The 57,671-nt window shown below is 66.2% G+C and carries 53 protein-coding genes and 1 riboswitch (2 of these 54 cut by a window edge); of the genes, 37 read left to right on the plus strand and 16 right to left on the minus strand.

What is annotated here, in order from left to right:
• From QX126_RS14815 to QX126_RS14855, 9 genes are all read left to right on the plus strand, one after another.
• Positions 1–680, plus strand: the end of a protein-coding gene (locus tag QX126_RS14815; protein ID WP_315781882.1) for an ABC transporter ATP-binding protein. 886 nt of this gene lie to the left of the window's left edge; the window shows 680 of its 1,566 coding nt (coding positions 887–1,566); its start codon lies off the left edge, out of view; it ends in the stop codon at positions 678–680.
• Entirely contained in the window at positions 664–1,755 is a 1,092-nt protein-coding gene (locus QX126_RS14820) for an ABC transporter permease (protein WP_315781884.1), read from the plus strand. The genes QX126_RS14815 and QX126_RS14820 overlap by 17 nt, the downstream gene beginning before the upstream one ends.
• Positions 1,742–2,659, plus strand: coding sequence for an ABC transporter permease (locus QX126_RS14825; protein WP_315781886.1), 918 nt, complete (start codon positions 1,742–1,744; stop codon positions 2,657–2,659). Before QX126_RS14820 ends, QX126_RS14825 begins: the two co-directional genes overlap by 14 nt.
• Positions 2,660–2,740: 81 nt before the next feature.
• Complete coding sequence (locus tag QX126_RS14830) at positions 2,741–3,820, plus strand: BMP family ABC transporter substrate-binding protein (protein ID WP_315781888.1); 1,080 nt, start codon at positions 2,741–2,743, stop codon at positions 3,818–3,820.
• Between the two features lie 203 nt (positions 3,821–4,023).
• Positions 4,024–5,625, plus strand: coding sequence for an ABC transporter substrate-binding protein (locus QX126_RS14835; RefSeq protein ID WP_315781890.1), 1,602 nt, complete (start codon positions 4,024–4,026; stop codon positions 5,623–5,625).
• 92 nt (positions 5,626–5,717) lie between these two features.
• A complete protein-coding gene (locus QX126_RS14840; RefSeq protein WP_315738539.1) occupies positions 5,718–6,728 on the plus strand; it encodes an ABC transporter permease subunit in 1,011 nt (336 codons plus the stop codon).
• Positions 6,725–7,636 carry an ABC transporter permease subunit gene (locus tag QX126_RS14845; RefSeq protein WP_315781892.1) on the plus strand — a complete coding sequence of 304 codons (912 nt, stop codon included), beginning with the start codon at positions 6,725–6,727 and terminating at the stop codon, positions 7,634–7,636. Before QX126_RS14840 ends, QX126_RS14845 begins: the two co-directional genes overlap by 4 nt.
• A gap of 24 nt (positions 7,637–7,660) precedes the next feature.
• A complete protein-coding gene (locus QX126_RS14850; protein ID WP_315781894.1) occupies positions 7,661–8,695 on the plus strand; it encodes an ABC transporter ATP-binding protein in 1,035 nt (344 codons plus the stop codon).
• Entirely contained in the window at positions 8,692–9,669 is a 978-nt protein-coding gene (locus QX126_RS14855; RefSeq protein WP_315781896.1) for a peptide ABC transporter ATP-binding protein, read from the plus strand. The genes QX126_RS14850 and QX126_RS14855 overlap by 4 nt, the downstream gene beginning before the upstream one ends.
• A gap of 9 nt (positions 9,670–9,678) precedes the next feature.
• On the opposite strand, the gene QX126_RS14860 is transcribed toward QX126_RS14855, so the two are convergent.
• Positions 9,679–11,025: an 8-oxoguanine deaminase gene (locus QX126_RS14860; protein ID WP_315781898.1), complete on the minus strand. Its 1,347-nt coding sequence runs from the start codon at positions 11,023–11,025 to the stop codon at positions 9,679–9,681.
• Between the two features lie 140 nt (positions 11,026–11,165).
• On the opposite strand from QX126_RS14860, the gene QX126_RS14865 reads away from it, so the two are divergent.
• Entirely contained in the window at positions 11,166–11,993 is an 828-nt protein-coding gene (locus QX126_RS14865) for an FAD binding domain-containing protein (protein WP_315781900.1), read from the plus strand.
• Entirely contained in the window at positions 11,990–14,704 is a 2,715-nt protein-coding gene (locus tag QX126_RS14870; protein WP_315781902.1) for a molybdopterin-dependent oxidoreductase, read from the plus strand. The genes QX126_RS14865 and QX126_RS14870 overlap by 4 nt, the downstream gene beginning before the upstream one ends.
• A gap of 116 nt (positions 14,705–14,820) precedes the next feature.
• Here the strand turns inward: QX126_RS14870 and QX126_RS14875 are convergent, their stop codons facing one another.
• A complete protein-coding gene (locus QX126_RS14875; RefSeq protein ID WP_315781904.1) occupies positions 14,821–15,132 on the minus strand; it encodes a hypothetical protein in 312 nt (103 codons plus the stop codon).
• 200 nt (positions 15,133–15,332) lie between these two features.
• Here QX126_RS14875 and QX126_RS14880 point away from each other — a divergent pair, with 200 nt between their 5' ends.
• Positions 15,333–16,517, plus strand: a complete 1,185-nt coding sequence (locus QX126_RS14880) for a urate hydroxylase PuuD (protein ID WP_315781905.1) — start codon at positions 15,333–15,335, stop codon at positions 16,515–16,517.
• A gap of 518 nt (positions 16,518–17,035) precedes the next feature.
• The gene (locus tag QX126_RS14885; protein ID WP_315781907.1) at positions 17,036–17,335 is read left to right on the plus strand and encodes a hypothetical protein; all 300 of its coding nucleotides are present in this window, start codon (positions 17,036–17,038) and stop codon (positions 17,333–17,335) included.
• A 310-nt stretch (positions 17,336–17,645) separates the two neighbouring features.
• Here QX126_RS14885 and QX126_RS14890 read toward each other — a convergent pair whose 3' ends face one another.
• Positions 17,646–18,284 carry a TetR/AcrR family transcriptional regulator gene (locus QX126_RS14890; RefSeq protein WP_315781909.1) on the minus strand — a complete coding sequence of 213 codons (639 nt, stop codon included), beginning with the start codon at positions 18,282–18,284 and terminating at the stop codon, positions 17,646–17,648.
• Positions 18,285–18,599: 315 nt separating this feature from the next.
• On the opposite strand from QX126_RS14890, the gene QX126_RS14895 reads away from it, so the two are divergent.
• From QX126_RS14895 to QX126_RS14910, 4 genes are all read left to right on the plus strand, one after another.
• Positions 18,600–19,721, plus strand: a complete 1,122-nt coding sequence (locus tag QX126_RS14895; protein ID WP_315781912.1) for an efflux RND transporter periplasmic adaptor subunit — start codon at positions 18,600–18,602, stop codon at positions 19,719–19,721.
• Entirely contained in the window at positions 19,718–20,794 is a 1,077-nt protein-coding gene (locus QX126_RS14900) for an efflux RND transporter periplasmic adaptor subunit (RefSeq protein WP_315781914.1), read from the plus strand. The genes QX126_RS14895 and QX126_RS14900 overlap by 4 nt, the downstream gene beginning before the upstream one ends.
• A complete protein-coding gene (locus QX126_RS14905) occupies positions 20,791–23,868 on the plus strand; it encodes an efflux RND transporter permease subunit (protein WP_315781916.1) in 3,078 nt (1,025 codons plus the stop codon). Before QX126_RS14900 ends, QX126_RS14905 begins: the two co-directional genes overlap by 4 nt.
• Positions 23,869–23,978: 110 nt before the next feature.
• The gene (locus QX126_RS14910; RefSeq protein ID WP_315772005.1) at positions 23,979–25,253 is read left to right on the plus strand and encodes a DUF2130 domain-containing protein; all 1,275 of its coding nucleotides are present in this window, start codon (positions 23,979–23,981) and stop codon (positions 25,251–25,253) included.
• Positions 25,254–25,359: 106 nt separating this feature from the next.
• Here the strand turns inward: QX126_RS14910 and QX126_RS14915 are convergent, their stop codons facing one another.
• The 4 genes from QX126_RS14915 to asd all read right to left on the minus strand — a co-directional run bounded on the left by QX126_RS14915 (position 25,360) and on the right by asd (position 29,323).
• Positions 25,360–26,253: a DUF3313 domain-containing protein gene (locus tag QX126_RS14915; RefSeq protein WP_315781917.1), complete on the minus strand. Its 894-nt coding sequence runs from the start codon at positions 26,251–26,253 to the stop codon at positions 25,360–25,362.
• A 174-nt stretch (positions 26,254–26,427) separates the two neighbouring features.
• Positions 26,428–27,309: a DMT family transporter gene (locus QX126_RS14920; RefSeq protein WP_315781919.1), complete on the minus strand. Its 882-nt coding sequence runs from the start codon at positions 27,307–27,309 to the stop codon at positions 26,428–26,430.
• A gap of 27 nt (positions 27,310–27,336) precedes the next feature.
• Complete coding sequence (locus QX126_RS14925) at positions 27,337–28,332, minus strand: NUDIX hydrolase (protein WP_315775985.1); 996 nt, start codon at positions 28,330–28,332, stop codon at positions 27,337–27,339.
• A gap of 115 nt (positions 28,333–28,447) precedes the next feature.
• Positions 28,448–29,323 carry an archaetidylserine decarboxylase gene (gene asd, locus QX126_RS14930; protein ID WP_315738558.1) on the minus strand — a complete coding sequence of 292 codons (876 nt, stop codon included), beginning with the start codon at positions 29,321–29,323 and terminating at the stop codon, positions 28,448–28,450.
• Positions 29,324–29,358: 35 nt separating this feature from the next.
• On the opposite strand from asd, the gene QX126_RS14935 reads away from it, so the two are divergent.
• Positions 29,359–31,023 carry an aminotransferase class III-fold pyridoxal phosphate-dependent enzyme gene (locus QX126_RS14935; protein ID WP_409999099.1) on the plus strand — a complete coding sequence of 555 codons (1,665 nt, stop codon included), beginning with the start codon at positions 29,359–29,361 and terminating at the stop codon, positions 31,021–31,023.
• Positions 31,024–31,298: 275 nt separating this feature from the next.
• On the opposite strand, the gene QX126_RS14940 is transcribed toward QX126_RS14935, so the two are convergent.
• From QX126_RS14940 to QX126_RS14950, 3 genes are all read right to left on the minus strand, one after another.
• On the minus strand, positions 31,299–31,931 hold the full coding sequence (locus QX126_RS14940) for a hypothetical protein (RefSeq protein ID WP_315775983.1): 633 nt from the start codon (positions 31,929–31,931) through the stop codon (positions 31,299–31,301).
• Between the two features lie 144 nt (positions 31,932–32,075).
• Positions 32,076–32,765 carry a class I SAM-dependent methyltransferase gene (locus tag QX126_RS14945; protein ID WP_315738560.1) on the minus strand — a complete coding sequence of 230 codons (690 nt, stop codon included), beginning with the start codon at positions 32,763–32,765 and terminating at the stop codon, positions 32,076–32,078.
• A gap of 50 nt (positions 32,766–32,815) precedes the next feature.
• Positions 32,816–33,871 carry a glycosyltransferase family 1 protein gene (locus QX126_RS14950; protein WP_315781921.1) on the minus strand — a complete coding sequence of 352 codons (1,056 nt, stop codon included), beginning with the start codon at positions 33,869–33,871 and terminating at the stop codon, positions 32,816–32,818.
• A 357-nt stretch (positions 33,872–34,228) separates the two neighbouring features.
• Here QX126_RS14950 and QX126_RS14955 point away from each other — a divergent pair, with 357 nt between their 5' ends.
• From QX126_RS14955 to QX126_RS14970, 4 genes are all read left to right on the plus strand, one after another.
• Positions 34,229–34,927, plus strand: coding sequence for a L,D-transpeptidase (locus QX126_RS14955; RefSeq protein WP_315781922.1), 699 nt, complete (start codon positions 34,229–34,231; stop codon positions 34,925–34,927).
• 255 nt (positions 34,928–35,182) lie between these two features.
• A complete protein-coding gene (locus QX126_RS14960) occupies positions 35,183–36,820 on the plus strand; it encodes a DUF4403 family protein (protein ID WP_315738563.1) in 1,638 nt (545 codons plus the stop codon).
• Positions 36,821–37,228: 408 nt separating this feature from the next.
• Positions 37,229–37,969, plus strand: a complete 741-nt coding sequence (locus tag QX126_RS14965) for a response regulator (RefSeq protein ID WP_315717811.1) — start codon at positions 37,229–37,231, stop codon at positions 37,967–37,969.
• Positions 37,970–37,992: 23 nt separating this feature from the next.
• On the plus strand, positions 37,993–39,405 hold the full coding sequence (locus QX126_RS14970; RefSeq protein ID WP_315738732.1) for an ATP-binding protein: 1,413 nt from the start codon (positions 37,993–37,995) through the stop codon (positions 39,403–39,405).
• A 71-nt stretch (positions 39,406–39,476) separates the two neighbouring features.
• Here the strand turns inward: QX126_RS14970 and QX126_RS14975 are convergent, their stop codons facing one another.
• The 3 genes from QX126_RS14975 to QX126_RS14985 form a co-directional block, all read right to left on the minus strand.
• Complete coding sequence (locus QX126_RS14975) at positions 39,477–40,013, minus strand: PRC-barrel domain-containing protein (protein WP_315738564.1); 537 nt, start codon at positions 40,011–40,013, stop codon at positions 39,477–39,479.
• A 575-nt stretch (positions 40,014–40,588) separates the two neighbouring features.
• On the minus strand, positions 40,589–40,837 hold the full coding sequence (locus QX126_RS14980) for a hypothetical protein (RefSeq protein ID WP_315738565.1): 249 nt from the start codon (positions 40,835–40,837) through the stop codon (positions 40,589–40,591).
• A gap of 163 nt (positions 40,838–41,000) precedes the next feature.
• A complete protein-coding gene (locus QX126_RS14985; protein ID WP_315782110.1) occupies positions 41,001–42,488 on the minus strand; it encodes a hypothetical protein in 1,488 nt (495 codons plus the stop codon).
• A 215-nt stretch (positions 42,489–42,703) separates the two neighbouring features.
• On the opposite strand from QX126_RS14985, the gene QX126_RS14990 reads away from it, so the two are divergent.
• From QX126_RS14990 to QX126_RS15035, 10 genes are all read left to right on the plus strand, one after another.
• Positions 42,704–43,486 carry a lytic transglycosylase domain-containing protein gene (locus QX126_RS14990; protein ID WP_315781924.1) on the plus strand — a complete coding sequence of 261 codons (783 nt, stop codon included), beginning with the start codon at positions 42,704–42,706 and terminating at the stop codon, positions 43,484–43,486.
• Between the two features lie 79 nt (positions 43,487–43,565).
• Positions 43,566–43,676, plus strand: a riboswitch (TPP riboswitch).
• Positions 43,664–44,677, plus strand: a complete 1,014-nt coding sequence (locus QX126_RS14995) for an FAD-dependent oxidoreductase (protein WP_315775977.1) — start codon at positions 43,664–43,666, stop codon at positions 44,675–44,677. Its footprint overlaps the riboswitch before it by 13 nt.
• Positions 44,668–44,865, plus strand: a complete 198-nt coding sequence (thiS, locus tag QX126_RS15000) for a sulfur carrier protein ThiS (protein ID WP_315781926.1) — start codon at positions 44,668–44,670, stop codon at positions 44,863–44,865. Before QX126_RS14995 ends, thiS begins: the two co-directional genes overlap by 10 nt.
• 358 nt (positions 44,866–45,223) lie before the next feature.
• Positions 45,224–46,006 (plus strand): thiazole synthase, encoded by a 783-nt coding sequence (locus QX126_RS15005; protein WP_315781928.1) that lies wholly within the window; start codon positions 45,224–45,226, stop codon positions 46,004–46,006.
• Positions 45,993–46,601 (plus strand): thiamine phosphate synthase, encoded by a 609-nt coding sequence (locus QX126_RS15010; protein WP_315781930.1) that lies wholly within the window; start codon positions 45,993–45,995, stop codon positions 46,599–46,601. The genes QX126_RS15005 and QX126_RS15010 overlap by 14 nt, the downstream gene beginning before the upstream one ends.
• 387 nt (positions 46,602–46,988) lie before the next feature.
• Positions 46,989–48,890, plus strand: coding sequence for a phosphomethylpyrimidine synthase ThiC (thiC, locus tag QX126_RS15015; protein WP_315781932.1), 1,902 nt, complete (start codon positions 46,989–46,991; stop codon positions 48,888–48,890).
• A 232-nt stretch (positions 48,891–49,122) separates the two neighbouring features.
• Positions 49,123–49,506: a RidA family protein gene (locus QX126_RS15020; RefSeq protein ID WP_315781934.1), complete on the plus strand. Its 384-nt coding sequence runs from the start codon at positions 49,123–49,125 to the stop codon at positions 49,504–49,506.
• Positions 49,507–49,939: 433 nt separating this feature from the next.
• Positions 49,940–51,199 carry an acyltransferase gene (locus tag QX126_RS15025; RefSeq protein WP_315781936.1) on the plus strand — a complete coding sequence of 420 codons (1,260 nt, stop codon included), beginning with the start codon at positions 49,940–49,942 and terminating at the stop codon, positions 51,197–51,199.
• A 188-nt stretch (positions 51,200–51,387) separates the two neighbouring features.
• Positions 51,388–51,645, plus strand: coding sequence for a hypothetical protein (locus tag QX126_RS15030; protein WP_315738574.1), 258 nt, complete (start codon positions 51,388–51,390; stop codon positions 51,643–51,645).
• Positions 51,646–51,838: 193 nt separating this feature from the next.
• Positions 51,839–52,108, plus strand: a complete 270-nt coding sequence (locus tag QX126_RS15035; protein WP_315738575.1) for a hypothetical protein — start codon at positions 51,839–51,841, stop codon at positions 52,106–52,108.
• A gap of 33 nt (positions 52,109–52,141) precedes the next feature.
• Here the strand turns inward: QX126_RS15035 and QX126_RS15040 are convergent, their stop codons facing one another.
• Positions 52,142–52,762, minus strand: a complete 621-nt coding sequence (locus tag QX126_RS15040; protein WP_315771990.1) for a glutathione S-transferase — start codon at positions 52,760–52,762, stop codon at positions 52,142–52,144.
• Between the two features lie 108 nt (positions 52,763–52,870).
• Between QX126_RS15040 and QX126_RS15045 the strand changes: the two genes are divergently transcribed.
• Entirely contained in the window at positions 52,871–53,398 is a 528-nt protein-coding gene (locus tag QX126_RS15045) for a mismatch-specific DNA-glycosylase (RefSeq protein ID WP_315782112.1), read from the plus strand.
• A 952-nt stretch (positions 53,399–54,350) separates the two neighbouring features.
• Here the strand turns inward: QX126_RS15045 and QX126_RS15050 are convergent.
• Positions 54,351–54,791, minus strand: a complete 441-nt coding sequence (locus QX126_RS15050) for a hypothetical protein (protein ID WP_315781938.1) — start codon at positions 54,789–54,791, stop codon at positions 54,351–54,353.
• Positions 54,792–55,207: 416 nt separating this feature from the next.
• Between QX126_RS15050 and QX126_RS15055 the strand changes: the two genes are divergently transcribed.
• Positions 55,208–55,477: a helix-turn-helix domain-containing protein gene (locus tag QX126_RS15055; protein WP_315738577.1), complete on the plus strand. Its 270-nt coding sequence runs from the start codon at positions 55,208–55,210 to the stop codon at positions 55,475–55,477.
• 161 nt (positions 55,478–55,638) lie between these two features.
• Positions 55,639–56,169 (plus strand): collagen-like protein, encoded by a 531-nt coding sequence (locus tag QX126_RS15060; RefSeq protein WP_315781940.1) that lies wholly within the window; start codon positions 55,639–55,641, stop codon positions 56,167–56,169.
• A 30-nt stretch (positions 56,170–56,199) separates the two neighbouring features.
• On the opposite strand, the gene QX126_RS15065 is transcribed toward QX126_RS15060, so the two are convergent.
• Positions 56,200–56,472 (minus strand): DUF2277 domain-containing protein, encoded by a 273-nt coding sequence (locus tag QX126_RS15065; protein WP_315782114.1) that lies wholly within the window; start codon positions 56,470–56,472, stop codon positions 56,200–56,202.
• Between the two features lie 96 nt (positions 56,473–56,568).
• Here QX126_RS15065 and QX126_RS15070 point away from each other — a divergent pair, with 96 nt between their 5' ends.
• Entirely contained in the window at positions 56,569–57,630 is a 1,062-nt protein-coding gene (locus QX126_RS15070) for an alpha/beta fold hydrolase (RefSeq protein WP_315781941.1), read from the plus strand.
• Between the two features lie 21 nt (positions 57,631–57,651).
• On the plus strand, positions 57,652–57,671 hold the 5' end (the start) of the coding sequence (locus tag QX126_RS15075; protein WP_315781943.1) for a hypothetical protein. 334 nt of this gene lie beyond the right edge of the window; only the first 20 of its 354 coding nucleotides appear in the window; its start codon is at positions 57,652–57,654; the stop codon falls past the right edge of the window.

The raw sequence follows: 57,671 nt of genomic DNA on the forward strand, positions 1-57,671 counted from the left end.
TTGCCGGTGTCGCCGGCAACGGCCAGGACGAGCTATTTGCTGCGCTGTCCGGCGAACGCCTCGTCAAAGAGCCCGGCACGATCATCATCGAGGGCCTCGCTTGCGGCAATCTCTCGATCAGCCAGCGCCGCAAGATGGGAGCCGCCTTCGTGCCGGAGGAGCGGCTGGGGCACGGCACCGCCCCGCGGATGAAGCTGTCGGAGAATGCGCTGCTGACGGGACACGCGGCCAGCGACATGGTCCGGCACGGCTTCATCAACGCGGCAGCGACGCTGCGGACCGTCGATCGCACCACCGAGACATTCGATGTCCGCAAGGCGAAGCGCGATCCGGAAGCGGCGAGCCTGTCCGGCGGCAATCTGCAGAAGTTCGTCGTCGGCCGCGAGATCCTGCGCACGCCGGCGGTGCTGGTCGTCAACCAGCCGACCTGGGGCGTCGACGCCGGCGCCGCCGCGATCATCCGCCAGGCGCTGATCGATCTCGCCAGCGCGGGCGCTGCCGTCCTCGTGACCAGCCAGGACCTCGACGAACTCATCGAGATCGCCGACCGCATCGCCGTGATGTTTCACGGGCAGCTTTCGAAGGCGCTGCCACGCGCGGAGGCGACGCGCGAAAAGCTCGGCCTGTTGATGGGCGGCGCCAGCATCGAGAAGGAGGCCGCGCATGCAGCTCGTGCTTGAGAAGCGCGCCGAGCGCTCGCGCATCATTGCGCTGGTTTCGCCACTGATCGCGATCGGGCTGACGCTCGTCACCATGAGCGTGCTGTTCGCCGTGCTCGGTAAGAACCCGATCACTGCGCTCGGCGTCTACTTCATCGCGCCGCTCACCGACGGGTATTCGCTGCAGGAGATCGCGGTGAAGGCCACGCCACTGGTGATGATCGCGATCGGCCTGTCGCTGTGCTACCTCGCCAACGCCTGGAATATCGGCGCCGAGGGTCAGTTCCTGATCGGCGCCGTGGCCGGCAGCTGGATCGCGGTGAAGACGCAGGGCACCGAGGCCGGGCACTGGGTGCTGCCGGCGATGCTGGTCGCGGGGGCCGCGGCGGGCGCGCTGTACGCGCTGATCCCGGCGATCTGCCGCGTGAAGTTCGGCGCCAGCGAGATCCTCACCAGCCTGATGCTGGTCTATGTCGCCGATCTCCTGCTCGACTATCTCGTCCGTGGTCCGTGGCGTGATCCGGCCGGCTTCAACTTCCCGACCACGGCGGAGTTCGATCCGGTGGCGACCGTGCCGGTGCTGATCGAAGGCGGACGCCTGCATCTTGGAAGCATCATCACGCTGCTCGTCGTTGTGGCCGCCTTCGTGCTGCTCGACCGGACCATCAAGGGGTTCGAGATCCGCGTCGTCGGCGTGGCGCCGCGCGCCGCCCGCTTTGGCGGCTTCAACGCCAATCAACTGGTCCTGCTGACCTTCGCGATTTCCGGCGCGCTCGCCGGCCTCGCCGGCATCATCGAGGTGGCCGGACCGATCGGACATCTGCAGCCCGGCATCTCGCCCGGCTATGGCTTCACCGCGATCATCGTTGCCTTCCTCGGCAGGCTCAACCCGGTTGGAATATTCATTGCAGGGCTTTTCCTCGCGTTGACGTTCATTGGCGGCGAGCAGGCCCAGATCACGATGAAGATTCCACTCGATGTGACCAAGGTGTTCCAGGGCATCCTGCTGTTCTACGTGCTCGCCTGCGATTCGCTCATCCTCTACCGTTTCAAGCTCGTCTTGGCCGCGCGGCAGGTGCAAAGTGGTGCTGGTTGAAGCAATCATCCTGTCGGTGCTCGCCGCCTCGACGCCGCTGCTGCTGGCGGCCACCGGTGAGCTGGTCACCGAGCGCTCGGGTGTCCTCAATCTCGGCGTCGAGGGCATGATGATCGTCGGCGCGGCCTGCGGCTTCGGTGGGGCCTGGCTGTCCGGCTCGATCATCGTCGGCGCGCTGTGCGGCGTCGTCGCCGGCATGCTGATGTCCTTGATCTTCGCGTTCATGACCCTTGGCCTCGCCGTGAACCAGGTGGCGACGGGCCTCGCGCTGACCATCCTCGGCATCGGTCTGTCCGGCCTGATCGGCGCGCGCTTCGTCGGCGAGCGCATCAGCACCGCGCCGCACCTCTCCATCCCCGGCCTCAGCGACATCCCGCTGGTCGGCCGTATCGTGTTCGGCGAGGACGCGTTCGTCTATCTGTCGCTCGCCTTGATCATCGCCGTCTGGTGGTTCCTGTACCGCACCCGTGCCGGCCTGGTGCTGCGCGCCTGCGGCGACAACCATGTCTCCGCCCACGCGCTCGGCTATCCCGTGCTGCGCATCCGTTTGCTAGCGGTGTTGTTCGGCGGCGGCTGCGCCGGGCTTGCCGGCGCCTATCTGCCGCTCGCCTACACGCCGTTCTTCATTCCCGGAATGACCGCGGGGCGCGGCTGGATCGCGCTGGCGCTGGTCGTGTTCGCATCCTGGCGGCCGGGCCGCCTCGTCATCGGCGCCTATCTGTTCGGTGCGGTGACGATCCTGCAGCTGCATGCGCAAGGCGCCGGCGTCGGCATCCCCTCGCAGTTCATGTCGGCGCTGCCGTACCTCGCCACCGTGATCGTCCTGGTGCTGCTGTCGCGCGCCCGCACCGGCGGCTCCACCGCGCCGGCGGCGCTGGGGACGGTGTTCGTGCCGGATCGCTGAAGCAATCATCCGGAGCGCCAGCGATGGGGCGCGACGCTCTGGCTCACGAGGTTTCCCCCCGACTGTTTGGAGATATTGACGATGATGAAAAGGCTTCTGGGGGCTGCCGCCGCGTTGGTGCTGGCGGGAAGCATCGCCGGCGTGGCGCACGCCGCCGACAAGCTGAAGATCGGCTTCATCTACCTCGGGCCGATCGGCGACCTCGGCTGGACCTATCAGCATGAGCTCGCGCGCCAGGCGCTAGTGAAGGAGCTCGGTGACAAGATCGAGACGACCTATCTCGAGAATGTGCCGGAAGGCCCCGACTCCGAGCGCGCCATCGAGCAGTTGGTCCGCGCCGGCAACAAGCTGATCTTCACGACCTCGTTCGGCTACATGGATCCGACCCTGAAGGTCGCCAAGAAATATCCCAACGTGCATTTCGAGCACGCCACTGGCTACAAGCGCGACAAGAACATGTCGACCTATTCGGCGCGCTGGTATCAGGGCCGCTACATTCAGGGCATCATCGCCGGCAAGATGTCGAAGACCGGCGTACTCGGCTATATCGGCTCGTTCCCGATCCCGGAGGTCATCTCGGGCATCAACGCCACGATCATCGGCGCGCAGACGGTCAACCCGAACATCAAGGTCAAGATCATCTGGGCCAACACCTGGTTCGACCCGGGCAAGGAAGCCGACGCCGCCAAAGCGCTGATCGACCAGGGCGCCGACATCATCATGCAGCACACCGACAGCCCGGCCGCGATGCAGATCGCAGCCGAGCGCGGCAAGCTCGCCTTCGGCCAGGACTCCGAGATGATCAAGTTCGGCCCCAAGGCGCAGCTCACCTCGATCCTCGACACCTGGGGCCCCTACTACATCGCGCGCGTCAAGGCCGAGCTCGACGGCACCTGGAAGTCGGAGGACACCTGGGGCGGCCTCGATTCCAAGATCTTCGAGATGGCGCCCTACACCAACATGCCCGATGACGTGAAGAAGCTGGCGGAGGAGACCCAGGCGGCGATCACCGCCGGCAAGCTGCACCCGTTCAAGTGCCCGGTGCTCGGCCAGGACGGCAAGGAGATCGAGTGCAAGGGCGGCGACCATCTCGCCGACGGCCAGATCCTCGGCATGAACTTCTACGTCAAGGGCATCGACGACAAGGTGCCGGGCAAGTAATCAAGCTGGAGCTGCCGATCACCCTGCAGCTCTGCTGCGGCAGGGTGATCGGTACTCACATTTGAGTTGGACCTTTTGTTACGACGGATGATGAGGTAGATCGTTACCCGAATGCATCGTGTGGTACGGCCGCATCGTCTGGGTCGAGTCCAATGATGCTCCGCCTTGCGATGCCTTGACAGCCGTAACCGGGAGTTCCAACTGTGAACAGATCTATCCTGCTCGTTGCCGTCTGCACGTCGGCGCTACTGACGACTCCAGCCGCTTTCGCCAAGACCCTGGTTTTCTGCTCGGAAGGCAGCCCGGAGAACTTCTATCCCGGTGTCAACACAACTGGGACATCGTTCGATGGCAATGAGCCAATCTACAACCGCATCGTCGAGTTCGAGCGCGGCAGCACGCAAGTCGTGCCAGGTCTCGCCGAGACCTGGACGATCTCGCCCGACGGCACCACCTACACGTTCAACCTCCGCAAGGGCGTGAAGTGGCATTCGACCTCCAAGTCGTTCAAGCCGACACGCGACTTCAATGCCGACGACATTCTGTTCTCGATCGAGCGGCAATGGAAGGAGGATAATCCCTATTTCAAGGTGACGAGCCCGAACCATTCGTATTTCGGCGACATGGCGATGCCGAAACTTTTGAAGTCGGTCGAGAAGATCGACGATTATACGATCAAGGTGACCCTCAATCAGCCGGAAGCCCCTTTCCTCGCGGATCTCGCGATGCCGTTCGCCGCGATCCAGTCGAAGGAATATGCCGACGCGATGCTGAAGGCCGGTACGCCCGAGAAAATCGACCAGGATCCGATCGGCACTGGTCCATTCTACCTCGTACAGTATCAAAAGGACGCCGTGATCCGGTACAAGGCGTTTCCCCAATATTGGGGCGGCAAGGCCAAGATCGACGACCTCGTCTATGCGATCACGCCGGATGCATCCGTTCGCTGGGCCAAGCTGCAGAAGGGCGAATGCGACGTGATGCCCTATCCGAACCCGGCCGATATCGACACGATCAGAAAGGACCCGAACGTCACCGTGCTGGAGCAGCCGGGCCTCAACGTTGGGTATCTCGCCTTCAACACGCAGAAGAAGCCGTTCGATGACGTGCGCGTGCGTAAAGCGCTCAGCATGGCGATCAACAAGCAGGCGATCATCGACGCGGTCTATTTGTCGACCGGCATCGCGGCAAAGAACCCGATCCCGCCGTCGATGTGGTCCTACAACGACGCCGTCAAGGACGATCCCTATGACCCCGACGCGGCCAAGAAGCTTCTCTCCGATGCCGGATTCCCGAACGGCCTGGAGACCGATCTGTGGGCCATGCCGGTGCAGCGTCCCTACAATCCGAATGCCAAGCGCATCGCCGAGCTGATGCAGGCCGATCTCGCCAAGATCGGCGTCAAGGCCGAGATCAAGTCGTTCGAATGGGGCGAATACCGCAAGCGGCTGCAGGCCGGCGAGCACCAGATGGGCATGTACGGCTGGACCGGCGACAACGGCGATCCCGACAACTTCCTGCACACCTTGCTGGGCTGTGCTTCGGCACAATCGGCATCGGGGTCGAACATCGCAAAGTTCTGCTACAAGCCGTTCGACGAACTGGTCGTAAAGGCCAAGACCGTCAGCGACCAGGCCGAGCGTGCCAAGCTCTACGAACAGGCCCAGGTGGTCTTCAAGGAGCAGGCACCGTGGTTCACGATCGCGCATGCGGTGCAGTTGAAGCCTGTCAGCAAACGCGTGATCGACTTCAAGCTGTCGCCGTTCGGACGCCACAGCTTCTACGGCGTCGACGTCAAGGATTAGCGGACCTCAGGGCGAAGCAGCTTTCGCTGCTTCGCCGCTTCCGCTTCGCTGCCCTCCCGAAGACCTTCCGGGGAAAGTTGACAGAGCTCTGCATGTTGCGGTTCGTCTTTACCCGGCTCAGCCTTGTGGTCCCGACCTTCATCGGCATCACGTTGCTCGTGTTCGTGCTGATCCGCCTGATCCCCGGCGACCCTATCGAGACGATGGCGGGCGAACGCGGCATCGATCCGGCCCGCCTCGCGCAATTGCGCAAGGATTACGGTTTCGATCAGCCCGTGCTGGTGCAGTATGGTCTCTATCTGTCGCGGCTGGCGCACGGAGATTTCGGCCGCTCGATCGTCACCCATGAGCCGGTGATTGCCGAATTCCAGACCTTGTTCCCCGCGACGGTCGAACTGTCGGTCTGCGCGATCCTGTTTGCGCTGTGCGTGGGGCTGCCGGCCGGCATCATCGCCGCGGTCAGGCGCAATTCGATTTTCGATCACGGCGTGATGGGGATCTCGCTCACCGGCTATTCGATGCCGATTTTCTGGTGGGGACTGCTGCTGATCCTGCTGTTTTCGGTGCAGCTCGGATGGACGCCGGTGTCGGGCCGGATCGCGGTGCAGTATTTCATCGAGCCGGTGACCGGCTTCCTGCTGATCGATACGCTCCTGGCCGGTGATGTCGGCGCGTTTCGTTCGGCCCTGTCACATCTCGTCCTGCCGACGATCGTGCTCGGCACGGTGCCGCTCGCGGTGATCGCCCGCATGACGCGATCGGCCATGCTGGAGGTCCTCGGCGAGGACTACATCCGCACCGCCCGCGCCAAGGGGCTGCCGCCGTTCCGCGTGATCGCGATTCACGCCTTGCGCAATGCGCTGATCCCGGTGGTGACGGTGATCGGGCTGCAGGTCGGCGTACTGTTCACCGGCGCCATCCTTACCGAAACCATCTTTTCCTGGCCGGGCGTGGGCAAATGGCTGATCGAGGGCATCAACCGCCGCGACTATCCGGTGCTGCAGGGCGGCACGCTGCTGATCGGCGCGATCGTCATGACCGTCAATCTGCTGGTTGATATCGCCTATGGGCTGATCAATCCCCGCATCCGGTACACGCGATGAGCGCCGAGAACCTCCCAACCCGCATCGTTGTCGCGCAAGCGGACGCGCCACCGTCTCCATTGCTGGAGTTCTGGCAGGACTTCAGAAAAAACGCAGGCGCCGTCGTGGGCCTCGTGGTGATCACGGTCCTGCTTCTGCTCGCACTATCAGCCGATGTGGTTGCGCCGCATTCGCCTGTTCTCACCAACAACGCAGTGTTCCTGAAGCCCCCGTTCTGGCAGCAGGGCGGATCGCTGTCCTATCCGCTCGGCACCGATGCGATCGGGCGCGATATTCTGTCCCGTCTCATCCATGGCGCGCGGCTGTCGCTGCTGATCGGCATCGCGGTGGTAACGTTGTCGGTGATAGCGGGCACGATCCTCGGCCTGGTTGCCGGCTTTTTCCGCGGCGTGACCGAGATCACGATCATGCGGCTGATGGACATCACGCTGACCTTGCCGAGCCTCTTGCTTGCAATCGTGATTGTCGCAATCCTCGGACCCGGCCTGATGAATGCCATGCTGGCGGTCGCGATCGTGCTGCTGCCGCACTACGTGCGGATCGCGCGCGCGGCCGTGATCAGCGAGGTCTCGAAGGACTACGTCATCGCGGCCAAGGTCGCGGGCGCCGGCCGGCTCCGCCTGATGTTCAAGGAGGTGCTGCCGAACTGCGCGGCGCCGCTGATCGTGCAGGCGACACTGGGAATTTCCACCGCGATCCTGGACGCCGCCGCGCTCGGCTTTCTCGGTCTCGGCGCGCAACCGCCCTTGCCCGAATGGGGAACCATGCTGGCGGACGCGCGCGAATTCGTGCTGCGCGCCTGGTGGGTCGTCACGCTGCCCGGCTTGGCAATCTTGCTGACCGTTCTGGCCTTCAACCTGCTCGGTGACGGGCTGCGTGACGCGCTTGATCCCAAGCTCAAACGATAATCTGAAGAGAGTGAAGGCGATCCGATGCCGCTTCTCGAGATCGAAAATCTGTCGGTCGCATTTCCATCGCGGAACGGGATGGTCCGTGCCGTGGATGGCGTCAGCATCGCGCTCGACAAGGGCGAGGTGCTGGGCATCGTCGGAGAGTCCGGATCCGGCAAGAGCGTCGGCATGCTGGCCCTGATGGGACTGGTGCCCTACCCCGGCCAAGTCCAGGCCGACAAAATGTTGTTCGAGGGACGGGATCTGCAGACCCTGTCCGACCGCGAGCGGCGCGCCCTCACCGGCAAGGACGTCGCGATGATCTTCCAGGAGCCGACGACGTCGCTCAACCCGTCGTTCACGATCGGCTATCAGCTGGCCGAGACGCTGCGCATTCACGAGGGGATGAACCGCAAGGCCGCGCGGCGGCGGGTGATCGAGCTGCTGGAGCAGGTCGGCATTCCCGCCGCCGAGAGCCGGCTCTCGTCCTATCCGCACCAGCTCTCGGGCGGCATGAACCAGCGCGTCATGATCGCGATGGCGATCACCTGCAATCCGAAGCTCCTGATTGCCGACGAGCCGACGACGGCGCTCGACGTCACCATCCAGGCCCAGATCCTCGATCTGCTGCTGTCGCTGCAGCGCGACCGCGGCATGGCGCTGATCCTCATCACCCACAACATGGGCGTGGTCTCGGACACGACCGAGCGCGTAGCGGTGATGTATGCGGGACAGATCATGGAGCAGCGCCCGACCTCGAGCCTGTTCGCCTCGCCCCAGCATCCCTACACGGCCGCCTTGCTGGCGGCGCGCCCGGAAGCGAGCGACGGGGGACGGCTCGCCACCATCCCTGGCGTGGTGCCCGGAGCTTACGACCGGCCGCCCGGGTGCCTGTTCAGCCCGCGTTGCATCTATGCGACGCCGCTGACCGATGCGGTGCGTCCCGAGTTGCGTCCCTGGAGCGATGGCCTGGTGCGTTGTCATTACCCGCTCGGCGATCCCACGCGCGAAGAGCGAATCGAGGCCGACCGGCATGGCGCCGGTGCGCCGAGCCAGGCCCACGAGGCCCTGTCATGACGGCGCTCGTCACCGCGGACAGTCTCAAGCGCAGCTACGAGGTCAAGCAGGGCCTGTTCCGCGCCCCCGCACATCTGCAGGCCGTTGGCGGCGTGTCCTTTGCCATTGAGGCTGGCAAGACGCTGGCGGTCGTCGGCGAATCCGGTTGCGGCAAATCGACTCTCGCGCGACTGGTCACACTCATTGAGAAGCCGGACGCCGGCACGCTCATGCTCGACGGCCTCGACGCCGTCGATCCTCCGGCCGGCGCCTCGAGGACCTTGCGGCGTACCGTGCAGATCGTGTTTCAAAATCCATATGGCTCGCTCAACCCGCGCAAGCGCGTCGGCGCCATCCTCGAGGAGCCGCTGATCATCAACACCGACCTCACCAAGCAGGAGCGGCGCGCGCAGGCGCTCGACATGATGGCGAAGGTCGGGCTGCGTCCGGAGCATCATGGCCGCTATCCGCACATGTTCTCCGGCGGCCAGCGGCAGCGCATCGCGATCGCGCGCGCCCTGATGCTGCGGCCGAAGCTCTTGGTCGCCGACGAGCCGGTCTCCGCGCTCGACATGTCGGTGCAGGCGCAGGTGCTCAACTTGCTGGCCGATCTGCAGCGTGAGCTGGGGCTCGCTTATCTCTTCATCTCGCACGACCTCGGTGTTGTCAGGCACATCGCCGACGACGTGCTGATCATGTATCTGGGACTGGTCATGGAGCACGGGCCGAAGGAGCGCATTTTCGCGCGGCCACTTCATCCCTATGCGCAGGCCCTGGTCGACGCCACGCCGGGCCTAGGCCGCAAACGTCAGCGGATCGTGCCCAAGGGCGAGTTGCCGTCGCCGCTCGACCCACCGGCCGGCTGCGTGTTTTCGACCCGCTGTCCCCACGTGACGGATCTCTGCCGCGCGCAGCGCCCGCCGCTGCGCCCGCTCGACGGCCGGATTGTCGCCTGTCACTACGCCGAGCGCTTCCTGGACCCACAGCTGGCCTGACAATCGTCTTCACCCCGCCTGCATCTGACCTGCCGCCGCGCTGTGGCGCCGGATCAGCCGGGTGACATCGAGCCCCGGAATGGCGCCGTCGATCACGGTCCAGCGGCCGCCGACCATCACGCGATCGGCACGGTGCGCGCCACACAGCACCAGCGCGGCGATCGGATCCCCTGAACCCGAGAAGCGCAGCTCGTCGAGCTTGAACAGCGCGAGGTCGGCGGCCTTGCCGACCGCAATCTCGCCGAGCTCGGGCCGGCCGACGCACGCGGCTGAGCCCTTCGTCGCCCACCGCAGCGCATCCTTGTGGCTGATCCGGCTAACGCCGTAGCGCGCCCGCTGCAGCAGGAAAGCGGAGCGCACCTCCTGCATCAGGTTGGAGCCGTCGTTCGAGGCCGAGCCATCGACGCCAAGGCCGATGCCGACGCCCGCCTCCTCCATCTCGCACACCGGGCAGCAGCCGGAGGCGAGCAACTGGTTCGAGCAGGCGCAGTGCGTGATCGTCGTCCTCGCCTTGCCGAGCCGCTTCATCTCCTCGGCATTGAAGAAGATGCCGTGCGCAAGCCAGGTGCGCGGACCAAGCCAACCCTGCTTTTCGAGATAGTCCAGCGGACGACAGCCGAACATCGCCTCGCAGAAGCGGTTCTCATCCTCGGTCTCGGCGAGATGCGTGTGCAGCCGCACGTCGAGCTTGTCGGCGAGCGCAGCCGTCTTCTGCATCAGCGATCCCGTCACCGAGAACGGTGAGCACGGCGCCAGCGCGATCTGCACCATCGCATCCGGCCCGCGCTCGTGATAGGTGGCGACCACGCGCTCACTGTCGGCAAGGATCGTGTCCTCGTCCTGCACCACGCTGTCCGGCGGCAGCCCGCCGTCGCGCTCGGACAAGTTCATCGAGCCGCGGGTCAATAGCACCCGAATGCCGAGCCGCTTCGCCACCGCGACCTCGATGCCAACTGCATCTTCGAGCCCGGCGGGGAAGACGTAGTGATGATCTGTCGTGGTCGTACAACCCGACAGCATCAGTTCGGCCATCGCGACCGTGACCGCTGCATCCAGTGCCTCCGGCGTCAGCTTCGCCCAGACCGGATAGAGCGCCTTCAGCCAGGGGAACAGCTCGCGGTCCATCGCGGCCGGCAGCGCGCGCGTCAGCGTCTGGTAGAAGTGATGATGGGTATTGATCAGCCCGGGGATCACGACATGCGCGCTGGCATCATAGGTCGCCGCACCAGCGGTGGCCGGCTCGGCACCGGCAGGCACCAGCTCGACGATGCGGCCGTCCTTGACGACGACACCGCGCGCAGCATCCTCGGCGAGAATGGCGAGCGGGTCCTTGATCCAGATCGGCGTCGTGCTCATGGCTGCCTCGTCTCGTTGATTGGGCGTTTGCGTGTGCCGGTAACTTGCAAGCGGAAGGCCAGCGTCATCCTATTGCCAGTTGGCGCTGGTCTTGCAAGGATTCCACCCGCGATAGGCTGCGCCCACGAGCTGGCATCACCATGGATCTGAACACCATCACGGAGGTCGTGCGCCCGAGAACGCGGGCCGAGCTGCCCAGCTGGCAGGCAGGCGATGCCTGGCTGGCCGGCGGCACGTGGCTGTTCTCCGAACCGCAGGCGCAGCTGTCGCGGCTGATCGATCTCAGCGAGCTCGCCTGGCCGCCACTCACCATCAGCGATCAGGGCCTGTGCATCGCCGCGACCTGCAGCGTCGCCGCGCTGGACGCGCTGCCCTGCCCGGCCGACTGGATCGCAGCGCCCCTGATCGATCAATGCTGCCGCGCGTTCCTCGCTTCCTTCAAGATCTGGAAGACGGCGACCGTCGGCGGCAATCTCTGCATGTCGCTGCCGGCCGGGCCGATGATCTCGCTGCTCGCCGCGCTCGAGGGCGTCTGCACGATCTGGAGGAGCGACGGCAGCGAGCAGCGCATAGAGGTCACCGACTTCGTCACCGGCAACAACAGCAACGTGCTCGCGCCTGGAGACCTGTTGCGCCAGATCGACATTCCGCTGCCCGCGCTCAAGCGCCGCACCGCCTTCCGCCAGATCGCACTCACTCCGGTCGGACGCTCCGGCGCGCTGCTGATCGGAACCTCGGGCCGCAACGGCGACCTGCTGCTCACCGTAACCGGATCGACCGTCAAGCCGCTGCAGCTGCGCTTTGCCAGCATGCCCGACGCAACCTTGCTGCGCGCGAGCATCTTCGGCGACATCCCCGATACGTCGTATCATGATGATGTTCATGGCAAGCCCGCCTGGCGCAAGGCAATGACCCTGCGCCTCGCCGAGGAGATTCGCGCCGAGCTCGCTGGCGGCGCGCGGCCATGAGCGTGATCGTCGATGGCAAGGAAGTCGATGCTGCCCCGCGCCCCGGACAGTGCCTGCGGACCTTTCTGCGCGACGCCGGCCATTTCGGCGTCAAGAAGGGCTGCGACGCCGGTGATTGCGGCGCCTGCACCGTGCTGCTCGATGGCGAGCCGGTGCACAGCTGCCTGATCCCCGCCTTTCGCGCCGAGGGCAAGGCGGTCACGACTGTCGAAGGTCTCGCCGCCGATGACGGCCTGCATCCGATGCAGCAGGCCTTCCTCGATGCGCAGGCGTTCCAATGCGGCTTCTGCACCGCAGGCATGATCGTCACCTGCGCCTCGCTGAACCAGGCGCAGGTGAAGGATCTCGGCGCGGCGCTGAAGGGCAATCTGTGCCGCTGCACCGGCTATCGCGCCATCGAGGACGCGCTGCTCGGCCTCACCCATGTCGAGGATGTCACGGCCGGCGAAGCCTTCGGACGCAGCCTGCCGGCGCCTGCCGGCCCCGACGTCGTGCGCGGCCGGGCACGCTACACCTTCGACACCACGGTCGAAGGCCTGCTGCACGTCAAACTCGCGCGCTCGCCGCACGCGCATGCGCGTATCGTCGCCATCGACAAGAGGGCCGCGCTGGCGGTGCCCGGCGTGCATGCGGTGCTGACGCATGAGGATGCGCCGGCGACGCTGTTCTCCACCGCGCGCCATGAGCAGGCCTGGATGGATCCGGCCGACACCCGCGTGCTCGACGACGTCGTCCGCTTCATCGGCCAGAAGGTCGCCGCCGTGGTCGCCGACAGCGAGGCCGCCGCCGAGGAAGGTTGCCGACGACTCGTCGTCGACTACGAGATCCTGCCTGCCGTGGTCGATCCCGAAGCCGCGATCGCGCCCGGCGCGCCCGTCATTCACGCCGGCCGCACAGCTGCGCATCGCATCGCGGACGTCAGCCGCAACATCGTCGCCGAGACCCACGGCGAGCTTGGCAACGTCGCCGCCGCGCTCGCGTCTGCCGCCGCGACCTATGAAGGCACCTTCACCACGCAGCGGGTGCAGCACGCCGCCCTGGAAACGCACGGCGGTCTCGCCTGGCTCGACGACCACGGCGTGCTCACCGTCCGTTCCAGCACGCAAGTGCCGTTCCTGACACGGCGGGCGCTGTGCGAAATCTTCGACCTGCCTTCCGACCAGGTCCGCGTGTTCTGCGAGCGCGTCGGCGGCGGCTTCGGCGGCAAACAGGAGATGTTCGTCGAGGATATCCTCGCGCTCGCCGCGCTGAAGACCAACCGTCCCGTCAAGCTCGAATTCACCCGAGAGGAGCAGTTCATCGCGACCTCGACGCGACATCCGATGCGTGTCACGATCAAAGCGGGCGCCGACAGCGACGGCAAGCTGACCGCGCTGCAGCTCGATGTAGTCTCCAACACCGGCGCTTACGGCAATCACGCCGGGCCCGTGCTGTTCCATGCCTGCGGCGAGTCGATCTCGGTCTACAATTGTCCCAACAAGAAGGTCGACGCGATCGCCGTCTACACCAACACGGTGCCGGCCGGCGCCTATCGCGGCTACGGCCTGCCGCAAACCACCTTCGCGGTCGAAGCCGCAATCGATGAGCTCGCGCGGCAGCTCGGCATCGACGTTGTCGAGATGCGACGCCGCAATATCGTCAGGCCCGGCGATCCCATGCTGGCGCCGCCGGCATCGGAGCACAGCGACGTGCTGTACGGCTCCTACGGGCTCGACCAGTGCCTCGATCTGGTCGAGCGCGCGATGGCCGAGACGACGCCGACGCCGGAGCCGTCGGCCGAGTGGCTGACGGGCGATGGCATCGCGCTGACGATGATCGATACGGTGCCGCCTGACGGCCACTTCGCCGACGCCGCCATCAGCCTGCGCGACAACGGCGGCTTCGTGCTCACCGTCGGCACCGCCGAGTTCGGCAATGGCACCAGCACCGTGCATCGCCAGATCGCGGCGACCGTGCTCGGCACCACGCCCGACCGCATCACCCTCGAGCAGTCCGACACCGCCCATGGCGGCCACGACACCGGCGCCTACGGCTCGACCGGCACGTTCGTGGCCGGCCGCGCCACGCAGGCCGCGGCGGAGGCGCTCGCCGAGACGCTCAAGCGCTTCGCCGCCGATCATTGGAACCTGGATCCGGACGGCTGCCGGATCGCTGACAATGCGATCAGTTGCGGCGCTCGGCGCCTGTCCTTTTCCGAGATTGCCAAGCTCAGCGGATCGCCGCTCACGGCAAGCGGCAACTCGCAGGGCACGCCGCGCTCGGTCGCGTTCAACGTCCAGGGCTTTCGCGTCGCCGTGAACAAGCACACCGGCGTGGTCAAGATCCTCAAGAGCGTGCAGGCCGCGGATGCTGGCCGCGTCGCCAATCCGATGCAGTGCCGCGGCCAGATCGAGGGCGGCGTTGCGCAGTCGCTGGGTGCTGCGCTTTACGAGGAGATCGTGATCGACGGGACGGGCCGCGTGATCAATCCGCGCTTCCGCGACTACCATGTGCCGTCCTATGCCGACGTGCCGCGCACCGAAGTGCTGTTTGCCGACACCAGCGATACGATCGGCCCATTGGGGGCGAAGTCGATGAGCGAGAGCCCCTACAATCCGGTCGCCGCCGCGCTCGGCAACGCGCTGCGCGCCGCCACAGGCATCCGCTTCACCGCCGTGCCGTTCAAGCCGGACCGGCTGTTTCCGCAGTTGGAGGAGACATTCGGCGAATGAGCCAATGATGGCGGCGATCCGGGGACGCGCATGAGCGAGACATTTCGCCCGGTCGACGAGCGTCCGGCGGCCATCAGCTCCTCTGTGCAGCACGTCCGAGGTGGGAGATGGCCGCGCTAGGGCTTCGACCGGCGATCGTAGGACCAGCCGAACAGGCCGCTTCGCTCGGTCTCGGGCTCCGGCTCGGCTGCCGGAGCAGATTGCGTCGGCTGCGCGGCCGCCTGTGGCGCGGCAGGCGCGACCGGCTTTGGAATGGTCTCGCACTTCATCGAATAGACCAGCTTGCCGTCCTCGGTGCGCCCGATCGGCGCGCAGGCATCGGCGCGCCTGGCCGCTGCCGGCTTTGGCGCGGGCGCTGTCTGCGCCAAGGCGGATTGCACCAAGGCGGGCTGCGCCATCACCAGAATGATCAGGACCAGTCTCTTCATCGCGTCCGCCATGCGTCGTTACCGGATGTATTGAACGCAATCGCGCGGTCGAAGTCCACCAGATCAAGCGCGCATGAAGGCCTGTCTCCTGTGCACGGCCTGCCAAAGCGATGCGCTGGAAATCACACGGGATCGATGCAACAGATGGGGCGCAGGCGGCCGTCCTTCGGCGCGTGCTGCACAAAGGAGATGAGCGCACGATGTGGGCCTCGATCATATCGGAATGGCTGAGCCTGATCTTCCGCTGGCTGCATGTGGTCGCGGCGGTGGCGTGGATTGGGAGCTCGTTCTACTTCATCGCGCTCGATCTCAGCCTGAAGCCGCGTGAGGGCCTGCCGACAGGCGTGATGGGCGAGGCCTGGCAGGTCCATGGCGGCGGCTTCTACCACATCGTCAAATATCTGGTGGCGCCGGCGCAGATGCCGAGCGAGCTGACCTGGTTCAAATGGGAGGCCTACACCACCTGGCTGTCCGGCTTCGTGCTGATGATCGTGGTGTATTATCTCAACGCCGACCTCTTCCTGGTCGACAAGTCGATCCTCGATCTCACGCCCGTTCAGGCCGGCCTGTTCAGCTTCGGCTCGCTGGCGCTGGCGTGGCTGCTGTACGAGGGCGCCTGCCGCAGCGGCCTTGCCAGGCACGAGCTGCCGTTCGCGATCGGCGGCTACATCTTCCTCGTCGCGCTCACCTACGCCTTCACCCACGTGCTGAGCGGCCGCGGCGCCTTCAATCAGATCGGCGCGATCATCGGCACCATCATGGTCGCCAACGTGTTCGCGGTGATCATCCCCAACCAGAAGAAGATCGTTGCCGCGTTGCTCGCAGGTCAGGCTCCGGCCCCCAGGCTCGGCAAGACCGGCAAGGAGCGCTCGGTCCACAACAACTATCTGACCCTGCCGGTCGTGGTGCTGATGATCAGCAATCACTATCCGCTGCTGTTCGGCACCCGCTACAATTGGGCGATCGTCGCCATCGTGCTCGCGCTCGGGCCGGTGATCCGCCACTTCTTCAACGCGCGTCACAAGGGTCATCCGTCGCCATGGTGGGTGTGGGGCGTTGCTGCCGCGGGCATGATCGGCATCCTGCTGTTGTCCGCAGCGGGTCCTCGCGACGCCAAGACGGCGATGAGCGCGCCGCCAACATTCGCGCAGGTCGAGGAGATCGTGACCTCCCGTTGCAGCATGTGCCACGCCGCCGAGCCCGTATGGGACGGCATCGTCGCAGCCCCCAAGGGCGTGCGGCTCGACACTGCCGACAACATCCAGCGCAATGCACGGCTGATCGCGCGCAACGCCGCGTGGTCGAGCGCCATGCCGCCCGGCAACATCACCGAGATCACCGGCGACGAGCGCGCCGTGCTCGCGGCGTGGGCGGGCGCGCAATAGCCGCTCACCTTCACTGTCCTCTTCACCTGTCAAGCAGCTCGTTCGCCGAGCCCACGCACCCACGCGAGCTCATGCGCCCTGGCACGGTTCGACTTTCAATCATCGCGGTTCTCTAGGAGAAGACGTGCCACGGCGCTCCGCGGCGCGATCGGCCCGGGTTGCGTATATCGTTCGCCCTCACGGGCGCGGGACATGTTCTCGGCGCGCAACAAGCACTCGACCCATCGTTCCGGCATTCGCCGACAACGCAGCCGTCGGCTCGGTCATTGCGGGACGGCGTACTTGCAGATGCTCGCTTCGGTTCCCCACGACGCATGCGTGAAGCCGACGCTGGGACAACCGGATTTTCACAACGCGCAGTTGAGCTGCGATCCGAGCAACGACGATTGAGTTGGAGCGCATCCGATTGTCGTCATGACCTTGCGGCAAAATTTACCACCCATTGGGACGCGGCTTGGCTGCAGAAAACATGGCGCTAGAGTGGCGCCCACAATCAGCTATCAGCGAAACGCTCCATCATGTCGATCTCCGTCAAAGGCCGGCTGGCCATTGTCGCGCTCATCGCGCTTGCCTGCTTCGCAAGCTCGGTGCTGAAGCTCTATCTGGGGCTGCTGTGCATCTCGCTGCTCGTGAGCTTTGCCGTGGTCGGCGTCGTGGCCCGGCTGGTCGAAGGGATCGCCAGCAAACGCAATCGGAGCGGCGAGCAGCGGCTGGCCCATCGCCGCGATCGCCCTGCTCTCGTCGAGGGCCCGCAGCCGCTGTCGATGACGACGATGGATCATGTCGACACGCCATCGCCAGCGGGGCCCGTGCGATGAGCGGGATGCATACGGCCGCGCCTGCCTCGTCGTTCCGTCTGATCTGCAGCATCGTCGGCGGCACCGAACGACCCTCGCGGTCGTCGATCATCCGTCTCGCGATCGAGCGCTGAAGGACAGGCATTATCGGACACCGGAGACTGGCAAATGGTGCTACGAGTTCGACCGCTGGAACGGCAAGGACCAGATCATCCTCTCGGCCAAGCCGATCGAGGACACAGCGACGCCGCGCTCGGTGGCGATCCATCGGAAAAGGAGCGAGTGGCCGTTCAGGTCGCCGCACTGATCGCGTCGATACGGCGTCTGTACCTCAGCCCTTCGGCCGCTTCCGCTTCGCCTCCAGCGCCGTGAGATAGGTTGCCATCATCTCCGGCAGCGCGGCGACCACGACGTCGCGACTGCGCGGATCCTGCTCGCGCGTGAACAGCAGGGTACCGAGCACGACGGCATCGAGCGTGGTGGACGCCTGTTGACCCAGTTCGTCGCCGAGCCTGGCACGCATGACGCGGTCGATGAGGGCCCTGAACTCGGCATGCATGGTCTGATCGTGCAGATCCAGCGTCGCCAGCGCATCTGGATGGCGAACGAAGTAGCGAATCGCCCAGCCGATTAACTGCTCGATGACCTGCGGCGGCGACATCGCTGCCCATTCCGCATCGCTTCGCTGCAGCACGCGATCGAACGCCGGCTGCAGCTCGGCATCGTGACGCTCGGCGAGCGCATCGAGCATCTGATCCTTGTCACGGAAGAAGTGATAGACCGAGCCGATCGACGCGCCGGCGCGCTGGGCTGCGGCGTGCATGCCGACGGCGCCGATCCCGGCCTCGGCGATGATGGCGGCCGCCGCGTCGAGCAACTGCTCGCGGCGCTCACGGCCGCGCGCCTGGCGGGGCGCACGAGCCGCAGTGCGCGCGGGGTCATTCAGGTCGGTCGCAGCTTTCCGTCGCACGTTCGCGTCATGCCTTCGTTCATCGCGGCGGCAGCGATGCCGATGTCCCAACGGGAGCGCCCGACAAGCCGCATAGGGGTAATTGGAAACCGCCACGAGAATGTTACTAGACGATATATTCTAGATTTGATTGTCTAATTCATGCACTGTCAAGAGGATGGTGTTCAACTCTCGCGTGAACCTGCTTCCTTGCAACGGCAGGCGGCTGAGCGAATTCTGCGGGCTGCTTGCGACCAACAGGCGCTTCTGATCCGGCGCGCATGCGCGGCGGGACAGGGACGACCGTCACCACCCAACCGAGCCGAAGATACGACCATGTCTCCATTCGCAGGATTCCCCTTCCTTCGGACGTCGGGCTCACGGCTGCTGGCCGTGGCCGGCTGTGCTGTCGTCAGCCTGCTGCTGGCCGGCTGCGAGCAGAAGACGGCCGCAACGGCGCCGCCATCCCGGCTGGTGCGGACCGAGGTGGTCAAGCTGTCGGAGCGGCGGCAATCGATCACGCTGACCGGCGACGTCCAGGCGCGCGTGCTCGCGGACCTGTCGTTCCGGGTCAGTGGCCGCGTCACCGAGCGGCTGGTCGAGGTCGGCGCACACGTTAAGGCCGGCCAGTTGCTGGCCAAGATCGACCCGGCCGAGCAGCAGGCCGATCTCGATTCCGCGGAGGCCGCCGTGACGGCTGCGGAGTCGCAGGTCAAGGTCGCGACCTCCAACTTCAACCGGCAGCAGACCTTGTTGTCGAGCGGCTTCACGACACGGGCGACCTTCGACCAGGCCCAGGAGACGCTCCGCACGGCGGAGGGTTCGCTGGAGTCCGCCAAGGCGCAGCTGGGCACGGCCAAGGACGCCCTGACCTATACCGAGCTGCGCGCCGATGCCGACGGCACCATCACCGCGCGCAACATCGAGGTCGGCCAGGTTGCCCAAGCCGCGCAGTCGGTGTTCACGCTGGCCCATGACGGCGCCCGCGACGCCGTGATCGACGTCTACGAGGCTGCGCTGTCGCTCAAGTTCGATGACAGCAAGGTGGCGCTTTCACTGCTGTCGGATCCCTCGGTCACCGCCAAGGGCACGGTGCGCGAGGTCTCGCCGACCATCGATCCGAAGTCCGGCACGGTCCGCGTCAAGATCGCGATCGAGACTCCGCCACCTGAGATGACCCTCGGCAGCGCCGTCAGCGCCACCGGCTTCATCAAGCCGGAGCAGCGCATCGTACTGCCATGGAGCGCGCTGACGGCCGCAGGCAAGACGCCGGCGGTCTGGCTGGTCAATGCCGCCGACAAGTCCGTGTCGCTGAAGCCGATCACGATCGAGGATTATGAGACCGGCGCGATCGTCGTCTCGGCCGGATTGAAGCCCGGCGATCGCGTCGTGACCGATGGCGGCAAGCTGCTCAGCGTCGGACAACAGATCACATTCAACGAGGAGAAGCGGTCGTGATGACGCCGATGCGTTGTGTTCTTCCGCTCGGCGCGCTCGCTCTGCTCGCCGGCTGCAACCAAAAGGCCGCCGCTCCCGAGCCGGTCCGGCCAGTGCTGTCGATGAAGATTGAGCCGCAGGCGGCCAACGGCTCGGCCGTCACCGGCACCGTCGAGCCGCGCTACAAGTCTGATCTGAGCTTCCGAGTCCTTGGACGGCTGATCTCACGTCCCGTTTTCGTCGGCGACATGGTCAAGCAGGACCAGGTGGTGGCGGCGATCGATCCCGCCGCGCTCGAGCTCGCCGTGCGTGCCTCGGCCGCCGAGGTCTCGCGCAGCCAGGCGCAACTGACCAATGCGACCGGCACCGAGGGCCGGCAGCGCACCCTGCTGGAAACCGACGCCACCACCAAGGCGACCTTGGAGAGCGCGGAGCAGTCGCGCGCAGCCGCCCAGGCCTCCGTCGTCAAGGCGCAGTCCAACCTCGCCAAGGCGCGCGAGCAGCTCGGCTACGCCCAGCTCAAGGCGGATTTCGCCGGCATCGTCACCGCGGTCGGCGCGGAAGTCGGACAGGTCGTCTCGCCGGGCGTGAGCGTCGTCACCATCGCGCGGCCCGACGTCCGCGAAGCCGTCATCGATGTCGGCGACGACATCGCCGGCGGCCTGCAGGCCGGCACGCCGTTCACCGTGCGGCTCCAGGTCGATCCCGGCGTCAGCGCGGCAGGCAAGGTCCGCGAGATCGCGCCGCGCGCCGATGCAACCACGCGCACGCGCCGCATCCGCATCACGCTCGACAACCCGCCGGAGATCATGCGCCTCGGCACCACCGTGACCGCCACGCTGGACACCGAGCAGAAGACCGTCATCCGGCTGCCGCGCTCGGCCGTGCTGGAGCAGAACGACAAGAGCTTCGTCTGGCTGATCGATGCGGCCAGTAAGACCGTCAAGCGACAGGAAATCACGATCGCCAGGAACGAGGACGGCAGCGTCCGCGTCACCGGCGGCCTCGACGCCGGACAGCGCGTCGTCACCGCCGGCGTGCACAGTCTCAAGGATGGCCAGTCCGTCCGCATCGATCAGGAATCTCAGCCGTGAAGTCCTTCAACCTCTCCGACTGGGCGCTCGAGCACCGCTCGCTCGTCTGGTATTTCATGATCGCGTTCATGGCCGCGGGTCTCTACTCCTACCTGCATCTCGGCCGTGAGGAGGATCCGTCATTCACCATCAAGACGATGCTGATCCAGGCCAAGTGGCCCGGCGCCTCCGCCGAGGAGATGACACGCCAGGTCACCGACCGCATCGAGAAGAAGCTCGAGGAGCTGCCGGCGCTCGACTATACCAAGAGCCTGACCGTGCCCGGCCAAACCACCGTGTTCGTCAACCTGCGCGACACGACCAAGGCGCGCGATGTCGTTCCGACCTGGCTGCAGGTGCGCAACCTGATCAACGACATCAAGGGCGACTTTCCGTCCGGTGTGATCGGGCCGGGATTCAACGACCGCTTCGGCGACGTGTTCGGCAACATCTACGCCTTCACCAGCGACGGGCTGAGCCAGCGCCAGCTCCGTGACCGCGTCGAAGAGGTCCGCGCCAAGGTGCTGACCGTGCCCAATGTCGGCCGCGTCGACATCGTCGGCGCGCAGAACGAGGTGATCTATCTCGAATTCTCGCCGCGCAAGGTGGCCGCGCTCGGCATCGACCAGCGCACGATCCTGACCGCGCTGCAGGCGCAGAACGCGGTGTCGCCGTCCGGCGTGCTGCAGGCCGGCCCCGAGCGCGTCGCCGTGCGCGTCTCCGGCCAGTTCACCTCCGAGGAGAGCCTCAAGGCGATCAACCTGCGCATCAACGACCGCTTCTTTCCGCTCACCGACGTCGCCACCATCACCCGCGGCTATGAGGACCCGCCGACGTCGCTGTTCCGCTTCAACGGCCAGCCGGCGATCGGGCTTGCCATCGGCATGAAGGCGGGCGCCAACCTGCTCGACTTCGGCGAGGCGCTGAAGGAGGAGATGGCGAAGGTCGTGGCCGACCTGCCGGTCGGCGTCGGCGTGCATCTCGTCTCGGACCAGCCCAAGATCGTCGAGGAAGCCGTCGGCGGCTTCACCAAGGCACTGTACGAAGCCGTCATCATCGTGCTGGCGATCAGCTTCGTCAGCCTCGGCGTGCGCGCGGGCCTCGTCGTCGCGATCTCGATCCCGCTGGTGCTCGCGATCACCTTCCTGTTCATGAACTACACGGGCATATCCCTGCAGCGCATCTCGCTGGGCGCGCTGATCATTGCGCTCGGCCTCCTGGTCGACGACGCCATGATCGCGGTCGAGATGATGGTGGCGAGGCTCGAAGTGGGCGACAGCCTGCGCAAGGCAGCGACCTATGTCTACACCTCGACCGCGTTCCCGATGCTGACGGGAACGCTGGTCACGGTCGCCGGCTTCATTCCGATCGGCCTCAACAACAGCGCCGCCGGCGAGTTCACCTTCACGCTGTTCGTCGTGATCGCGGTGTCGCTGGTCGTGTCGTGGATCGTCGCCGTGCTGTTCACGCCGCTGCTCGGCGTCTCCATTCTGCCCGCGACCTTGCCGAGTCATCATGCCGAAGGCGGCCGGCTGACGCGGATCTTCCGCGCCATGCTCAATGCCTGCATGCGGCACCGCTGGACCACGATCATCGCCACGGTGCTGATCTTCGGCCTCTCCGTGTTCGGCATGCGCTTCGTGCAGCAGCAGTTCTTCCCCTCCTCCGACCGCAATGAGCTCGTCATCGACTTCAACCTGCCGCAGAACTCCTCGATCGCCGAGACCAATGCGCAGATGGCGCAGTTCGAGCAGGAGGCGCTGAAGGGCGATCCCGACATCGACCATTGGTCGACCTATGTCGGCTCCGGCGCGCAGCGCTTCGTGCTGTCGTTCGACGTGCAGCCGGCCGACGTGTCGTTCGGCCAGATCATCATCGTCACCAAGAGCCTCGAGGCGCGCGACCGTGCCCGCGCCAAGCTGCAGGCCTATCTGACCAAGACGTTCCCCGGCACCGACGCCTATGTGCATTTGCTCGACATCGGCCCGCCGGTCGGCCGCCCGGTGCAGTATCGCGTCAGCGGGCCCGATGTGGCCAAGGTGCGCGAGATCGCGCAGGAATTGGCCGGCGTCCTGCGCGGCAACAGCCATCTCGGGGCCGTCATCTTCGACTGGATGGAGCCGGCGCGCGTCGTGAAAGTCGACGTGCTGCAGGACAAGGCGCGCCAGCTTGGCGTCACCTCGGAGGACATCGCCAACGCGCTGAACGGCGTGCTCGACGGCACCTCGATCACCCAGGTGCGCGACGACATCTATCTGATCGACGTTCGCGGCCGCGCCCAGGCCAAGGAACGACAGTCGCTGGAGACGCTGCGCGATCTGCAGCTGTCCGGATCGAACGGCCAGTCGATCCCGCTCGCGGCGCTGGCGACCCTGCGCTACCAGATCGAGCAGCCGGAGATCTGGCGCCGCTCGCGGCAGCCGACGCTGACCCTGAAGGCCAGCGTGATCGATCAGGTGCAGCCCAACACGGTCGTCGATCAGCTCAAGCCGGCGATCACGGCCTTCGACGCCAAGCTTCCGGCCGGCTACAAGGTCGCCACCGGCGGCAGCGTCGAGGAGAGCGCCAAGAGCCAGGCGCCGATCATCGCGGTCGTCCCGATCATGCTGTTCACGATGGCGACCATCCTGATGCTGCAGCTGCAAAGCTTCCAGCGTCTGTTCCTGGTGTTCGCGGTGGCGCCGCTGGCCCTGATCGGCGTCGTCGCGGCGCTGCTGCCGAGCGGCGCGCCGCTCGGCTTCGTCGCCATCCTCGGCGTGCTCGCGCTGATCGGCATCCTGATCAGAAACTCGGTGATCCTGATCGTGCAGATCGAGCATCTGCGCGAAGAAGGACGGCCGCCGTGGGAGGCCGTGATGGAGGCGACCGAGCACCGCATGCGGCCGATCATGCTGACGGCGGCCGCAGCCTCGCTGGCGCTGATCCCGATCGCGCGCGAGGTGTTCTGGGGCCCGATGGCCTATGCGATGATGGGCGGCATCATCGTCGGCACAGTGCTGACCTTGCTGTTCCTGCCGGCGCTCTACGTCGCCTGGTTCCGCATCAAGGCGCCGGATAACACCGCGGCTCCGGAGGCCACGCCGCACGGCGTGTAAGACGACGAAGGGCGGGGAATCGCAGATAATTGCATGGGATAAGCCGTCCGCGTGGGTTAAACGCCACGCGGCGGCCGGTTAGATTCGGCCTTCATGGAAGGATGCGAATCATGACCGATCCTCAGATCGTCTGCCCCTCCTGCCGTACCGAGATCAAGCTGACCGAGCAGCTCGCAGCGCCCTTGATCGCGGAGACGCGCCGGCAGTTCGAGAAGCAGCTCCAGGCGAAGGAAGCCGATTTCGGCCGCCGCGAGGCGCAGCTCAAAGCGGCGCAGGAGCAGATCGCCCAGGCCAAGGCCGCGATCGATCAGCAGGTCGCCGCCAAGCTGAAGGCCGAGCGCGCCGCGATCGCCCAGGCCGAGGCGGCGAAGGCCCGCCAGGCCGTTGCGGACGAAATGGGCAACCGCGACCGCCAGCTCGCCGAGCTGCATGAGGCCATCGTCAGCAAGGACGCCAAGCTCGCCGACGCCCAGAAGGCGCAGGCCGAGATGATGCGCAAGCAGCGCGAGCTCGACGAGGCCCGCCGCGAACTCGATCTCACCATCGAGACCAAGGTGCAGGAGAGTCTCGTCGCCGTGCGCGACAAGGCGCGGCTCGAGGCCGAGGAAGGACTGAAGGCGAAGGTCGCCGAGAAGGAAACCCAGATCGCCGGCATGCAGCGCCAGATCGAGGAGCTCCGCCGCAAGGCCGAGCAGGGCTCGCAGCAGCTTCAGGGCGAGGCGCTCGAGATCGAGCTAGAGTCACAACTGCGCGCGCGCTTCCCCCGCGACCTTGTCGAGCCGGTGCCGAAGGGCGAGTTCGGCGGCGACGTGATCCATCGGGTCGTGGCCCCCAGCGGCCAGGTCTGCGGGGCGATCCTGTGGGAATCCAAGCGCACCAAGAACTGGAGCGATGGCTGGCTGGTCAAGCTGCGCGACGACCTGCGCGCCGCCAAGGCCGACATCGCGCTGATCGTCTCGAGCGCGCTGCCCAAGGGGGTCGACGGCTTCGACCTGATCGACGGCGTCTGGGTCGCCGAGCCGCGCTTCGCGCTGCCACTGTCGCTGGCACTGCGGCAGTCGCTGATCGACGTCGCCTGCAGCAAGCTCGCGCAGGAGGGCCAGCAGACCAAGATGGAGATGGTCTACGCCTATCTCACGGGCCCCCGCTTCCGCCACCGCATCGACGCCATCGTCGAGCGCTTCACCGAGATGCAATCGGACCTCGACCGCGAGCGCAAGACGATGATGCGGCTCTGGGCCAAGCGCGAGGAGCAACTGCGCGGCGTGCTGGATTCGACGGCGGGACTGTATGGCGACCTGCAGGGCATCGCCGGCCGGGCGATGCAGGAGATCGAGAGCCTCGACGTGCTGCTGATCGAGGGCAAGAGCGAGGCGGCGGAGTAGCGCGCGCCGGCCGCGCCGATCCGAGGTGTGCCAGCACCGCACCGCGCCTATGCTTTCCTACGCGGCCGCGTCTCGCATTCCCATGGCATGCGGATGCAGATAGCCGCTACTGCTTCGCCATCTGTGTGCTCGCCTGCGCGTCCCTTTGCACAGCACCCTTGTCGACCCATTCCGGTGGTGCGCCCAGACGGTTGGCGACCATGCCGATGACTCCAGGATCCCTGCCGAACGCCTCACATGCCGCATTCTTCGGCTTGCCGCCGAGCGCCGCGCCGATCCGTTCGATCGACGGCAGCTTCGGCACCTTGCCGAACGGGGTCTCGCCGGTCACCAGCATCTGGCCGAAATCGGCGCTGAACGAACCTGCCAAATCGTAGGCATCGCCGGCCTGCGACAGCACCGGCGAGTTGGTGAACGAATTGGCGCCGCGCGCCCATACCATTGCGGCCTGCTGCCGGCCCTTGCGGTCGAGCGCCTCAGCCTCGATCGTGAGACTGCCGAGCCCGATCGGCAGCCGCGGCACCGGAACGGGAACGCCGAGCGCGCCCGGCACGGCCGACACGACCTTGGATGCACCGGCGGCAACCGGATCGGTCGGCGTCGCCTGGGTGATGAAGGTGCGCGTCGTCAAATCGGCCCTCTGATTGGGCGCCACGACCGTGAAACGTTCGCTCAGGTTGAGACACAGCGCGCGGTCGACGGCGTTGGCGACGAGCTGCCGCTGCGGGTCCGTCAGCACCGCGCCGGCCTGGCCCGAGAAAGATGTCGGCGTGATACGCACGGTCTGCGCCGCGAGCACATTGTCCTTGTCGACGTTGAGCAGCGACTTGGCGAGCACGCCGTTCGATTCCGCCAGCGACTGATAGGATGCGAGCGCACCGCTCTGCGTCATCGGCGCCGTGGCGCAGCCCGACAGGCCGAGGGCCGCGCACAGCATCGCCAGGCGGATGGTGGCCGGGGTGCATGATCTCACGAAAGCCGCGACGTCGATTTCGACCATGCCCGGACCGCCTCACGCCGACCAATCTGCGCGCCCCTCGCGAGCGGCGCCATGTTTCTCCTAGGAAAATCCGGACAGCGTGGGGCGGAAGCATGGAGAGATGTTACGCAACGCCACCAACCAAGGAGAGAGTGCGGCAAGCGCGTCCGCGGTCCGCCACCTGCGCCGGCGGACTCAAAATCCGCTGGTGATGGCGACGACGCCCGACACGGCCAGGACGGCGCCCAGCCAGGCGGCCGGCGCGGGCCTGAGCCCGGTGCTCCACCACAGCAGCGGCAGGATCATGACAGGGGTCGTCGACGACAGGCTGGAGACGATCCCGACGGGCCGGCTGGTCAGCGCAAACAAGACGAGTGTCATGCCGACGCCCATCCCCAGCACACCGCTCAGCGCGGACCGCATGACGACCGATCGATCCACTGCGAACGAGCTGCGGAAACGCGGCATGACGGACAAGGCGACCAAAGCAGCCAATCCGATCGCGGCGCGAATTGACGTGGCCAATGCCGGATCCAGACCCGCGGCCATCACGGGACGCGCCATCAGGACAGCGGCCGCCGCGAACAGCGCGGCCGCCAGACCGAACAACAAACCTGCTCCGACCGAGCCGTGCGCTTCCTGAGCGACCGCGACAGGCTGTCGAAAGACGATCGCGACCCACACGCCGCTCACGATACACCCCACGCCCGTCATCTTGATCGTGGACAGCGTCTCACCGAGCAGGAGATAGCCGAGCACGGCCGCGAATGCGGCCCAGCTGGCGTAGACGACAGCGGTCAGGCGCGGCCCCAGCCGGGCCAGCGCCGCATAGAAACAGGAATCCGCGACGACGACGCCGAGCAGGCTCGATGCTGCCAGCATCAGCAGCTGATCACCGGGCGGCGCGGCCCAGTGGCCTCGCAGCGTCACCAAGGCCAGCATGCTCAAGAGCGCCGCCGCAAGGCGGATCGCGTTGAACCTGACGGGACCGAGTTGGCGGACGGCCGACGGCGCGATGATGTTGCTGACGGCGATGCTGAAAGCGGCCGCCAGCGCGGCCAGATCGTGAAGCATCATCGGCGGCACGCCGGTCGGCCGAACACCTCACGCGGCACGGCCAAGCCAGGCGCGCATCTTCTGGGCCAAGGTGAGGCGCGGCTCTCCCGCCGATGTCCCGTTGCCGACCGGATCATCGGCAGCTTCGCGATCCGCATCGGAAGGCTGCGGCTCGGAGCTGCCCGTCTCTCGTGTCGGCACGGCGCCGGCTGCGCCGCCACGCGTCGCCGGACGGTCCGGAACGAGCGATTTGATCGCGGCCACGACAGCTTCCACCCGCTCGACATCCTCGGGCACGCGCTCCGCCTCGGCGGGCTGCGGCGCGATCGTCGCGCCGACCTCGGACAGCGCCTCCGTCTCCGACCGGTCCGGCCGAGCCTCCGGCGCCGCTGCTGTGGCCGCCGCTGCCGGCGTTGGTGCGATCTCCGGCGCGGGCGCGTCGTGCTCGGCTGCGGTGACGACGGCGATCTCTGCAGGCGGCGCAGGCGGCTCGCTGACGCGGCTGCGGCGCTTCTTCGCCACGGCAGACTTTTCGGCGACGGCGGCCTTCTCCGCCACGATCTTTTCAGCTGCCGCCGGGGTCTTTTCCACCGTTCTGGCCACCTCCGGCGCCGGCTTCGCCCTGGTCTTGCGGATCAGTCCGGCCAGCGCGTAGGGCCCGACCATCTCCAGGAACGTCCTTTCATGATCGCGCGACAGCCGCGCGACCGCGGCATCGAGCAGCAGCCAGTCGACGGCGCGGACGTCGTCCATCAGCGGCTGCGACGGCTCGTCGGCCGCTTCCATGCGCCAGTAATGCACGACCTTGGAACGCGTGCCGGTGTCGACGACCAACGTGCCGAGGAACTCGTGCACGGTGACCTTGTGGCCGGTTTCCTCCAGCACCTCGCGCTTGGCAGCGTCGCGCGGCGTCTCGCCGTCGTCGAGCTTGCCCTTGGGCAGCACCCATTCGTCGCGCTTGCGCAGGCGCACGACCGCGATGCGCGGCGGCTGTTCCCGCCGCAGCACGATGCCACCTGCCGCCATGATCGGCGCTCTCGCCATCGCCTCTCCCGAGCCGCAACGACCGCAACTCCCGCGGTCCGATTCGCCAGTTGAACGCTCCGATATAGGACTGCGCAACGACGAAATCGAGATTCCGCAAGCGTGGACCTGACATTCATCCGGCGGCGACGCGCCTGCGCCACAGTGGCTGTCCGGCGCGGATGCGGGCGCCTTCCGTCACATTGGGGCAGAACGTGAAGTCGCCGGGCGCGAGCAGGATGATCGTCGAGCCATGCTCGAACCAGCCGAGCTCGTCGCCCTTGCGCACATTGTTGTTACAGGTGTAGGCGAGCGGCCGCTCGGTCTGCGCGTTCAATACGCGGTCCAGCGCATGCAGGCGGATGCTCGCCACCAGGATCGCGGCGACCGGCACGATCGTGAGCGGCTCGCCGGAAGCGAGATGGGTGCGGATCACCGCGCGCTCGTTCTTGCAGAACAGCCGCTCGACCCGCTTCAGCGCGATCGGATTGACGTTCCAGACGTCGCCATGGATCAGGCTGACATGCTCGATCGTCATGTCGGCCGGCGCGTGGAAGCGGTGATACATGCTCGAGGTGAGGCGCAAGGTGACGAAGCAGCCGTTGCGATGGGTCTCGACGACAGCGGGATCGGCGACCAGATCACGCAGCGAATAAGGCGCGCCCTTGATCTGATAGAGTTCGCCGTCCTTGATCAGGCCGTGGGCGCCGATGATGCCGTCGGACGGGCTGGTGACCATGGCGGGATCGGGATCGAACGGCCGCAGGCCCGGCTTCAGCTCGCGCGTGAAGCAGGCGTGCAGGCTCTTGAAGCGGCTCTCCTTGGCCTCGGAGAGATCGAGGTCGGAGAACAGCTTCCACAGCGCGATCGAGGCGTCGCGGACGAGCGGAGTCTCGATCTTGGAGAACCAGCCCATGAAGCGGGTCAGCGCGGCGCGCGGCACGCGGTTGGTGAGCAGGAAGTTGAGGTCTTCCTGTTGGGTGACGGAGGCGATCAGGCTTTTGACTGTCATGAATCTGTCAGCAGGAGGGGTTAGCGCTTTTGGACATGATGGAAAACTCGATTCCTTATGTATCGCTCGCCGTTGGCGCTGCCGTGACGGCAGCCGTCGCCCCGAAGGTCAAGGCCCGCATCGAATTGTCGCGCGCCAAGCACCGCTCGCTGGCCGGCCATTCCAAGATGTCGCGCCGGATCTCGAAGCTGATCCCGCGCTATGAGTTCGACATCGACGACTTCTTCCGCTCCGACGGCGCTCCGCCGGATGTCGCGACCCAGCGGCAGGATGGCTTCTTCCGGCTCGGCACGCTGTTCCAGGAGAAGTTCGCCAAGAGCCGCGCGCTGACGGCGGAAGCCGCGAGCCGCATCTCCGATCTGCAGTTCACGCAGTCCTACCGCGTGCCGTTCCAGTACAGCCGGCTGGTCAAGGAGCAGCTCGGCGCCGGCTCGTTCATGCAGGCCTCCTCCGGCGTGACCCTGACCGATCTCGACGGCAACCGGTTCTACGATCTCACCGGCTCCTACGGAGTCAACATCTTCGGCTACGACTTCTACAAGGAGTGCATCGCGGCCGCCGAGCGGCGGGCGAGCGCGCTCGGCCCGGTGCTCGGGCTCTATCATCCGGTCGTCGCGGACAACGTGAAGCGCCTGACCGAGCTGTCCGGCATGGATGAGGTCTCGTTCCACATGTCCGGCACCGAGGCGGTGATGCAAGCCGTGCGGCTCGCCCGCTACCACACCGGCCGCAGCCATTTGGTGCGCTTCGCCGGCAGCTATCACGGCTGGTGGGGCGACGTGCAGCCCGGCGTCGGCAATCCGATCGCGCCGCACGAGACCTACACCTTGGCCGAGATGTCCGAGCGCACCCTGCACGTCCTGCGCACGCGGCGCGACATCGCCTGCGTGCTGGTCAACCCGCTGCAGGCGCTGCACCCGAACGGAAATGCGCCCGGCGATTCGGCACTGGTGGATTCCTCGCGCAAGGGCCGCTATGACCGCGAGGCCTATGCCGCCTGGCTGAAGCAGCTGCGCGAGGTGTGCACCGAGCGCGGCATCGTGCTGCTGTTCGACGAGGTGTTCCTCGGCTTCCGGCTCGCGCCGGGCGGCGCGCAGGAGTATTTCGGCGTCAAGGCCGACATGGTGACCTACGGCAAAAGCCTCGGCGGCGGCCTGCCGATCGGCGTGGTCTGCGGCAAGCGCGAGCTGATGCGCCGCTTCCGCGACGACCGCCCGGCCGACATCTGCTTCGCCCGCGGCACCTTCAACTCGCATCCTTACGTGATGGCGGCGATGGACGAGTTCCTGAGCCGGCTCGACAGCCCGAACTTCCGTGCCATCTACGACGGCCTCGACGAGACCTGGAACGGCCGCGCCGCGCAACTCAACGCCGCACTGGCCGAGCACGAGCTGCCGGTGCGCGTGTCCAATCTGCAGTCGATCTGGCTGGTCGAGTACCCCGTGCCGTCGCGCTACAATTGGATGCTGCAGTACTACCTGCGCGCCGAGGGCCTGGCGCTGAGCTGGGTCGGCACCGGCCGCTTGATCTTCAGCCTGAACTACACCGATGCCGATTTCGCCGAGGTGACCAGGCGCTTCGTCATGGCAGCCGAGAAGATGAAGCAGGACGGCTGGTGGTGGAACGACGGCACCCTCACCAACAAGACGATCAAGCGCCAGATCCTGAAAGAGATGCTCGGCGCCGTGGTCAGACGCTGAGCTCGCTGCCACCCTCCCCTGGAGGGGGAGGGTCGCTTCACGGGGCGCGCAGCGGCGCGTGAGGCGGGGTGGGGTGATCTCTCGACGCAGTTCAGTGCTCGTGGAGAGATCACCCCACCCCGACGCCGGCTGCGCGCGCGTCGACCCTCCCCCTCTAGGGGAGGGTGGCACCGCCGCTTCGGCTTCGGGCGCGATCGATCTCACTTTGGCCTTCCCACAAACACCGATGCCCGGGACCGGCCCGGGCATCGCGCAACTCAAACGCAGCGTCCGGCTCAGGCGTGCTGCTCTTCGAGGCTCTCGCCCATCAGGTGCAGGCCGGGGTCGATCAGCTCGCCGCGCAGCAGCGCCAGCGGGGCCGAGCGATACTGCACGAAATCGTTGAACGGGTCGGTGATGATCTTGGTCATCCAGACGAGGCCGGTTTCGACGTCACGGATGAAGAACAGGTGCACGGTGCGGAACAGCAGCCCGCCGATGCCGATCACGAGCCACAGCTTGGCGGTCTCGCGCACGAAATCCATCGCCGAGGTCCAGGGCGACAGCAGGCCGAACAGGGTCGGCTGCAGATAGAGCACCACGGGAGCCGCGGCCCAGATCGACATCAGCACGACCTTGCGCTGCAGATTGTAGCCGACCTTGATCTCTTCCTTGTGTTCGTGGGTCGCCTGGTTGACGTGGTCGTAGCCCTTCGGCTCGAAGAAGAAGTGGCCCGCCTGGCGCGAGGTCATCGACACCAGCCAGCCGATCAGCGCCGAGACCAGCGGATCGAACACCATCATCACGTAGGCGATCATGAAGCTGAGCGCGCTGACGAAGTGGAGGCTCTGGTTGATGCGGCTGTGATGATAATAGCGGTGGTCGTCCCAGCGCTGGATCCGCAGCTGCTCCAGGAAATGCTTGATCATGGTTGCTCCGAAGAATGAGTTGCAGGTCGTGTACAGGGATTCGGTGTAGATCGTGTGACATCATCAAGATGTCACACGATCGGACGCAGCGAGACGTTGGGGACTACGGAGAACGCCGCAGCGGCGGCAGAGGGCTGCCGCGGCTCAGGCCGCGGCGGCACGCTCCAGCTTGCGGAAACGGACCAGCGAGAAATGGCCGAGCGGCGGGATCAGGCGGCGTTCGACCAGCTCCATGCGCTCGGCGCCGGCGAGCCAGCGGAGATAGCGCGACCAGCCGAACTCGGCGGTGCGGAAGCCGAGACGGCGGACCACCGGCTGCAACGCCTGCTCGATGACGCGGCGCAGGCCGTCGTCGGCGCTGACGCGGGTCAGGATGATCAGCTCGCCGCCCGGGCGCAGCACGCGCGCGAATTCGTCGAGCGCGACCTCCGGGTTCGGTACGGCGGTGACGACATATTGCGCCATCACGACGTCGAAGGAGTCGTCGGGGAAGTCGAGCTGCTCGGCGTCCATCACCGCGAGGCCCTCGACGTTTTTGAGCCGCTGGTCGGCGACGCGGCGCATCGCCTTGCCGAGCATCGCCTCGGAGATGTCGGTGCCGAACACGCGCACATGCGGCGCATAGAGCGGCAGCGAGATGCCGGTGCCGACGCCGACCTCGAGCACGCGGCCGCCGAGCTTGTTGGTGGCTGATATCGCGGCCTTGCGGCCCTTCTCGAACACGCCGCCGAACACGAGGTCGTAGATCGGTGCCCAGCGGTCATAGGCCTGCTCGACCTGCTCGCGATCGAAGTCGAGCTCCCGCGCGCCGTCGAGCTTCATGGTTTCTGCCATCGTTACATCTCACTTGGTTTGGAATTGATGGAGTGACGCAACATCTGCCGTCAGCCGCGCACGGCGCTCTGACCGGCCAGCACCGGGGTCGGACGCACGACGCGGGACGGCTGCAGCACGGCGAGATTGCCGATGAACTGGCGCGCGCTGTTCTCCCAGGAGCGGTCGAGCGCAAATGCGCGGCAGGTCTCCCGCGACATCGTCAGCGCCTTCAAACATGCTGCGCGCAGATCCCAGTCGATCGCTCCGATCGGATGATCGGCGATGACGTCGAGCGGACCGGTCACTGGGAAGGCCGCGACCGGCGTGCCGCAGGCCAGCGACTCCAGTTGCACCACGCCGAACGTATCGGTCAGGCTCGGAAACACGAAGACGTCGGCGGCGGCCATGTGCGCGGTCAGATCCTTGCCGGTCTTCTCGCCGAGGAAATGCGCCGTCGGAAACCGGCGCTCCAGCTCCGCCTTCTGCGGGCCGTTGCCGATCACGACCTTCGAGCCGGGCAGATCGAGCGACAGGAACGCCTCGAGGTTCTTCTCGACCGCGACGCGGCCGACCGTCATGAACACCGGACGCGGCAGATCGAGCGTGACAGGCTCATCCGGATTGAACAGTCTCGTATCGACACCCCGCGTCCAGAAGCCCAGCTTCTTGAAGCCGCGCGAAGCGAGATCCTGCTTCAGCGAATTGGTCGCCACCATGGTCATCGCAGCCGCATCATGGAAGCGGCGCATCACCCAGTAGCCGACGGCATCGGGGATGCCGGTGCGCACCGAGACATATTCCGGAAAGCGCGTCGTGTAGGACGTCGTGAACGGCAGGCCGTGGCGCAGACAGTAGCGGCGCACCGCCCAGCCGATCGTGCCTTCGGTGGCGATATGAATCGCATCCGGCGCGGCGGACTCGATGCGCCGGGCGATCTCGCGGCCGTTGGTCACGGCGAGCCGCAGGCCCGGATAGGTGGGCACACCGAACGATGGAAAGCCTTCCGGCGTAAGGAAGGTGATGTCGGCACCGAGGCCGGCGGCCGCGCGCGCCAGCGAGGTGAGCGTGCGCACCACGCCATTGACCTGCGGGTGCCAGGCGTCGGTTGCGATTAAGATCCGCATAAGGCGATCCGGAAAGTTGCAGCGATTCTGAACGGCCGCAAATTCCGACATTGTTATTTCAGGCGTGTGACGTCATCGAACTGTCGAAGGGTCTTTTTGCCCGCCCGCCGCTATTTTCCCCGCGATCCGTGGCGGCGTCGCACAGGCGCTGTCGTGAAACCGTCATGAAACAAACGGTTAAGCCGACGAAACCGTTTTGCGTGCAGCGCGCAAACGCAACGAAACTTTTCTCCCCTATGAGTTGCAGCATCAGGCGTGGGTCGAAGCGCCACAAAGAATGATGACAGGCAGCCGATTTTGACGACGCCGGCCGAGACAATGGCGGCGCGCACCAAGCGATCAAACAAGGGGACGTCCATGTTCACGCCAGGCACAGTCCGTTCGCCATCCCGCATCCTGTTCGGTGCTCTGATCGTCGGCACGATCGTTGCCACAACGCCGACGCTGGCCGCGCCCCCGGCCCCGCTCCCCTTCCCTTTCCTGCTGCAGCCGCCAGTGGCGACCTACGAGCCGCCGGCAACGACGCCGCAACGGATCACGCCGCGCGAGGACGAGGCGACCGCCTATGAGTTGCCCCCGCGCCTGCGCCGCCAGGTCGTGAGCTACGCGACCCGCGAAGCGCCCGGCACGATCATCATCGACACACCAAACAAGTATTTGTACTACGTTCTCGGCAACGGCCAGGCGATGCGCTACGGCATCGGCGTCGGCCGTGACGGATTCACCTGGTCGGGCGTGCAGTCGGTGACCAGGAAGGCCGAATGGCCGGACTGGACGCCGCCGCCGGAGATGATCGTGCGTCAGCCCTATCTGCCGCGTCACATGGCCGGCGGTCCCGGCAATCCGCTCGGCGCCCGCGCGATGTATCTCGGCGGCACCGTCTACCGCATTCACGGCACCAACGCGCCCGAGACGATCGGCACGCATGTGTCGTCGGGCTGCATCCGCCTGACCAATCAGGACGTGATCGACCTCTATTCCCGCGTCGGCGTCGGCGCCAAGGTGATCGTGCTGCCGATGGAGCGCCGCGCCGATCTCGGCCGCATGACCCGCTGACCTGCGCGGGCCGCACTGCTCGTTCCTTCTCCCGGATCCTCCCTGACTGGACCGCCGAGGCCCGAAAGCCGCGGCGGTCATTTCTTTGCGCACATTTCGCCATTCACCATCACGGCCGATTGATGGTGGCCTGCTTCATCGGCTGCCCTGGCGCGCCTCCGTCCGGCCCTGTAAGCTGGGCAATCTTGCATGAACCGCGATCTCGCCGCTTCCGGCACGAGCCGGCCCGTGGCAACTGGAGTCCGTGGATCCGACATGAATCTTCCGACGCCGCGACCGGATTGGCAAAGCAGACCTCATCCGCTCGCTCCGAGACCGCAGCAGCCACGGCGGCGCTCGCCGCCCCGGCTGCGGATGATCCTGATCGGCGCCGCCGGCCTTGCCGCCGTCGTGCTGATCGGCATCATCATCGCGGAGGTGTTTCTGTTCTCGGGCAGCACGCCGGCGCCGCAACTGACCCAACTGCCGCCGCTGCCGCCGGCCACGCGCAACTCGATCATCATGACGCCTGTGTCGATCTCGCTCGGCGCGATTCGTGACGCCGCCGAAAAGGCCGCGCCGCGCAACTTCTCCGGCAAGGCCGACAACCCCGTCAACCAGATCCTGCAGAACGCCGACATCGGCTGGACGGTCACCCGCGGCGTCATCGCCGCCACCGGCACCCAGGACACATTGTCCCTGGCGACGCCGCTCTCGGGCCGGCTGAACGTCACCGGATCGCTGTCCGCCAAGGCGACCGGCGCGCTCGGCGATGCCATCGGCGGCCTGCTCGGCTCGGATGCCGCCAAGCAGATCGGCGGCATCAACATCAAGAATCTGAACGCCACCGCCGACATCAAGGGCAACGTCCTGATCGCGATGCGGCCGCGGCTCGCCGCCTCATGGTATGTCGAGCCGAATTTCGCCGCCCAGGTCAATCTCGGCGACACCGCGCTGACCGTGGCGGGTGCCCGCGTCAACGTGCCGGCCCAGATGAAGCCGATCATCGACAAGACCGTCAATGAGCAACTCAGCGCGCTCAGCGACAGGCTGCGCAAGGACCCGACCATCCGACGCGTGGCGCAGGCGCAATGGGCCCGCGCCTGTCGCTCGGTGCCGCTGCAGGGCACCGCGCCCGGACTGCCCGCCGTCTGGCTCGAGATCAAGCCGACGCGCGCGTTGGCCGCGCAGCCCGCGATCGATGCCAACGCAGTCAGCGTCACCATGGGAATCGAAGCGGAGACCCGGGTCACGGCGGCCGAGACCAAGCCGGAGTGTCCGTTCCCCGATAAGATTACGATCATTCCGCCCACCGCCGGAACTATCAATGTCGCGGTTCCGATCGACGTCCCCTTCACCGAGCTCAGCAAGCTCGTCGATTCGCAACTTGCGGGGCGGACGTTCCCTGAGGACGGCTCCGGCCCGGTCGCGGTCACCGTCAAGCATGCGACCGTCGTGCCCTCGGGCGACCGGCTGCTGATCTCGCTGCAGGTCAAGGGCAAGGAGAAGGAGAGCCTCTTCGGCTTCGGCGCCGATGCGACCGTGCACATCTGGGGACGCCCCATGGTGGATCAGGCGCAGCAGATTCTGCGGCTGTCCGACCTGCAGCTCGCCGTCGAATCCGACGCGGCATTCGGCCTGCTCGGCGCCGCCGCTCGCGCCGTGGTGCCGCATCTGCAACGCGCGCTGCTGGAACGTTCGGTGGTCGATCTCAAGCCTTTCGCCGACAACGTCCGCGACAAGATCGCCACGGCGGTCGCCGAGCTGCAGAAGAACGAGAACGGCATCCGCGTCGATACCGACATCAACAATCTCGCTTTGACCGACATCGCCTTCGACGCCACCGTGCTGCGCGTGATCGCCTCGGCGGAGGGCACGATGTCGGTTCGAGTCAATACATTGCCAGGACTGTAACGGCCCGTTGCTACGCCTGGACGACGACGCCTTGCCGAAGCCGGCGGCAATTCGTGATCCTCGACGGCCGAGGCCACTTCAGGAGCAGGACATGGGAAGCCAAATGGATGGCGCCGTTAGTCTGGCGATCGACAAATAGACGGACGCGAGGCATCGACGGCTTCGTCATCATTCCGCTTCACGACCGATCTGGTATTATCATCCGCAAGCGCATAGCCGGGCCGTCATGCGCGGCGCGGACGCGAGACGGGACCGTGGCGCTCCCGCCACTGCGCGGGCTTGACGCGCTCTCACGAAAGCAACACGGCGCAGAGAGATGTCGTCGGGCCCTTTCCGCGCGCCCGTCGCAGGAAACATTCCGTAACAAAATTCTTCGCAAAACGCCGCGATTCTAGGTCACTTGTCGGTATGGCCCAGACACAACCACACATTCTTGTCGTCGAGGACGACCGCGAGACGCGGACGCTGATCGCAAAATATCTGCGCAACAATGCCTGCAACGTGACCACCGCGACCGACGGCCGCGAGATGACCCGCATCATGGGCGACCACCGTGTCGATCTCCTGATCCTCGACGTGATGCTGCCCGGCGAGGACGGCCTGACCTTGTGCCGCAAGCTGCGCGCGGAGTCGCAAGTGCCGATCATCATGCTCACCGCGCGCGGCGAGGACGTCGATCGCATCCTCGGACTGGAGATGGGCGCCGACGACTATCTGCCGAAACCGTTCAATCCGCGCGAGCTGCTCGCCCGCATCAACGCGGTGCTGCGCCGGCAGGCGGCCGCGATGACGGCGAGCGCAACCGAAGGCGCGACCGCGCTGAGCTTCCTCGGCTGGACGATCGACTTCCGGCTGCGCGAGCTGCGCAATCCCGAGGGCGCGCGCGTGGCGATGACCAGCGCCGAGTTCGATCTGCTCCGCACCTTCTGCGAGCGGCCGGGCCGCGTGCTGTCACGCGACAGCCTGCTCGACCTGACGCAGGGCCGCAGCGCCGGCTCGTTCGAGCGCTCGATCGACGTGCTGGTCAGCCGCATCCGCCGCAAGATCGAGCCAGACCCGCAGGAGGCCACCATGATCAAGACCGTGCGCTCCGGCGGCTACATGTTCACGCCCGTCGTCGAGGTGGTGACCGGCCCGCAAAGCCATTGACCATCGGATCGAATGGCGATGTCATGATGTCGTTCGGCTTTCTCAACCTCAAGGGAATCCGCGGCCAGATCACGGCGCTGGTGGCCATTTCGATCGTGGCGCTCCATGCCATCATCACGGCGACGTTCCTGATCTATCGTGCCGAGCAGCCCGACCCCGAAAACGAGGTCGGGCCGTTTCAGCTCGCGACGGCCATCCGCATTCTTGGCCGCGCCCCTGCTGCCGAACGACCTCGGCTGATCTCCGACATCGCTCGTGCCTATCCTGAGTTCGAGCTCAAGCCTCACGCGGGACCTCTGCCGGGTGATCCCGGTCGCCTGCACGAGCCGGCCGGCCCCGACGTCGGCGCCGGGAGCGGTGGCGACGAGCGCCGCCCGGCCCCTCCGGAGATGGCTGACGGACGGCCTCACGGTCCAGGCGGCTTTCACGGCCTTGGCCCAGGCTATCGCATCTTCATGCCGCCGCCCGGCTCCCAGACGCGCACCGTCATCTTCGCTCTGCCCGATGGCAACATGGTCTCGGCCCGAATGGTCGACCGGCCGCACCGGCCGCCGTTCTGGGGTGCGCCCTGGCTGACGACGATCATGTTCGCGCTGATCAGCATGACGCTGCTCGGCCTGTGGGCCGCGCGCGCACTGACATCGCCGCTGTCGGGCTTCGCGAAGGCCGCCGAGAATTTCAGCCTCGACGGCGATGCGCCGGAATTGCCCGAGCGCGGACCGGAGGAGATCCGATCGTTGGCGCGCGCTCTCAACCGGATGCGCCAACGCATCACGGCGCTGATGAACGACCGCACCAAGATGCTGGCGGCCATCAGCCACGATCTGCGGACACCGCTGACCCGCATGCGGCTGCGCTGTGAGTTCGTCGAGGACGAGCTGCAGCGCAGCCGCATGCTGGCCGATCTCGATCAGATGCATGCGATGCTGGGCTCGGTGCTGTCGTTCCTGCGCAACGGCCGCAAGCTCGAGCCGATGACGCTGGTCGATATCGCGAGCATCCTGCAGCTCGTCGCCGACCAGTTCGCCGACGTCGGCCACAGCGTCACCTACATCGGCCCGGCGCACGCAATGGCGACGGTGCGGCCCGACGACCTGATGCGCTCGGTCACCAATCTGGTCGAGAACGCCGTGAAGTACGGCAAGGAAACGGTCATCAGGTTAACTGCGTCGGGGAAGCGCCTGACGATCGATGTGGAGGATGACGGACCCGGGATCGCCGATGCGCGCAAGCCCGACATGCTGGAGCCGTTCGTGCGCGGCGACGATGCCCGCAACATGGACGAGGCCACCGGCTTCGGGCTTGGCCTGTCGATCGCGAAGGCGATCGTCCAGGCTCATGGCGGCGAACTGTCGCTGCACGATCGCAGGCCGCACGGGCTGATCGCCCGCATCGAGCTGCCGCTCGGCCAGACCACCTTGCGCCCCGCAGCATGACGCGCGAACGCGCCCGGACAAGCCGGGCGCGCCGCGATCGAGACGAGCAGCTATTTTCGTCGGCGATGCCGTTACTGGGAGTACTTGAACTCGGGCATCGACTTCAGCTGGTCCTTGGTCGCGTTGATCATCGCGTGATCGGGATACCAGCGGTTCTTCGTGGAGCTCATCGACGAGGACGAAGTGCCGGTGGCCGCACCAGTCGTGGTCGTGGCCGGCGGCGTGGTCGACGACGTGGTGCCGGAGGCCGGGGCATTCGACGCAGTGCTTGCCTGAACCGGCTGATCCGAGAACTTGATCTGATCGAACGAGACGGCGACGAGGTGCTCGCCCATGCCGAGGAAGCCGCCGACGCCGATCACGACACCCTTGACCGCGCCGCTCTTGTCGACCAGCAGGTCGTCGATCGAGCCGACATTCTCGTTGTTGTTGTTGTAGACCTTCACGCCAACGAGCTTCGAGCTGCGCCAGTCGCCCTGATACGACGCCGCGGTCGTATCGGCGCGGATCGTGGTGCTGGTCGTCGTGGTGGTGCTCTCCGCAGCAAACGCCGCGGTCGCGAGCAACAGGGAACCGGCGAGGCCGGCCGCAACAGTTTTCATCACCATGTGGTGTCTCCTCTCAATGTGTATGGTGACGAGAGAACTGCAACCGCCCCCCAGCGTTCCGTGGGAACTACGATTTCGTCATTTTGCGCGACAAGCCGCCTCGGTGCAGCGCGACAACGTCGCTTTGTGACACTCGGGAGCGCCGGGCCGGCGAGCTGAAGCTGGAATCGCGTTTGAGGAGAGCGTTCGACTGGGAGCCCGTGCAACCGGAGGAGCCGCCCCTCACGGCAGAGGACTGCGAGTCGGTGGTCTTCGTTGAGCTGCGCGCGTCGAGCACGGATCCCGCAACGCGGTTCGATGCTCACCTCCCGCAGGTCAATCGCATCTGGAAGAGGCTGGCAGCCCGATACGCCCGCCTGCGGCGGGCTCCTCGGGACGAGGGCTGCTTGGCAAGATCCAAGCCCTCACAAATCCAAGCCCTCGTGGTGAGCGTCTCGAACCAGGGGGCCACGACGGCTCAACCCATAGGAGATTGCCCTGTCCGCCGACTGTGTCAGGGCCATCTCATTCGGGACGTCAATCGACGAAAACTCCGAGCTTCGATATTTCCGAGAGAGCGGCGCATTCTGAATCAGCTACGCGGCCATCGCGCCGTCCTCATCGACGGCCTCGGCATAGAACGCGATGGTCTCGTAGCGATAGTCGCAGAGACGGCAGTGCCAGAGATAGGCGGTGCGCCGCCCATCCTTCTCGACCCAGGCCGGCAGCGCGATCGGCTCGCCACATTGGGCGCAGGGATTGTTGCGCGGCAGGTCGAGGACGCGCATCGCGGATTGCGCGTTGTCGGAATTGCGAAACTGGATGTCGGCTGCCTTCACGGCCATGACGCGCTCCCTCTCTGTTCAGTCTTCTTGAATGAGTCAGGCATGCTGTCGAACTGACGGGCGGGATCATAGCCGCGCAGCGGCTGATTTGCACGCGCCGGGATGCCGCGCGACATCCGACCTCACGAGGATGGGATCCGAGGATGGGATCAATCCGTTTGATTCAATTGCCTCCGGAAGTGACCGCCGGTTCCGCGACATGGCGGGCGCCTGGATTACGCAGATGGATGGTGGCGATATCGTCGGCATAAACCTTCTGCCAGCCGTCGACGTGATCGAGCAGCTTGGTCGCCGCACTCTGCGTGCGCAGCAGGGTCGCCTCGATGTCGTAGTCCTTGAGCAGGCGGAACAGATTGTCCGGCTCCATCAGTCCGGAGGCGGCATTGTGATCGACGAAGAACTTTTCGCCGTAGAGCTCGGTGCGGCCGTCTATGAACGGCGCGACACCGGCTGAGATCAGGTAGCCGCCGAAATCATAGTCGTTGAGGACCCGCGTGAGGTTGAGCTTCTTCAGCTCGGTCACGGCTGCGACCGGGGTGCCGCGCATGTTCGGCGTGTAGTTCAGGATCGAGGCCGATGCGATGGTGCCGGCGCCGAGCGCGAGCATCACCGCCGCCGTCAGCGCGGCTCCCGACGCGCGCGCCTGCGGCAGCACGGGCAGCGCGCCCGCCTGCCGGGCCAGCGGCGCGGCGAGCACCAGCGGGCCGACCAGCGCCAGGATCTCCGCCGCGCGCGCCTGCGCCAGCGCCATGTGCAGCAGGCCGAGCAGCATCAGGATGCGCACCGGCGGCAGCCTGAGGCCGTGGAACAGCGCGAACCCGATCGCGATCAGCAGGCAGATCTCGAACGGGCCGAGGCCCTGGAAATCGGTCGCCTTCCATTCCACGATCAGCGGCAGCGCCTGTCCCAGCGACAGGATCTTCTGCGACGCCAGCAGCGCGTTCCAGCCATAGGGCGTGCAGCAGCTCGCCGCCAGCGCGAGCGCCGCAAACCCCGCCCAGCGCAGCGCCAGGCCGCGGCGGGCCGGGGCATCGGCATCGACCAGCGAGTCGAGCGCGGCGGGCGCGATGAAGAACAGGCCGAACACGAAGCCGCCATGCAGATTGGCCCATAGCGCGATCAGCAGCGCCAGCGGCCATGGCGGCGCGGCCTTGCGATCGGCGGCGTCGATCAGACCGGCGATCCAGGCGACCAGGATGGGAAACGCCAGCACATGCGGCCGCGCCAATAGATGCGGCAGGCAGAGCAGGAACGCCGCGACCACGAACACCAATGTCGTGCTGTCGCGCAGATGCCGGCCGAGCGCACGCGCGAACAGCGCAAAGGACAGCGCAATCGCCGACGCCGCCAGCACCATCGGTCCGGTCCAGCCGGCGAACTTGTAAGCGGCGGCATAGGCGACCTGCGCCAGCCATTGCGTGGAGATCCACGGCGCGCCGCGCATGGTGAAGGAATAGACGTCGACCTCGGGCACCGTGCGGTGGTCGATGATCCACTGCCCCACCGTGATCTGCCACAACGTGTCGGGATCGTTGAGCAGCCGGTTGCCGGAGATCAGCAGCAGCGCATAGACGCCGGCGCCGACCCACAGCGGCAGCAGCGCCTGCGCGCGCCCGGCGGTCGCTTCGGTGTGGGTGACGGACAGCGTCATCGCGGCATGGCCCCATTGGCGGAATTGCTCCGCCAGCCAAGCATGCACGGTATAATTCGCGGTAAACCGCCGGCGCATCCGGACTCGACCCGGCGTCTTCGCCCCATTCCTGCCACATTATCGCCCGGCGTTTGCGCCAATTACGGTGTGCAAAGTGTAAAGCGCGTGCTGGGGGACTACTCGGCATGCGTGTGGTTCCCGGGGGATCCTGACACATGAGACGTCTCGTGCTGACGGCCTGCATTGCAGGCTTCGCGATGGCTGGTCCCGTGCCGTTCGCCATGGCTGCCGATGATGCGAGCACCGCATCGGAGAGTGCAGCCAAACCGAAGGCCGGCAAGGTCAAGCTCGCCCATGTCCGCTCTGACGGCACCAGGGAGCTGGCCGTACGCAGCGCGGTGACCAAGGCCGCGCGCGAGGTCGAGGCGATCGAGGCCGTCAGCAGCGCCGACACCTCGCCGCCGATGGACGCCAATGCCTCAGCGCCAGCCGACACCGATGCCGCTGCGGCCGAGCCCCGCGAGGCCGAGCGCAAGGCGGCCGAAGCCAAGCCGCGCCACATCGACAGCGGCCATCCGCATATCGACGCGCTGGTGGCGGTGCACGCCGCCGCCAACAACATTCCGGAATCGCTGATCCACCGCGTCATCGTGCGCGAGAGCAAATACCAGAAGGACCTGGTCGGCCGCTGCGGCTGCATCGGCCTGATGCAGATCAAGCTCGGCACCGCGCGCGGCCTCGGCTACACCGGCGACGCGCAGGGCCTGCACGATCCGAACACCAACCTCACCTATGGCGTGCGCTATCTCGCCGGCGCCTACCGTGCCGCCCGCGGCGACCACGACCGCGCCGTGCTCTACTTCGCCAGGGGCTATTACGAGGAGGCCAAGCGGCAGCGCCTGGCTGACGCGCGGCCCGCCGGCCGCTCCGAGCGGACGAGCGCCCCGCTCGACATCACCCCGAAGATTGCGACCGGCCGCCACGCGCGGGCGCACTGATCGCCATTGGTTCCAAGGGCCGTCGGCATTGTCTTTCCGTGACACTCCGTTGACACGGGGGGATATCGGTCTATTTTAAGCGCGTTCCGAGGGGAGCTCCGAGGGGAGCTGAGATACCGCAGCGATGTGCGGTGACCCTTTGAACCTGATCCGGGTCATGCCGGCGAAGGGACAGGGATGCAGCAGATAACCACGCGCGGGGATGTCCCCGTTTCCATCATCGGTGCGGGCATCGCGGGTGCCTGGCAAGCCTTGCTGCTCGCGCGGGCCGGCCATCACGTCACCTTGCACGAGCGCAGCGACGCCGATCTGATGCTCTCCACCAGCCATTGGGCCGGCGGCATGCTCGCGCCCTATTGCGAGAGCGAGGTCGCCGAGCCGATCATCAGCCGGCTCGGGCTCGCCTCGCTCGACATCTGGCGGCGCGAGCTGCCGGACACGCCGTTCAACGGTTCGCTGGTGATCGCGCATGCCCGCGACCGCGCCGACTACGACCGCTTCGCCCGCCGCACCTCCGGCTATCAGCGGCTGGACGCGCAGCAGCTTGCAGCGTTGGAGCCGTCGCTGGAGGGCCGCTTCCGCGAGGGCCTGTTCTACCCGACTGAGGGCCATGTCGAGCCGCGCCGCGTGCTGCCGAAGCTGCATCAGCGCATCGTCGAGGCCGGCGGCCGGGTGCTGTTCAACAGCGACGTCACGGCTGATGATCTCGACGGCCTCGTGATCGACTGCCGCGGGCTCGAGGCGCGCGACGCCGAGCCCGAGCTGCGCGGCGTCAAGGGCGAGATGATCCTGATCGAGACCGCCGAGGTGCAGCTCGCGCGGCCCGTGCGGCTGATGCATCCGCGCTTCCCGCTCTATCTGATCCCGCGCGAGGACAATTTGTTCATGCTGGGGGCGACCTCGCTCGAGGCCGAGGACACCGGCGTCAGCTTGCGCTCGGCGCTGGAATTGCTCGGTGCCGCCTACTCCGTGCATCCCGCATTCGGCGAGGCCCGCATCCTCGAATTCGGCTCAGGGCTCAGGCCGGCCTATCCCGACAATCTGCCGCGCATCACCATCAAGGGCGAGCGCGAGATCCGCGTCAACGGCCTCTATCGCCACGGCTTCCTGATCGCGCCCGCGCTGGCGCAGGCGACGCTGAACTACATCTCGCACGGCCAGATCGACAACGAGGTGATGCGATGCGCGTGACCGTCAATGGCGAGGCCCGCGACATCGCCGCGACCTCCGTCGCCGCGCTGCTCTCCGAGCTCGACTACGAGGGCACCCATTTCGCCATCGCGCTGAACTACGATGTCGTGCCGAGGAGCCGCTGGGCGGAGACGCAGCTCAAGACCGGCGACGAGATCGAGATCATCACGCCCCGGCAGGGAGGGTGAAGTTCATGGAGCGCTCGCTTGCGCCACGCACTCCGCTGTCGTCCCGGCGAACGCCGGGACCCATAGCCACCGGCTTTTGTCTTGAAGCTCGATCTCTCCCACCGAGGTCCCACGCCAGATCACGCGGTATGGGTCCCAGCGTTCGCCGGGACGACGTTGGGAGGGAGGTCGCGCCCCACGCACACCTGTCATCGCCCGGCGAAAGCGCGAAGCGCGTCTCGGCGAAAACGACCGGGCGATCCAGTACGCCGCGGCCTATCTGCGTGTCCGAGCCGCCTCTGGAATACTGGATCCCCGCTTTCGCGGGGATGACAGGCTTCATTGCGGCGACCACCGTCCGACATGACGGAGACCATTGATGCCCACCTTCTACGACAAGACTTTCACCTCCCGCCTGCTGATCGGCACCGCGCTCTACCCCTCGCCCGCGATCATGCAGGACGCGATCCGCGCCTCGGGCGCGCAGATCGTCACCGTGTCGCTGCGGCGCGAGGCGGCCGGCGGCAAGACCGGCGACGCGTTCTGGAAGCTGATCAACGAGCTGAATGTCACGGTGCTGCCGAACACCGCCGGCTGCCGCAGCGTGCGCGAGGCGGTGACGACCGCCAAGCTCGCGCGCGAATTGTTCGGCACGTCCTGGATCAAGCTCGAGGTGATCGGCGACAACGACACCCTGCAGCCCGACGTGGTCGGGCTCGTCGAAGCCGCGACCATCCTGATCAAGGACGGTTTCGAGGTCTTCCCCTATTGCACCGAGGATCTCACGGTCGCGATGCGCCTGGTCGATGCCGGCTGCAAGGTCGTGATGCCCTGGGCGGCGCCGATCGGCTCGGCCAAGGGCATCACCAATCGCGATGCGCTCAAGCTCCTACGCGACCGCCTGCCTGACATCAGCCTCGTCGTCGACGCCGGCCTCGGCGCGCCCTCGCACGCGGCGGAAGCGCTCGAGCTCGGCTACGACGCCGTGCTGCTCAACACCGCGGTGGCAAAAGCCGCCGACCCGGTCGCGATGGCGCGCGCGTTCCGGCTCGGCTGCGAGGCCGGCCGCACCGCCTTTGAGGCCGGGCTGATGGACGCCCGCGATTTCGCCTCGCCCTCCACCCCTGTCGTTGGGACACCGTTCTGGCATGCCGTATCCTGATCGCTTCTATCCCGTCGTCGACAGCCTCGCCTGGGTCGAGCGCCTGACCAGGCTCGGCGTCGGCACCGTGCAACTGCGCGCGAAAGACCTGAACGACGGCGAGGCGCTGCAGATCGTCACCGACGCGCTGGCCATCACCAAGGGCACCGCGACCAGGCTGATCGTCAACGACTACTGGCGCGCCGCGATCGTCGCCGGCGCCCAGCACGTCCATCTCGGCCAGGAGGATCTTGCGGAGGCCGACGTTGCCGCGATCAAGGAGGCCGGCCTGACGCTCGGCCTCTCGACCCATGACGACGCCGAGCTGGAAACCGCGCTCGCAGCCAAGCCCGACTACGTCGCGCTCGGTCCGATCTTCCCGACCACGTTGAAGGCGATGCGCTTCGCGCCGCAGGGCGTCGCGAAGATCACCGAGTGGAAGAAGCGCGTCGGCAATATTCCGCTGGTCGCGATCGGCGGTATCAAGCTGGAGCAGGCCGCGGAGATCTTTGCCGCCGGCGCCGATTCCATCGCGGTCGTCAGCGACGTCACGCAGAACGTAGACCCCGACGCCCGCGTCCGCGCCTGGCTCGATGCGACGAAGGAGCCGGCCTGATGCGCGCTGATATTGCGAATGCGTCTGAGAGCGATTGGGCCCCGACCTCGCCCCACGCGAGCTCGTTCCCTCCTCCCTTGTGGGGGAGGGCTAGGGAGGGGGGTGAGCCACGAGCACCGAACGCGGGGTTACCCCCCTCCCCAACCCTCCCCCACAAGGGGGGAGGGAGCCTGAACAGCATCCGCCCCTTACGTCGACAACTCATTTTCGCCCTCGGCTCGGTACGAGCGAGCAACTGGCATGAGGCTCAACTCTCTCCACCGTCATTGCGAGCGAAGCGACGCAATCCAGAGCGACGTGAGCAGCCCTGGATTGCTTCGTCGCAAGTGCTCCTCGCAATGACGTCCCCCATTCACTCCGACAACAACAATTGAGAAGGAGGATCCCATGAACATCCGCTCCAATCCCGACACTACGCTGCCCGCCGTCACCACCGGCCCGCTGCCCTCCTCGCGCAAGATCTACGCGACGCCTGATGCCGCGCCCGACCTGCGCGTGCCGCTGCGCGAGATCATCCTTTCGGAAGGCGCCGGTGAGCCGAACCTGCCGGTCTACGACACCTCCGGCCCCTACACCGATCCGACCGTGACGATCGACGTCAACGCGGGCCTGTCGCGCGCCCGCATTGCCTGGGTGCGCGAGCGCGGCGGCGTCGAGGAATATGTGGGCCGCGACATCAAGCCGGAGGACAACGGCAATGTCGGCGCCGACAAGGCCGCAAAGGCCTTCACCGCGCATCACAAGCCGCTGCGCGGCCTCGACGGCCACAAGATCACCCAGCTCGAATTCGCCCGCGCCGGCATCATCACCAAGGAGATGATCTACGTCGCCGAACGCGAGAACCTCGGCCGCAAAAAGCAGCTCGACCGCGCCGAGGCCGCGCTTGCCGACGGCGAGAGCTTCGGCGCCGAGGTCCCGGCCTTCATCACCCCGGAGTTCGTGCGCTCCGAGATCGCGCGCGGCCGCGCCATCATCCCCTGCAACATCAACCATGCCGAGTTGGAGCCGATGATCATCGGCCGCAACTTCCTCACCAAGATCAACGCCAATATCGGCAACTCGGCGGTGACCTCGTCGGTCGAGGAGGAGGTGGACAAGATGGTGTGGGCGATCCGCTGGGGCGCCGACACTGTGATGGACCTCTCGACGGGCCGCAACATCCACACCACCCGCGAATGGATCCTGCGCAATTCTCCCGTGCCGATCGGCACCGTGCCGATCTACCAGGCGCTGGAGAAGTGCAACGGCGACCCTGTGCAGCTGACCTGGGAGCTCTACAAGGACACGCTGATCGAGCAGTGCGAGCAGGGCGTCGACTACTTCACCATCCATGCCGGCGTGCGGCTGGCCTACATCCATCTCACCGCCAGCCGCGTCACCGGCATCGTCAGCCGCGGCGGCTCGATCATGGCCAAGTGGTGCCTCGCGCATCACAAGGAGAGCTTCCTCTACACCCATTTCGAGGAGATCTGCGACATCATGCGCAAGTATGATGTGTCGTTCTCATTGGGCGACGGCCTGCGCCCGGGCTCGATCGCGGACGCCAACGACCGCGCGCAATTTGCTGAATTGGAAACTCTTGGCGAGCTCACCAAGATCGCCTGGGACAAGGGTTGCCAGGTCATGATCGAGGGCCCCGGCCACGTGCCGATGCACAAGATCAAGATCAACATGGACAAGCAGCTCAAGGAGTGCGGCGAGGCGCCGTTCTACACCTTGGGGCCGCTGACCACCGACATCGCGCCGGGCTACGACCACATCACCTCGGGCATCGGTGCCGCCATGATCGGCTGGTTCGGCTGCGCCATGCTGTGCTACGTGACACCGAAGGAGCATCTCGGCCTGCCCGACCGCAACGACGTCAAGGTCGGTGTCATCACCTACAAGATCGCCGCCCACGCCGCCGATCTCGCCAAGGGCCATCCCGCAGCGCAGCTCCGCGACGACGCGCTGTCCCGCGCCCGCTTCGACTTCCGCTGGACCGACCAGTTCAACCTCGGCCTCGATCCGGAGACCGCAAAGCACTTCCACGACGAGACCCTGCCGAAGGAAGCCCACAAGGTCGCGCATTTCTGCTCGATGTGCGGCCCGAAGTTCTGCTCGATGAAGATCACCCAGGACGTCCGCGACTACGCCGCGACGCTGAACGATCCGGCGACGGTCGGCATGGCCATCAGCGGCACCATCGAGGACGGCATGGCCCAGATGAGCGCCAAGTTCAAGGAAATGGGCGGCAGCGTGTATCTGGATGCGGAGAAGGTGAAGGAGAGCAACAAGGCGCTGTCCTGACCCGCCACGCTCTCTCCATCGTCATGGCCGGGCGCAGACCCGGCCAACCATTTGGCCGGGCGCAAGCCCGGCTTTTCTTTTGCGAGATTTCTTGCAAAAGAAATCGGGCCTCGATGAACTCCAGAGACAACTCGCCGACGCGGGAGCCAGAATGGATGAAGCTGAGCTGAGGCCCACGCCTGCTGCGATACGCAATCTACTTGCTGGTCTTCGTGACGTATTCGGAGGTCCCATGCCCATCCACCACATCCCCGCCCCACCCCACATCAAAGCCCCGCCGCTGTCGTTCGGCACCCGCGTCGGCGATCTCCTCTTCGTCTCCGGCATTCCCGGCTTCGACGCCCACGGCAACCTGCCCGACGACTTCGACGCGCAGTTCGCCAATGTCGTGACCAACTTCACCCGCGTCCTGACCGAAGGCGGCGCTGATATTCGCGACCTCGTCAAGGTCAACGTGCTGCTGACGCGCGCCGCTGATGTTGCGACCATGAACCGGCTCTACGCCGCGGCGTTCGGGCCGGCGCCGTATCCGGCGCGCACCACCTGCGTGGTGGTGGCGCTGCCTGATCCGAAGATGCTGATCGAGATCGAGGGCGTCGCGGCCGTGAAACGGTAGGGTGGGTTAGCGGACGGCAACCGACGGTCTCTCCACGCTCGCACATGGCTGAAAGCCGTTCGCGTAACCCACCATTCCGCGCAGGCGGCGGGTTACGCGCCCTGGCAAACATTCCCTCCGCGGTGAAATCGTCCCGCGGGCGCTAACCCGCCCTGCGTTCTCCGTGCAGGAAGCAACCGCTCCGCCTGCAGAATTCGCCGGCCTCAGCTACTCGCCGTCGCCCAAGCGCAGTTCAACCGCGAGGCCCCCTTCATCCACTGCAATGATGCCGAGCCGCGCCGCCGTTTGCCACCGCAGCGAGCGGCCTGCCTCATTCTTCTGCAACCCTGCGTCGTGATGGCCCCCGCTCCGCGATTTTCGTCTCTTGCGGACGATTTAAATTTTAAATAGGATTTAATAGTCCGAAACATTATCTCCGAAAATTTCACGATAGATGTTTTATTCATGGCCGTTCCATGCCCTGTTCCGCCTCGTCGGCGCCGCCACGGCGCCATTGCGGGAGGCGATCCGGGAGGCCTTCCAGGCTCAGGTCTATCCGCTCGGCTACGTTCCCTCGCATGACGGCATGCGCGGGCTGATGACCCTGGGCGTCGTTACGGCCCATGTCTCGCACACGCTCGTGCCGGGCGCGGTGATCTATATCGACCTGTTCTTCGTGGCGAGCGCCTATTACATCACCGGCCTGCTGCTGCGGGACATCGATAAGCACGGCCACATCAGGTTCCGGCAGTTCTATGCGCGGCGCTTCGCCCGGATCGTGCCGCCGCTGCTGCTGATGCTCGCCGCCTATCTGCTGTTCACCTGGCTGCTGCGGCCGCCGTTCCTGCCGGCGCTGGAACGCGCCGCGATCGCGCTCTCCTACATCGCCAACTACTGGTATGTGTTCGACCCGAAGACGATCGAGGACATCGGCCACACCTGGACGCTGTCGACCGAGGAGCAGTTCTATCTGCTGTGGCCGCTGACCTTCGCAGTCCTGGTCAAGCGCCTCGGCGTCACCTGGCGATTGGTCGGCGCCATCTGCGCCATTGCGGCCGCGATCTGGGCCTGGCGCGTGGCGCTGGTGCTCGATGGGGCCGAGTGGCGCCGGCTCTACACCGCGTTCGACACCCGCGCCGATGCACTGATGGCGGGATGCGCGATGGCCGTCGTGCTCAGGCTGGTGCCGCACGGCACCTCACCCGCGCTCGACCGGCTCTGGCCGAAGCTGGCGTGGCCGCTCCTGATCTATTGGGGCACGGTCACCTTCCTGTTCTGGCCGGCGGACGGGCCGAGCATGAACTACTATCTGTTCGGCAGCATGGTGTGCGGCGTACTTCCCGGCATCCTCGCGTTGACCATGCTGATGCGCAGCCACGGCACGATCTGCCACCGCATCTTCGAATGGCCGGTCGCGATCTTCCTCGGCCGGATCTTCTACGGCATCTATCTCTGGCACCTGCCGGTCCTGAATTTCCTGGACAGCTACGGCGTCTGGTGGCCGCTGCGGCTCGCGATCGGGCTGCCGCTGTCGGTCGTGGCGGCCACGCTGTCCTACGCCTATCTCGAGCGCCACTTCCTGCGCCGACGCGCGGGGCCGGTGGCCTCGCAGCCGCTCCTCGCCGGCGCGGGTCCGGCGCTGGTTCCGACCGCGAGCTTCAGCGGCGATCTCCGGTTCTCGTCCCGACCGAGCGCCGGAGGCATCCACTCCTGAGGCCTGCGCGACGCGCTGCGCACGCCGAGAGGCCTCTCGCTCCGCCACCTCATCGCGCCTCATCATCGGCCGGGGGCATCGCGCGCTTTTGCCGCACGATTCGCGCGCGGCTGCCTTCAAATTGATCGAGACCGCTCCGACATAGGGCCGGCCGCGGGCTGGGCCAGTTTGTTGCCGGAGTTTTCACGATGCCTCGTTTCACCACAGTCTGTCTTGCCGCAGGCCTCGCCGCGGCCGCGCTGCTCGCCGCTGCGCCGGCGCAGGCCGGCTACTACATCATCCGCTGGGACAACACCGGCATCTGCCAGGTCTGGAGCGAGGCTTTCGCCTTCAAGCCGATCGCATGGCCGTCAGGCTATCAGGTCATCAGCCGGCCGGTGCCGACGTTCAACGACGCCGTGACCCGCCAGATCAGGCTGCGCCAGCAGGGCCGCTGCACGCTGTAAGCCGGCGCGCGCCTGACGGCATCATGTGACGACCGCATGTCGTCATTCACATCCCGGACATCGCTGTGAACGACGGCACGGGCGGCTTGCGTTGCGCGCGCTTTTGTCGCACCACTTGGGCCTTGGTCCGGCCGCAAGGCCGGTGGCCCGCGCGGGCGGGCGATTGTCGTTGTTTCGTTTGAGGAGATTGATGATGCGTCGCCTGACCACGTTCGCTGCCGCCACGGCCATTGCAGCCGCCTCGATCGTGCCTACCGCCTTCGCCGCGCCTGCGCCCAAGTCCGGCTACTACGTGATCCGCTGGGACAACACCGGCATCTGCCAGATCTGGAACACCGAGTTGCAGTCGAAGCCGGTGGAGTGGCCGTCGACCTACAAGATCGTTTCCAAGCCGGTGCCGACGTTCGTCGAGGCGACCAACATCCAGCTCAAGCTGCGCGACGAGCGCCGCTGCTTCCTGTAAGCGGCGTTCGCACGCATTCATGCATGGCGGCGGTCAGGCGGCGCTGACCGCGCTCGCCTGCATCGGCACGAATCCGGGCAGATCAGTGATCCGCGCCAGCCACGCCTGCACGCTCGGGTACGGCGTCAGCGACACGCCGCCTTCGGGCGCGTGCGCGGTGTAGCTGTAGAGCGCGACGTCGGCGATGGTCGGCGCCGCGCCGGTGAGGAACGGCCGCGCGGCGAGTTCGCGCTCCATCACCGTGAACAGGCTGTTGGCGAGCTGATGCGCCCTCACCATGTCCAGCGGGGCGCCGAACAAGGTCGCCACCCGCGCCGCTGCCGGGCCGAACGCGAGCGGACCGGCCGCGGCCGACAGCCAGCGCTGGACCTGCGCCTGGCCGAGCGGATCGCGCGGCAGCCATTTGCCCGAGCCATCATAGCGGCCGGCGAGATAGACCAGGATCGCATTGGAGTCCGGGATGACGGCGTCGCCGTCGACCAGTACCGGCACCTGGCCGAACGGATTGAGCGCGAGAAAGTCCGGCCGCTTGTGCGCGCCGCCCTTGAGGTCGACCTCGACGAGCTCGCAAGGCAGGTCAAGCAGGCTCAACATGAGCCGCACGCGATGCGCGTGGCCGGAAAGGACGAAATGATACAGACGACGTTGCGACATGCTGTGCTCCTGTTGCTCGCCGTCACCTAGACCACGGCCGCCGCAGCAACAATGCAGCATCGCGTCAACAGCCTGTTGCAACGACTGCAACAATGCGACAACGGCGCCATGGACCGCCTGCCCGACCAGCTCCAGCCCGGCCTGCGCCTCGTCTTCGTCGGCACCGCCGCGAGCGAGCGCTCGGCGGCGACCGGGCACTATTACGCCCACCCCGGCAACCGTTTCTGGCCGACGCTGTTCGCCGTCGGCCTGACGCCGCGGCTGTACCAGCCGCACGAGTTTCCAGCGCTGCTGTCGCTCGGCATCGGCTTCACCGATCTGTGCAAGCTGGGCGCGGGCATGGACCATGTCGCGCTGAAGGCCGGCGTCGACGTCGCCGGTTTCATTGCGAAGATCCTGCAGCATCGACCAGCCACGGTCGCCTTCACCAGCAAGAAGGCCGCGAGCCTGTTCTATGGCCAGCCGACCGGCGCGATCGCGCTCGGGCGGCAGCCGGAGCAGGCCGACTTCCCGACCACGTTCGTGCTCGCCTCGCCCTCCGGCGCCGCATCCGGTGCGTGGACATTCCAGCCGTGGCGGGAGCTGGCGATGCATTTGGCCCAGACCTCAGACACGCAGCCGACTCGCGTGCGGTGATGATGGGTAGTAAGCCCATCATCATTGCGGCAAGCGACTCGCTGACGACGATCCGCGCAATGCCGATGACTGCGCCCTCTCCCCTTGTGGGAGAGGGCATGTAGTATAGAGCGGCAAACGCGCTCGGGTGAGGGGTCCCTCTCCGAGCGTAGTTTGCTGAGAGAGACCCCTCACCCAAGCGAACGGGCTGATAGGCCGGAGATGCCCTCTCCCACAAGGGGAGAGGGCGCTGCATCGCAGAGCGCAATGCTGGCGATCCGACGCGCGATTGTGGCTATCCACGTCACCGAGGTGAAGCATCCTATCTCTGCCCGACGGGCAATCCGCGCATGCGCATCATGCGCAAACTGCCCGTCGTGTTAGTTTGTCGCACCCACGCGCGCTTGCCACGTCGGGCAAATCAGGACGATGTTTTCGCTCAACCCGCCTCATGCAGAGGGACGTACGCGTCGTCACGATACGTGGAGGTGGGCCGCGGTGGACGTGTGGCTGCGCCCGACGAGCGCCGGCTGTCACGTACGGTGAAGTCGTGATGTCCTGACACCCCGAAGCTGGTGTCACGTGCGTGCTCATGCGAAAGCGTAGCGCGCGCAATGGTGGCCAACAAGCCCGGCGCACCAGGGAGACCACGTATAAGCCGTCAAACCATGCGCGCAGGGAAGGCCGGGATGTCTCCGCCGAACCTGTGGTTCTGCCGCGTGCTTTTTTGTTGCACGCGGACCATGGGAGCGGCGAGCTCCCGGCCTTCCCTGCCCCTCTCGATTTTCGACGGGGCTCTCACGATGCATCCCTCGCGCACGCGGTGCGGCGAGAGCGCGGGCTTATGAGCAGAAGAGAGGAAGAGAGATGGTGTTGGCAATGCTCAGCACGCAACAACGGTCGTCGCCCGCGCAAGCGGGCGATGACACCTGTTGTGAGTTGCTAGGCGTCCACGATGACGACGACGACGCAACTACCTGATCGTGATCGCAAGCCCCGACAGATCGACGTTCGCCAAGAGGCCGATCTGCTCACCCGAGAGCTCCAGCACCGCGCCCTTCTGGTTGGTCAGCACGATGCCGCGCACGCCGCGGCCGACGGCAAGGCCCGCGCCGGCGGCGCCATAGACGCCCTCGACGTCGGACGGACGCCAGATGTTGCTGACGCGGCCGCGCAGCACCGTGCGCGAGCCGCCGAACACCAGACCCCAGTCGAGGCCGCCGGTCGACAGCGGATAGGTGCGGCCATGAAAGTTCAACACGCCGCTGCCGCCGGAGCCGCCGATGATCCACCCCGCTTTGTAGATGGTCAGCGTGATGAAGCCGCCATCTGCGTGCGCCGTGGCCGGAATGACAGCGCCGCAAGCAGCTGTCAGTGCCACCAGCAGACCGCGAAGCCAGGATGCAATTGTCATGGATGAAGTCTCCAGCGAAGTGAATTTGGGCTTGAGGTAATTCGATGGCCGTGTGCGACGATCGTGCCCCACTAAGCGAATCGATCGGGCCGAATTTAGCCCTTTGCACGGCACCGTGCATGCGCAGCCGCCGGTGTGTTCGATATGATGCGCTCGCAGCGCAGGAACTGTGGCGGTCCGACGATTAGTCCTCTGCACCCCCATCGTGGACGCGCGTCGACGCCGGCCAAATGGGTCGAGACCCGCGCGAAACCAAGGCCATTTCGGGGTATTCGGCACCGGTGCGACAACAGGACGCCCGCGTTAAGGCCCCATTAACCTTGTCGGACCACGGTGATCTACGGGCTGGATGTTTAGTTGGTCTCGATGTTTGCGCGTCGTTTCAGTGTCGGCGTGGGCGTTGATCGGGAGGAGTTATGTCGCAAGAATTGTCATCCGAAGCCGCAAGTCCGTCACTCGTGCCGCTTGCCATGCCACCGTCGCGCTCCGCGGCGGAGATCCTGCCGCTGTTGATCGGCACGCCGTTGTCCGAGATCGAGCGCGAGCTCATCGTGCAGACCCTGGCGCGCTGCAACGGCAACCGTACCCACGCCGCAAGGCTGCTCGGCATGCCCGTGCGCACTTTGCGCAACAAGATCCGCATCTACACGGCCGACGGCATCGCGGTGCCGGCCTATTCGGCCTGATCCAACGGCGGCCACGCGATATCCCATCGCGTGGAACTCATCAGGATGCGACGCCGATTGATGTTGATCAATCGGCGTCGCAGCCCTGCTGCAATTGCTGCCATCATCGCGGCTCTGTTACGCTTCGCCGCGAATCAGAGGTGTGTAGCGGAGTTGCGGTAGTGGCAAAGAATCCGGCCGGACGCGGCCTGCAGGGCCCCGTGGGTCCACGTGGCCCGCAGGGGCAGCCCGGGCGGCGCGGGCCAGATGGTCAGCGCGGCAAACCGGGTTCCGACGGCAAGGCAGGTGCGCAAGGCAAGCCCGGCCCGCAAGGGCCGCGCGGCGAGCAAGGCCCGCCCGGCAAGCCGGGACCGCAGGGGCCTCAAGGTCCGCAGGGTGAACCGGGACCGCCGGGCACGCTGCCGACGATCGATCAGCTGATGCCGTGGCTCGAGCAGATCTTCGCGGCCTATGACGACTACAAGCGCGCGCGCGATCGCGAGGCGCATGAGCGCGAGGCCGAGCTGGTCGCGGTGCGCGACATCTTCGCCGCGACGACCCATGACGATGCGCTGGACGAGGCCTTCGAGGACGACGATCCGCACGACATCGACATCCCGAAGAAGAAGAAGAAAAAGAAAAAGGGCAAGAAAAAGAAGAAGCACGACAAGCAAGCCCAGGACCGCCACGACCACGACGACGATGGGTTCTGAGCTTCGCCTTCTGTCAGGGCACGATGGGCCTCAGCGCGGGCCGAACCTGGCCGCCGAACGCTCCCGCGCCTTGGCCGCCTCGATCTCGCGGTCGCGCGGCGGGGCCTGGGTCTGCAGCGAGGTCAACAGCCGCCGCGCGGCGTCGGCCACCTCCTCGACCGCGCGGGCGAAGGCGGCGTCGTTGGCTTGCGACGGCGCGTTGAAGCCGGACAGCTTGCGCACGAATTGCAGGGCCGAGGCCTGAATTTCAGCCTCCGTCGCCGGCGGCTCGAAATTGAACAGCGTCTTGATGTTGCGGCACATGATGAGTCCCATCAATCCGGTACTGAACCAAGTCGCAGACCGTGCTATCATGTCCCCGACGCGGCCGGAAGAGTCGCGCATGATCAGGGGGAGTCCATGGTTCGACCGCTTGCCGCCGTTTTTGCCGCCGTCGTCGTTTTTTGCGCGCCGGCCCGCGCCGCCGACTATCCCGCCCCGAAGCAGGGCGACTTCGTCGTCAAGGATTTCAAGTTTCACACCGGCGAGACGCTGCCGGAGCTGAGGCTGCACTATACGACCGTCGGCGAGCCGACCGGGCAGCCGGTGCTGGTGCTGCATGGCACCGGCGGCTCAGGCGGAAGCATGTTGGTGCCGACCTTCGCCGGCGAATTGTTCGGCAAGGGCCAGCCGCTCGATGCGACCAGGTACTACATCATCATTCCCGACAGCATCGGCCACGGCAAATCGTCGAAGCCCTCCGACGGGCTGAAGACCAGGTTTCCCGCCTATGACTATGCCGACATGGTCGATGCGCAGCATCGCCTGCTGACCGAGGGCCTCGGCATCAAGCACCTGAGGCTTGTCATCGGCAACTCGATGGGCGGCATGCATAGCTGGGTGTGGGCCACGCGCTATCCGGACTTCATGGACGCCGCGGTGCCGATGGCCTCGCAGCCGACCGAAATGGCGGCCCGCAACTGGATGCTGCGCCGGCTGATGCTGGAGACGATCCGCAACGATCCCGACTACAATGGCGGCAACTACACCACACAGCCGCGCATGATGAAATATGCCGTCGCGGCCTATGCCACCGCCACGGCCGGCGGCACCATCGCCTATCAGCTTGCGGCACCGACCGCGGCCAAGGCCGACAAGCTGGTCGAGGAGCGGCTCGCCACGCCCATTCCCACCGACGCCAACGACTTCATCTATCAGTGGGACTCGTCGCACGACTACAATCCGTCTGCCGATCTCGACAAGATCAAGGCGACCGTGATGCTGATCAACTCGGCCGACGACGAGCGCAACCCGCCGGAGACCGGCGTGACGGTCGACGCCATGAAGCGCGTCGCCAACGGCAAGCTCCTGCTCATCCCGACCTCGGCCGAGACGCGCGGCCACCTGACCACCGGAAATGCGAAGTTCTACGTCGAGCCGCTGCGCGAATTGCTGGCGACGGCGCCGCAGCGCGGCATGTAGGTCCGCAGAAGGGAGCGTTGAATGCGCAGGATGGTGCTGGC

This window comes from Bradyrhizobium sp. SZCCHNPS1003 (assembly GCF_032381555.1).
Lineage (GTDB): Bacteria > Pseudomonadota > Alphaproteobacteria > Rhizobiales > Xanthobacteraceae > Bradyrhizobium.

Coding starts and splice junctions, on each gene's coding strand:
- QX126_RS14990 (WP_315781924.1), top strand. CDS start 42,704: ATGAGACGTCTCGTGCTGACGGCCTGCATTGCAGGCTTCGCGATGGCT.
- thiS (WP_315781926.1), top strand. CDS start 44,668: ATGCGCGTGACCGTCAATGGCGAGGCCCGCGACATCGCCGCGACCTCC.
- QX126_RS14925 (WP_315775985.1), bottom strand. CDS start 28,332: ATGGCGAGAGCGCCGATCATGGCGGCAGGTGGCATCGTGCTGCGGCGG.
- QX126_RS14870 (WP_315781902.1), top strand. CDS start 11,990: ATGAGCGTGATCGTCGATGGCAAGGAAGTCGATGCTGCCCCGCGCCCC.
- QX126_RS14860 (WP_315781898.1), bottom strand. CDS start 11,025: ATGAGCACGACGCCGATCTGGATCAAGGACCCGCTCGCCATTCTCGCC.
- QX126_RS14980 (WP_315738565.1), bottom strand. CDS start 40,837: ATGGCCGTGAAGGCAGCCGACATCCAGTTTCGCAATTCCGACAACGCG.
- QX126_RS14985 (WP_315782110.1), bottom strand. CDS start 42,488: ATGACGCTGTCCGTCACCCACACCGAAGCGACCGCCGGGCGCGCGCAG.
- QX126_RS15050 (WP_315781938.1), bottom strand. CDS start 54,791: ATGACAATTGCATCCTGGCTTCGCGGTCTGCTGGTGGCACTGACAGCT.
- QX126_RS14910 (WP_315772005.1), top strand. CDS start 23,979: ATGACCGATCCTCAGATCGTCTGCCCCTCCTGCCGTACCGAGATCAAG.
- QX126_RS15030 (WP_315738574.1), top strand. CDS start 51,388: ATGCCTCGTTTCACCACAGTCTGTCTTGCCGCAGGCCTCGCCGCGGCC.
- QX126_RS14855 (WP_315781896.1), top strand. CDS start 8,692: ATGACGGCGCTCGTCACCGCGGACAGTCTCAAGCGCAGCTACGAGGTC.
- QX126_RS14830 (WP_315781888.1), top strand. CDS start 2,741: ATGATGAAAAGGCTTCTGGGGGCTGCCGCCGCGTTGGTGCTGGCGGGA.
- QX126_RS14970 (WP_315738732.1), top strand. CDS start 37,993: ATGATGTCGTTCGGCTTTCTCAACCTCAAGGGAATCCGCGGCCAGATC.
- QX126_RS14880 (WP_315781905.1), top strand. CDS start 15,333: ATGTGGGCCTCGATCATATCGGAATGGCTGAGCCTGATCTTCCGCTGG.
- QX126_RS14915 (WP_315781917.1), bottom strand. CDS start 26,253: ATGGTCGAAATCGACGTCGCGGCTTTCGTGAGATCATGCACCCCGGCC.
- QX126_RS14955 (WP_315781922.1), top strand. CDS start 34,229: ATGTTCACGCCAGGCACAGTCCGTTCGCCATCCCGCATCCTGTTCGGT.
- QX126_RS15065 (WP_315782114.1), bottom strand. CDS start 56,472: ATGTGCCGCAACATCAAGACGCTGTTCAATTTCGAGCCGCCGGCGACG.
- asd (WP_315738558.1), bottom strand. CDS start 29,323: ATGACAGTCAAAAGCCTGATCGCCTCCGTCACCCAACAGGAAGACCTC.
- QX126_RS14960 (WP_315738563.1), top strand. CDS start 35,183: ATGAATCTTCCGACGCCGCGACCGGATTGGCAAAGCAGACCTCATCCG.
- QX126_RS14920 (WP_315781919.1), bottom strand. CDS start 27,309: ATGATGCTTCACGATCTGGCCGCGCTGGCGGCCGCTTTCAGCATCGCC.
- QX126_RS15070 (WP_315781941.1), top strand. CDS start 56,569: ATGGTTCGACCGCTTGCCGCCGTTTTTGCCGCCGTCGTCGTTTTTTGC.
- QX126_RS14865 (WP_315781900.1), top strand. CDS start 11,166: ATGGATCTGAACACCATCACGGAGGTCGTGCGCCCGAGAACGCGGGCC.
- QX126_RS15055 (WP_315738577.1), top strand. CDS start 55,208: ATGTCGCAAGAATTGTCATCCGAAGCCGCAAGTCCGTCACTCGTGCCG.
- QX126_RS14945 (WP_315738560.1), bottom strand. CDS start 32,765: ATGGCAGAAACCATGAAGCTCGACGGCGCGCGGGAGCTCGACTTCGAT.
- QX126_RS14820 (WP_315781884.1), top strand. CDS start 664: ATGCAGCTCGTGCTTGAGAAGCGCGCCGAGCGCTCGCGCATCATTGCG.
- QX126_RS14875 (WP_315781904.1), bottom strand. CDS start 15,132: ATGAAGAGACTGGTCCTGATCATTCTGGTGATGGCGCAGCCCGCCTTG.
- QX126_RS14840 (WP_315738539.1), top strand. CDS start 5,718: ATGTTGCGGTTCGTCTTTACCCGGCTCAGCCTTGTGGTCCCGACCTTC.
- QX126_RS15040 (WP_315771990.1), bottom strand. CDS start 52,762: ATGTCGCAACGTCGTCTGTATCATTTCGTCCTTTCCGGCCACGCGCAT.
- QX126_RS14940 (WP_315775983.1), bottom strand. CDS start 31,931: ATGATCAAGCATTTCCTGGAGCAGCTGCGGATCCAGCGCTGGGACGAC.
- QX126_RS14950 (WP_315781921.1), bottom strand. CDS start 33,871: ATGCGGATCTTAATCGCAACCGACGCCTGGCACCCGCAGGTCAATGGC.
- QX126_RS14895 (WP_315781912.1), top strand. CDS start 18,600: ATGTCTCCATTCGCAGGATTCCCCTTCCTTCGGACGTCGGGCTCACGG.
- QX126_RS15010 (WP_315781930.1), top strand. CDS start 45,993: ATGCCGTATCCTGATCGCTTCTATCCCGTCGTCGACAGCCTCGCCTGG.
- thiC (WP_315781932.1), top strand. CDS start 46,989: ATGAACATCCGCTCCAATCCCGACACTACGCTGCCCGCCGTCACCACC.
- QX126_RS15005 (WP_315781928.1), top strand. CDS start 45,224: ATGCCCACCTTCTACGACAAGACTTTCACCTCCCGCCTGCTGATCGGC.
- QX126_RS15020 (WP_315781934.1), top strand. CDS start 49,123: ATGCCCATCCACCACATCCCCGCCCCACCCCACATCAAAGCCCCGCCG.
- QX126_RS15045 (WP_315782112.1), top strand. CDS start 52,871: ATGGACCGCCTGCCCGACCAGCTCCAGCCCGGCCTGCGCCTCGTCTTC.
- QX126_RS14975 (WP_315738564.1), bottom strand. CDS start 40,013: ATGGTGATGAAAACTGTTGCGGCCGGCCTCGCCGGTTCCCTGTTGCTC.
- QX126_RS14885 (WP_315781907.1), top strand. CDS start 17,036: ATGTCGATCTCCGTCAAAGGCCGGCTGGCCATTGTCGCGCTCATCGCG.
- QX126_RS14845 (WP_315781892.1), top strand. CDS start 6,725: ATGAGCGCCGAGAACCTCCCAACCCGCATCGTTGTCGCGCAAGCGGAC.
- QX126_RS14935 (WP_409999099.1), top strand. CDS start 29,359: ATGATGGAAAACTCGATTCCTTATGTATCGCTCGCCGTTGGCGCTGCC.
- QX126_RS14995 (WP_315775977.1), top strand. CDS start 43,664: ATGCAGCAGATAACCACGCGCGGGGATGTCCCCGTTTCCATCATCGGT.
- QX126_RS14850 (WP_315781894.1), top strand. CDS start 7,661: ATGCCGCTTCTCGAGATCGAAAATCTGTCGGTCGCATTTCCATCGCGG.
- QX126_RS15035 (WP_315738575.1), top strand. CDS start 51,839: ATGCGTCGCCTGACCACGTTCGCTGCCGCCACGGCCATTGCAGCCGCC.
- QX126_RS14965 (WP_315717811.1), top strand. CDS start 37,229: ATGGCCCAGACACAACCACACATTCTTGTCGTCGAGGACGACCGCGAG.
- QX126_RS15025 (WP_315781936.1), top strand. CDS start 49,940: ATGTTTTATTCATGGCCGTTCCATGCCCTGTTCCGCCTCGTCGGCGCC.